The following is a 55719-nucleotide window of genomic DNA, read 5'->3' as shown; positions in this document are numbered from 1 at the left end:
CCTTCACCCAGGCGACGCCGTCACCCGTGAGAACACCGATACGGTTGCCGGACAGGGCCACCTGCTTGACCTCCCGGCTCCCTTGACCCACGTCGCGCCGAGGCTGCCCGCCTTCACGTAGGCATCGCCGTTGTCCTTCAGGACGCCGATGCGGTTGCCACCGTCGCCGGAGACCGTGCCGGGCACCGCGTCGGCCGTGGACGCACCGGTGAGACCGGCCAGCGCCAGAACGGCGGCGACCGCGGGGAGCGTCTTGAGATTCATCCGTGTAACTCCTGTACGCAGAGCAACCCTTGAGCCCGGAGAGCCGTGCCCACGGGGGATTGGTCAATCCGAAGACCACCAACGACTGGCACAGCCCGGGGTGCGTAGGTCATTGGAGTGATGGGGGAGCACTGGACAGGGTCCTTGCCGCGCGTCGCGCGCCGGGCGGGGGCGGGGGCGGGGGTTGGCAAGGACGTAACCACCGGCTCGGATCAGTACGCGAAGCCGGACTTGCCCAGCCCCGTCGTCGCAATGCGCAGGATGGCACTGCCCGCTGGAAGGACGGTCACCAGCTTTCAGGTGGGATTGACGGTGCCGTCGCCGAAGGGCTGTCCCGTAAATGATCTCCGAGTCGATGTGGGGCATGGTTGGTCCCGATCTGGCCTGCTCCGAGCAGGGCGGGGAATCGGTGACTTGGAGCACGCTCGTTGCGTAGGCTCGTTGCGTGCAGTGGCATCAGGTACTTGGCTTCGTGGTCGCAGTCACACCCCTCACATTGATTCCCGGCACGAGCTTCACGCTGGTCACGCAACAGGTGATCGCGGGATCGCGGTTTGACGGTGTGCGTGCCGCGTTTGGCTCAGCGTGCGGGCTCTTGGTGCACGCAACGTTTGCCGCGATTGGCTTGTCGGCCCTCGTCATGTCGTCGGCTCAGGCGTTGGCAGTGGTGAAGCTCGTGGGCGGCATCTATCTCATCTGGTTGGGCGTGACCACGTGGCGGTCGACGCGCCGAGGCGTCGAACCAACGACACGGAGGCGATGGCGCTTGCCATGGGCTCGGCTCGGAGGCTTTGGCCAGGGGCTGTGTTCCAACGTCCTCAACCCGAAGGCCGCGTCGGTCTATCTCACCCTGGTACCGCAGTTCCTCACGTCGAGCCGCCCGATCGCGCCACAGATCGCGACGCTTGCGATTGTCCATGTGGCCATGGTGCTGGTGTGGCTGCTGATCTGGACGTCTGTGGTCGCCGCTGCGCACGCGGCGATCGACACGCCTCGATTCCGACGTGGCACGAGTCGTCTGGCGGGAGCAGTGCTGGTCGCCCTGGGGGTTCGAACGGCAACAGCGAACTGAGCCCGCACCCCTGGCTGCCCCATAGCTACTGGTTACGGTGAAATGATCTCGGCGCGGCTGGTGCACTCACGGCGTCGGAGCCCTCCTGGACAGCCCCGTTCACCGGGCTGAGCCCGCGCAGTTCGGCAAGCTGGTGACCGTGCTGCGGCGTGAGGGCGCGGACGCGGTTCGCAAGGGCCCCCCGTGGAGCCTTCCGCTGGAAGACCGGGCGCTGCTGGTCACGGCCTACTGGCGCACAAACTTGACAATGCGGCAGATCGCACCGCCCTTCGGAGTCTCAAAGTCCGCAGCCGAGCGGATCACCGACCACCTCGGGCCAATGCTCGCGCTCCAGCCCCGTAAACGGTTCGGCAAGGACACCGTGCTCATCGTGGACGGCACCCTGGTGCCCACTCGCGAGCACACCGTCGCCGCGCAGTCGAAGCACTACCGGTACTCCACCAACCACCTGGTCGTCATCGACGCCGACACCCACCTCGTCGTGGCGGTCGGCCGGCCCCTGCCCGGCAACCGCAACGACTGCAAGGCATGGGAGGAGTCCGGCGCGAAGGCCGCCGTCGGCACGACCATGGCCATCGCGGACGGCGGCTATCCGGGCACCGGGCTCGTGATGCCCCACCGGCGCCGCAAGGGCGAGGAGTTGCCCAGCTGGAAGCAGGCCCACAACAAGTCCCACAAGCGGGTTCGCGCCCGCGTCGAGCACGTCTTCGCCCGCATGAAGACCTGGAAGATCCTCCGCGACTGTCGACTCAAGGGCGACGGCGTTCATCACGCCACGCTTGGCGTCGCCCGCCTGCACAACCTCAACCTCGTCGGATAGTCGTCCGGCTGTGGCAGTTCCCGGGAAGTCATTTCGGAGCGACTGGGGGGAGTCGGTCCGCGGCGGGCAGCTTGATCAATACCAGTGACTTGTGGATGCCGCTCACTCGGACACTGTGGGTCGGCAGCGTGGCCGTGGTTCTGGCGAAGGTCTTCAAGCTCGTCGAGTCTGCGCAGGTCCGCTGGGGCGCGATCACGGGAGCCCATCTGGTGCCGCTGATCTGCCTCGACGTCTGATTCGAGAACGGCGTCTTGACCGAACGGGCAGACACGCGAGCTGCGCGATCTTACGGTTCATCTCGCAGGGTGCCACCCGCCGGAGCAAAGGAGAACACGATGGACGCGCACACGGACCCCACCCATTACGTTGTGCAGCGGTACTTCCACATGTGGAACACGGGTGACACCTCGATCGCTCCGGAAGTGCTGAGTCCGGACTGGGCTGATCACGCGCACCCTGAGGTGACCGGGCCCGCCGACGTTCAACGCGCTGTCACACATATCCATGCAGAACGGCCAGGACTCCGCTTCCACATCGAGACGATCCTTGGTACCGACGATTTGCTGTCCGTCATCGGCGGCGTCGGCCACGAAAGTCGCCCCGGTACCATCGACAGCCCTCTCATCTGGCTGATCCGGCTTCTCGACGGTCGGATGGCCGAGATGTGGACCTACCGCCGGAGCACCCCCTGAGATTGCTGATCCACGCGTCTTGACGATTGTTCGCGGGCCCGGAGGCGGACTTGCCATGATGTCGACCATGCCTTCTCTGGTCACTCCTGTCATGTCTCCTGGCAGCCTCAATGCCTCTCCCCAGCCGACGCTGTCGATCGACGACGACTTGCTGCTGCGGCCATGGCTGCCTTCGGACGCAGCCGCCGTCGCGCGAGTGTTCCAGGACCGGGCGATCCAGCTCTGGCACCTGCGCAAGGCGGGCTCCGAAGACGAAGCTCAAGAGTGGATCCAACAGTGGCGACGTGGCTGGGAGAGCGAGTCCGCCTGCCATTGGGCCGTGGCCGATGCCAGCGGCGACAGGGTTCTCGGACGGGTCTCCCTCCAGTCCATCATCCTGGTCGGAGGCCAAGCAGAGATCTCCTACTGGACCGCTCCTGAGTCCCGAGGCAAGGGCATCTGCTCCCGCGCAGTGGCCCGGGTGTCAAGCTGGGCACTGGAAGTGGCCGGCTTCCACCGACTCGAACTCGGCCACTCAACGGCAAACATCGCATCCTGCCGCATCGCCGAAAAGACATGCTTTGCCCTGGAAGGCGTACGGCGTCAAGCACTGCTCCACGCCGACGGCTGGCACGACATGCATCTGCACGCCCGCGTCCACGAAGCCTGACCGGGCGTTCGGCCCCAGCAGCAGACCACGCTCCGGACACGTCGGAGATCATTACGGGACAAGCCTGAGCTGCACGTTGGCGTTGGCGTTGGCACCCCAGGCGATCACCGAGCCGTCGTCGCGGGCTGCGACGGTGTAGTCCACTCCGCTCGCGATGTCCGTGGCGCCCTGGAGGACACCGATCGGGACCGGGGTGGTGCGGTTGATGACGGGGTCGTCGCCGAGTTGGCCGATGTCGTTCCTGCCCCAGGCACTGGTGGCGTGTTGCGGAACCCCGACCGCGCCGGGCGTACGGGCGCTGCGCACCGTCCCGTTGGACTGAGCGCGCCCGCACGCCTCTGTGGCCCGTCCGTCGTTCTGTTCCTGTCAGTCCAGCAGGGTCGTGACCACGAGGAAGTCGTCGTGGGCCTCGCCGTACTGCTTGGCGGCGAGGAGGAACATGGAACGGTCGGTCAGAGCCCTGGCCAGCAGGGCCCGGCCCTCCTGCGCGCCCAGGTCGTCCAGGCGGCGGGCGAGTGCCACACCCTCGTCGAAGACCGGCCGGAGCGGCTTCAGGATGCGATGGGTGCGGTTCTCCCGGTGGAGCGCCGAACGGATGGTCATCCTGCGGTGGGTGGCGATCAGCCCCGGGAGATGGCGGCGGGGGTCGACCGCGGCCGCCTCGGTCAGGCGGGCGGTCTCCTCTTCGAGGGCGGGGAGGCCCTCGAAGTACGCCTGCCTGGTGTCGCTCGACCAGAGGGTGGAACCGAACGGCGGCGCGGGTGTTCGGGCCGACGCCGCCGGCTCCTCCGCCCGGCCCGACAGGCCGAGCAGCATGGTCCACCAGGAGAGGATGTTGCTCCAGCTCTTGCGCTCCCCTGTCTCCCCCAGCTCGGCAAGAAGGCCGAGAGCCTCTTTCCTGGCCGCTCCGGCCCCTGCCCTGCGCCCGGCCGCATCCAGCATCTGGGAATGGCGGACCAGTTCCCACGTCAGGATGGCCGGCGACGTGCTCCCGGCATCGAGTTCTCCGCGGCAGGCGTCCACCATGTCTGCGAAGGCGTCCAGGGCCGCGTCGTGAAGTCCGGCGGCGTCCAGTTCGGCCGCCCACTCGACCGCGGTCCAGAAGGAGACACCGGACGGCTCTTCCGAGCGTGCGGCCCGGACGATCCTCCCGCAGATCTCCGCAGCCTCCCGGTGACGCCCCTCCTCGGCCAGTACGGCGGCCAGCCGCCCGTGCCCGTACACGGGGCTCGGCACCTGCCCCCGCTCGAACCCCTGCCGCCCGGCCTCGGCCATCTCCTCACAGATCGCGAAGCCCTCCGCCCGCCGGCCCGCGGTATAGAGAAAACGCTGGTAGGCGGTCAGGGCGTCGATGAGCAATTCCGTCCTCTTGGGCTCCTCCGCGCCGATCCGCCGGGCGGCAGCCACCGCCTCGGCGTGCAGGGCCAGTTGTATGTCCGGGCAGTCCCGGAACTCCGGCGCGTAACCGAACGAGACCAGTGCCTTGGACAGCTTCGGCATGTAGGTCAGCGGGCTCACCTCGGCCAGCACCCGGTACGCGTCGATCTCTTGCTCGACGCTCAGCCCACCGGATCCGAGCAGCATCGTCCGTGCCCGCAGCACCGCGTCCTGATCGACGTTCTCGGAATGATTCATGACGGTGATTCTGAGAGCCGGAAACAGGGCGGGACAAGGCTCCTGAGCTGTGCGGTCGGTCCTACGAAAAAGGGCCGCTGAGCTGTCATGATGGGTGTGGTTTCACCTCTCGGCGCCCTGGGTGGCCCACAAGGGCCGACTGAACGTCAAAACTCCGACCGCGCCGGGCGTACGGGCCCTGCCTACTGTCCCGTTGGACTGAACGCCCCGGCAGATGCCCGGGCGACCTTCCGGCACGCTGCATGCGGGGGCGGCGCGCCTTGATAGCGTCGCTCCCGCGATTGCGGACCGCTCCCCGCCGGGGTCGTCGCTGCGCCCGGACGGCCTGCCCTCGACGGCCGACGGAGCGGGCGTGCTGACGGTACGGGGACGTTCGCGGCAAGGACGAAGAGGGCCGACGCATGAGCCTCGCGCAGTTGCACTACACCTCTGCCTCTGCGGGGGACGACGGGGGCGGCGCACGGTTCACGGCGGTCAGCGCCGGTATACCCACGCCGATGCTGGCCGAGGCCGAGCAGCTTCTCGGCTACGAGCCGCCGGCCGGGGCCCCGTACCACCCCACGACCGATGAACTCCGGTCGTTCCCCGAGGCGTTCAGCTTCAGTGCGCTGTCCGACGGCAGCCATCTGCTGAGTCGTACGGTGGCGCTGGGCGGCCCCGGCGCCGGCCGTTTCCACGCGCACGCGGTGCATCTGCCGGCCGGCACCGGGCTGCCGGGCGACGTGCCGGCGATCACGGCCTGGCGGTCGCCGAACTGGGCCTCCACCACACCGGACGGCGGCACGCCCGGCCGAATGGCCTCCCTGCCCGCCTCCGCCGTCTTCGGTCCGGAGGCGCTGAACGACTTCGCGGTCTCCCGAAGCCCCTGGCTGGCGGCCGTCTTCGCCGACCTGCGCCGGGTGAACGAGGAACCGTCGTCGGCGCGCGTGGTTCTCGTGGAGCGGCAGAGCGCCGATGTGGCCCGGTGGATCGCCCTGGCCGGGGCCGTGCTCCCGCCGGAGAACGCGCGGCGGCTGACCTTCACGACCTACACGCGCCGTCCGGCGCGGTCTCCGCACCAGGTCGTCGGAGTGCTGCCGCAGGACGCACCGGAACCGAACCGCTCCGACGACGGGCACGAGTTCCGGGTACACAACTGCGCCGGGCCGCGCCCGACGGGGCCGGTGGACGACGCCTGGGCCGAGACCTGCGCCCGGATCTGGCGGAGTCGGTCCCCGGAGCTGTTCCGGGCGGCGGCCGAACTGCCCGGAGAGCCTTTCGCCGCCGGACCGCTCGCCGTCACGGCACTCTGCGCGGGTGTCGCCCTCGGCCCCGTCGAACGCGCCGCGGCCGCCGACTGGGCCGCCGAGCGGCCGTACGCGCTGGACGAGGAGCGGACGCGGCTGCTGACCGACGCGCTGACCGCCCCCGGCGTCGACCGCACGAGCACCGAACTCTCCAGTGTGGCACGGCTGTTGACCGCCCTTGATGGGCGTTCGCCCGCCGCCACGACCGCATCGCTCGCCGCTCTGCTGGTGACGGAGGCGGTGCGCGGAGGCGACGTCACACTCGAACCCCCCGCGCGCTCGGCCTTCGCCGAACCGGCCGGGGAGCGCGCCTCCGCCGCACTCGTCGCGGCCCTGGGCGACGACCTCCGTACCGAACTCGCCACCGGTGCGCCCATCATGCCCACCGCGCCCGGCCGCAGTGTGGCGCGCACCGTACAGCTGCTGCGGATCGCGCGGCTGCTCGACGTGGACTGCGCGGACCTGCTCCCCGGTGTCGTACACCGGATGTCCCGGTCCCTGCTGGGCGAAGGGGCAGCCGGCTGCGGGCCGGTGCTGCTCGACCTGCTGGACGAACAGTTCGATGTCCGTACCGCGCTGCTGGGCGAGCTGGACCGGATCACCCCGCACGATCCGGCGGGAACGGAGCGGCTGCTGACCGGTGTCGCCCTGCCGTTCACCGGGACGCAGGCGCTGCCGCATCTGCGGATGTGCGCGGCGGCACCGGACGCCAGGGCGGGCGGCGGCGACCGGATGAAGGTGCTGCACACGGTGCTCCGCGCCGGTGGAATGTCACCCTTCACCGAACCACTGGTGCTGCGCACGGCGGTGGGGCTGGTCTGGGGCGAGGACACACCCACGGCGGGCGAGGCGCGGCTGCTGCTGGGCGGGACCACCTCCGACGCGCACCGTACGGCCGGTACGTGGTCCGCTCTCGTCGCGGCGGCGCTCGGCGCCCCCGCCGACGACGAGGAGGCCCCCGAACTCGCCCATGACCTCTTGCGCGGCTTCCCGCAGGAGATCGACGCGCGGGTGCGCGGCGCTCTGCTGCTCCTGGAGTTCGCGCGGGACCTGCGGTCGGGGGCGGCGGAGCCCGGCTGGGCGGAACGGGCCCGGAAGCTGTGCGCCGGGGCCGGCCCGGTGGAGCCGGGCGTGCGCGACCAGGCGTTCGGCGCACTGGCCGGCAGGCTGCTCGCTCCGGACCGGCCCGAGGCGGAGCTGTACGCGTTCGTCCACAGCGACGACGCGGACCTCATCGCGGCCTACGGCAGGGCCGCCCGCCATGACACCGTCCTCGCCCGGCTGCGTTCCGAACCTGCTTATGCGGCCGACTGCTTCACCGTCTGGAGCTCACACCCGCATGCGGGCCGCGCCTGGAGCGAGACGCGGGCGGCGCTGCTGGAGGAGGTGCTGCGGCCTGTGGTGCGCGGACTGTCCGCCGTCGAGGTGGCAGCCGTGGAGGAGGCGGCCGAGCGTACGGGCAGCAGCCGCACGGCGGAGGCGTTCCGGGCGTGGAACCGGCCGGGTGGCTTCGGCAGACGGCTCGGCAGCAGGCTGACGGCACGGGTGCGGCGGTCATAGCCGAGCTCAGGACATCAAGAGGTCGCGAGTCCTCGGGCAACCCGCGGGCGTCAGTTGTGCCGGACCGTGCTGCCCGGAGTCCGCGATCAGGCAGAAGTTACCTATAAGTACGTAGTGACTTTGCGCGCAATCGACAGTAGAACCTGTTCCACTCTGTCGAGAGTGAAGGACGCCACATGAGTGACACCACCATGCATGATGCTGGATCCAAGAGTGTCTCGCGTCGAAGGTTCATCGCAGGAACAAGTTCCGTTCTGGGAGCCATGGCTCTCATCGGCCACGCCGCCTCGGCTCAGGCGAAAGCTGTCTCCACTGCCGCTCCGATCGACTCCGGGACCCATGTCCCGGCCCTGGTGATCGGCACCGGATACGGGGGCTCCGTCGCCGCCCTGCGTCTCGCCCAGGCCGGCGTCGACGTACACATGATCGAGATGGGCATGGCCTGGGACACGCCCGGCCCGGACGGCAAGATCTTCGCCAACACGACCCAGCCGGACAACCGGTCCTACTGGCTCCGCACCAAAACCAAACAGCCCCTCAGCAACTTCTTCGGCTTCCCCATCGACAAGGACATCTCCCGCTACACCGGGATCCTGGACGCCGAGGAATTCGGCGGCATCACGGTCTATCAGGGGCGCGGTGTCGGAGGCGGTTCGTTGGTCAATGGCGGCATGGCAGTCACTCCCAAGCGCGAGAACTTCGGCGCCATCCTCCCGTCGGTGAACGCCGACGACATGTACGGCATCTACTACCCGCGTGCCAACGCCGGGCTCGGGGTCAACACCATCGACCCCTCCTGGTTCGAGACCGCCGAGTGCTACCAGTACGCCCGGGTCGGTCGTAAACAAGCCCAGCGTTCCGGCTTCCCGTTCGTCTTCGTTCCCACCGTGTACGACTGGGACTACATGAAGCAGGAGGCAGCCGGTACCGTCCCCAGATCGGCGCTGGACGGCGAGATCCTCTACGGCAACAACTACGGTAAGAAGTCGCTGCCGAAGACCTACATCGCCCAGATCAGGGCCACCGGCAAGGTCACCATCTCTCCACTGCACAAAGTCACCTCGGTCGCCCCGGCGGCCGGTGGCGGCTACACCGTCGTCATCGACCAGATCAACACCAACGGGGACACCACGGCCACCAAGTCCGTGACCGCGGACAAGGTGTTCTTCGCGGCAGGCAGCGTCGGCACCAGCAAGCTGCTGGTCACGCTGAAGGGCACCGGAGCGCTGCCCCGCCTGAACGACGAGATCGGCAAGGGCTGGGGCGACAACGGCAACGTCATGTGCGGCCGCGCCAACCACCTGTGGGACCCGACCGGCAAGGTCCAGGCGTCCATACCCACGGGCGGCATCGACAACTGGGCTACTGGTGGTGCGTTCGCCGAGGTCGCGCCGCTGCCCACCGGGATCGAGACGTACGCCTCGTTCTATCTGACGATCACCAAGAACCCGAACCGAGCCGAGTTCTCCTGGAACGCCGCGACGAGCAAGGTCGATCTGAGCTGGCAGACCTCCTGGAAGCAGCCGTCCATCGACGCGGCCAAGACGATCTTCGACAAGATCAACAAGGCGGAGGGGACGATCTACCGCACCGACCTCTTCGGCACCTACAAGATCTGGGGCGATCACCTCACGTACCACCCGCTCGGAGGCGCGGTGCTGAACAAGGCCACCGACAACTACGGCCGCCTCCACGGCTACTCCGGCCTGTACGTCATCGACGGCTCGCTGATCCCCGGCAACACCAGTGTCAACCCGTTCGTCACCATCACCGCGCTCGCCGAACGGAACATCGAAGAGATCATCGCCGCCGACCTGTGACGGTGAGATCGAAGCCCGGGGCCGGGCGGGCTCACCGAGCGGCCCCGGACCACTTCAGCGCCCGGGCAGCGCGCACACGGTGTCGAGGCCCAGCACATGGTTGAGCCGGCCGAATGCCAGCCACGAGCCGATGCTCATGCTCAGCTCCACGATCTCGGGTTGGCTGTAGTGCGCGGTCATCCGAGTCCAGAACTCGTCATCGAGGCCGTGGTGGTCCAGGGCGTACCGCTCGGCGTACTCGGCGGCCAACCGGGTCCGGTCGTCGAAGGCGTCGGTGGTGCGCCACTGGGCCACCGCGTCGGCGAACTCCTCCTCGACCTTCGCTCCGTCCCGTTCCGTCCGCCAATCAAGGCAGAAGATGCACCCGTTGATCTGTGCGATCCGCAACCGCGCGGCCTCGAACTCGCGTAGCCCGAGCGTCGTGTGGGCATACACCGACATCGAGAAATTCGCGGCGGCGATCCCGATCCCGGGGATCATCTCCCCCCACACGTACTCGATCGCATCCTTGCCTTCGGGGATATCGATGTTCATCGTTGTCTCCTTCCGAGCCTGCCGACCGCGGGGCGCAGTGGGACGTCGAGCGCGTCGTAAAGTCCGGGTTCCGCGCCCACAAGCCAGTCGATGGCGCTCACGAGCCTGCCGACTGCGGTGGCGTTCCCGCCCGCGGACCGGTTCTCGCCCTCGTCGGTGGCCTCGACCGTGACCTCGATCCGCGGGCGACCCTCGATGACCACCCGATGTGCGCCGTCGCCGTCGGGCGGCGTCGGCCAGTCCAGTGCGCAGGACGGATGGATGCGCGTGATGTGCTCGATGATGATTCGGGGTTCGCCCTCGACGATGCCTTGCACCTCGAACCGGACAGCGCCCTGGGTGCCCGCCTCGAACTCGCCCATCGTCCTGGTACTCACCATGGTCTCAAGAGGGCGCCGGTCCAACGTCTCGCGGATGTCATCGAGTTCGACACCAAGGGCCCTGGCCATCAGCCGCACTTGGCCGCCCCAGACCATCGTGGGGACCGTCGGCGCGAGCATCAGCGGCTCATAGTCCATCGGCTGTCCCATGCCGACCAGGTACCGGACCGAATCCTCCTGGTCGTAGGTGGAGTAGTCGAAGATCTCCTGACAGCGGATCACGTCCACGGTGGTGCCGAGTCCGCTGATCAGCAGCGGCAGCACGTCGTTGCCCCAGCCGGGGTCGACACCGGAGACGAACAGCGAGCCGCCGCCCTCAGCGATGGCGGCCAGCACCGGATCCCGCAACTCCGGCGGGGCGCCAAGCTGGTCGTAGAGCGCGTACACCGCAGGGGTGACGACTACGGCTCCGCCCCGGATGGCCCTGATGATGTCGGTGAGGGCCTCGTCGGGGCGGATGTCGCCGGACGCCGCGTACACCACCGCCTGGGGGCCGGAGGCCAGCACACTGTCGATGTCGTCGGTCGCGGCAACCCCCAGACCGCCGTCGAGCCCTCCGAGGTCGCCCGCGTCGCGGCCGACCTTGTCGGGGTTGTGGACGAGCACGGCAGTGAGCGTCAGCGCCGGATGGGCATCGACGGCACGGATCGCCGCGCGGCCGACGTTGCCGGTACCCCAGACAACCGTGGAAATCATGCGCGGAGGGTAGCGAGAGGGCGCATCAGTTCATAGTGGCGTGACCGGAAAGAATTCCAATCGCTCGTGCGTAGCAGGGCGATGAGTGGGCTTTCCCGGACAGCGTGCCGTTCCAGCAATTCCAGCACGAGCTGAGGCACGCCCAGGCGCACTGAAGGGTGGCGGTGAGGTTGCGGCCCGTCCTGAGCTTCCGGACCCGGCCGGACATACGTCACGGCTTCCTCGGAGCGACCGGTACCGTAGAACGTACGATCTCGTGGGCCTCCTGACGGGCTGCGTGAACCGCCAGAGGAACAGATGAGGAAGCCATGACGACGAACCGCGGACGCAAGGACGTCATCCGGGACCGGATGGCCGCGACCGGCGAGTCGTACAACGTCGCCGCCCGCAACCTGAAGGCGATGAAGGACATGGGCGCCACGCGTGAGGCCGTCCTCACCCAGCGCTGGCGTCCCGCCGACTCGTTCGACGTTCCGTGCCCCTGCGGTGGTACGTGCGAGCCGGGCGAGCGGTGCGAGCGCTGCCACGCGCTGCACCGGCATGTGGCGCGATACCCCGGCAGTGTCACGGACGTGGAGACCTGGGCGGACCGTTACGACTGCACGGGCTGCGCCTCCTCGTACATCCTGACGGTCGTGCTGCCCGGCCGGCCGTGGGGCGTCGCCGAGACGGTCGTCCAGGGCGGGTCCGCGGAGCCGGTCGTGCGGGCCAGGGTCTTCCCGGGGGTCGCCCACCCGCTGCTGCGGCCGGAGAACCCCGAGCCCGAGGCCGAGGCCGAGGGCTGACGCCCGGCGTCGGCCCTCGGCTCAGGACGTGACCGTCAGCCCTCGTCGGGCGTCAGGCGCAGTGAGATCGAGTTGATGCAGTACCGCTGGTCCGTCGGGGTCGGGTAGCCCTCGCCCTCGAAGACATGGCCGAGGTGCGATCCGCAGCGGGCGCAGCGGACCTCGGTGCGGACCATGCCGTGGCTGCGGTCCTGGATCAGTTCGACCGCGTCCGTGTCCTTCGGGTCGTAGAAGGACGGCCAGCCGCAGTGCGACTCGAATTTGGTGTCGGAGCGAAACAGCTCCGCGCCGCAGGCGCGGCAGGAGTAGACGCCCGTGGTCTTGGTGTCGGTGTACTCGCCGACGAAGGCGGGTTCGGTGCCGGCCTGGCGCAGGACCGCGTACTCGGCGGGCGTCAGCTCAGCCCGCCACTGCTCGTCCGGCTTCTCGATGTCGTACGACACGTCGCTCCCTCAGCTCGACAGGTGGTCCAGGATCTGCGGGCCGAGGTCCGTGACGTCGCCCGCCCCCATGGTGAGAACGAGGTCGCCGGGCTTCGCCATTCCCGCGATGGCCTCGGGGACCGCCGCCTTGTCGTGGACAGCGGTGACATCGGCGCCCGCGGACCTCGCGGCGTCGATGATCAGGTCGCTGGTGATGCCGGGGATCGGGTCCTCGCGGGCCGGATAGATGTCCAGGACCACGGAGGCGTCGGCCAGCGCGAGGGCCTGGCCCATCTCGGCTCCGAGCTCCTGGGTGCGGGAGAAGAGGTGGGGCTGGAAGACGACCAGGAGGCGGGCGTCGGATGCGGCGCCGCGCATCGCTTCGAGGTCTGCGGTCATCTCGGTGGGGTGGTGTGCGTACGAGTCGATGACCTGCACGCCCGCGGCCTCGCCCTTGAGCTGGAGGCGGCGCTTGACCCCGGTGTACTTGCCGAGGGCCGAGGCCAGGTTGTGGGCCGGGATGCCGAGGGCGACACCGGCGGCGAGGGCCGCGACCGCGTTGTGGGCGTAGTGGCGGCCGGGCACGGAGACCGTGAACGTGAGGTACTTCCCGTTCAGGATGACCGTGACCTCGCTGGTCAGACCGCGCGGGGTGACCTTGTGGACGCGTACGTCGGCGGTCTCGGACTCGCCGTAGGTGACGACCTTCACCGAGGAGAGGGCGCGCACCCGCTTGGTCAGCTCGACGGCGCCGGGCTGGTCGGCGGCGATCACCAGGGTGCCGTCGGGAACGATCTTGCCTGCGAACGTCTCGAAGGATTCGTAGATCTCGTCCATCGAGGCGTAGTTCGCGTGGTGGTCCAGCTCGACGTTGAGGACGATCGCGACCTCGGGGTCGTACTTCTGGAAGCTGCGGTCGCTCTCGTCCGCCTCGGCGACGAAGATCCGGCCCTCGCCGTGCGCGGCGTTGGTGCCGGGGCCCGCGAGGTCGCCGCCGATGGCGTACGAGGGGTCGAGGTTCAGCTCGGACAGGGCGACGGCCAGCATCGATGTGGTGGTCGTCTTGCCGTGCGTACCCGCCACCGCGATCGCGCGCAGGCCCCCCATCAGGGAGGCCAGCGCGTCGGAACGGTGCACGACGGGGATCGACAGTTCGGCGGCGCGCACCAGCTCCGGATTGTCGGCGCGGATGGCGCTGGAGACGACCACGCACGAGGCGTCGTCCGCCAGATGTCCGGCGGCGTGTCCGATGTGCACGGTCGCCCCCAGCGCCCGCAGCGCCTCGGCCGTACCCGACTCCTTGGCGTCACTGCCCGCGACCTTCGCGCCGCGCTGGGTGAGGATCTTCGCAATGCCCGACATTCCGGCGCCGCCGATGCCGATGAAGTGCGGTCGTTCCATGGCGGCAGGAATACCGGGTGCCATGCGTGTGTCTCCCCAGAAGTCGAATCGAGTACCCGCCCAGCCTATTCGCTGTGCGCGAAGAGCTTGAGCACCGGTACGCCGACCTTGTGCCGGGCCCTGGACGCCCAGTCCCTGTGGAAGAACTCTTCCACGTAGTGCGGCGCGGTCAGCACGATGACTTCATCGGCCTCCGCGTCGTCGACCACGGACTTCAGCTTGTCCAGCGGGTGCTCCTCGATCACCTGCCCGACCGCTTCGGAGCCTGCCTGCCGCAGGGCCTCGAGCGACACTTCGAGCGCCAGTTCGGCGGACTGCCTGGCATTCTTGCCCTCCGGCTCCTCACCCTCCCGGGCGGCTTCCTTGAGTTCGCCCATCGCCAGGTCGTCGATGGCCCGCAACAGCACATCGGCCTGGTCACCGCGCGGCTGCATGAGCACGACGAAGGAGGTCTGCTCCTCCCCGTGCAGGGTGGTGACGAACTCGACGTCCTCGGAAGTGAGGGGCTTCTCGATCATCAAAACGCTGGTGAACACCACGGGCGCCCTTCTGCTTCAGTAACCGTCGCGAGTCTCTGCTGAAACCATCCTTCCCCGTGCTCGCACGGGGTCTGCGAGTAATTGTGCCCATCGAGGGCTAACCGGAACGATTAATTCCGCCGATTGTCAGATCCGACGGTATCGGGTGAAGAGGAACCCGGCCTCTTCCAGCATCGATGTCAGGGCGAATCGTTCCGGCACGGCCACCGAGGGGCCACCGGCGATCCGCTGCGCGTCTCCGGCGGTCAGCATCGGCGAGAGGGTCAGACAGAGCTCGTCCAGCGCCCCGGCCGCCACGAACTGGCCCAGCATCCTGGGTCCGCCCTCGGTCAGCAGCCGCTTGAGTCCGCGGTCCGCCAGCTCCCGTACGGCCCTGGCGGGGTCCACCCGGGAGCCCTCCCCAGCGATCACCACCTCGGCGCCCGCCTTCCGCGCCTCCTCGATCCGGTCCGCAGGGGCTCCGTTGCCGGTCAGCACGAGAGTCGGGACGAGCGGCGAGACGAAGAGCGGCAACGAGAAGTCGAGGTCCAGGCTGCCGCTCACCACGGCGATCGCCGGTGCGGGCCCCTGCCCTGCCGCTGCCCGGCGGGCGGCGAATGCCTCGCGGGCCCTGGCGGGCCGGTAGCCCTCCAGCCGTACGGTCTCCGCTCCGGCCACGACCACATCGGCCAGACCGCGCAGGGTGCCGAAGATCCGCATGTCGCTCTCGCAGGAGATCGGCTGCGAGCGCCCGTCGTGCTGAGCGGCGCCGTCGAGCGTCGAAACCATGTTGGCGCGCAGCCAGGGGCCGTCCTGCTCGGGGTAGGAGTAGGCGTCGGCCAGATGGTCCAGACTCCACTCCCCCTCGTCGTCAGCCGGTGTCAGGTCGGTCACAGGGAAGAGGCGTCGCATGTTCTGCAGTCTGGCACGGCGCTTAAGGTTGAGAGTTGTGTCGTCCTCCACCGCCGTGCCGGGGCAGAGCCCCATAGCCGAAACGGCCCCGCTGTCCCTGTGTGCCCGTGAGCCGCACGTCCCCGCCGACCGCCTGGTCGCCGAGATGGTGCCGCCGCCGCGCTTCGACTCCGTACGCTTCGATACGTACGTCCCGGACCCGAACCAGCCGAGCCAGGTCGAGGCGGTCACGGTCCTGAGCGGCTTCGCGGCCGGGCTGGGCGGGGCGCACGCCACCGGCTCCGGCAAGAACAGAAGAGCGCGAAGCGCATCCTCGGAGGGGTGGTGGCGGGCGACGGGTGGGCGGTTCAGCAAGAAGCCGGCGGCGCCCGCGGCACCTCTCGGGGTCTACCTCGACGGCGGCTACGGCGTCGGCAAGACGCACCTGCTGGCCTCCCTCTGGCACGCCACGCCCGCCGCGCCGTCGCTGAAGGCGTTCGGCACCTTCGTCGAGCTGACAAACCTTGTGGGTGCGCTGGGCTTCCAGCAGACCGTGCAGACGCTGAGCGGGCACCGGCTCCTGTGCATCGACGAGTTCGAGCTGGACGACCCGGGTGACACGGTACTGGTGTCCTCGCTGCTCAGCAGGCTGGTCGAGGCAGGGGTCGCGCTCGCCGCCACCTCCAACACGCTGCCCGGCAAGCTCGGTGAGGGCCGGTTCGCCGCCGCCGACTTCCTGCGGGAGATCCAGGGGCTGTCCTCGCACTTCCGACCGCTGCGGATCGACGGCGAGGACTACCGCCACCGTGGACTGCCCGAGGCCCCCGCGCCGTACTCCGACGAGCAGGTCACCCAGGCCGCGTACGCCACCGAGGGCGCCAGTCTGGACGATTTCCCCTCGCTCCTCGACCATCTCGCCCGGGTCCATCCGAGCCGCTACGGCGCGCTGACGGACGGACTGCGGGCGGTCTGCCTCACCGAGGTCCAGCCGGTGCCGGACCAGTCGACCGCGCTGCGGCTCGTCGTCCTCGCCGACCGGCTGTACGACCGGGAGGTTCCGGTGCTCGCCTCCGGGGTCCCGTTCGACAAGCTGTTCAGTGAGGAGATGCTGAACGGCGGGTACCGGAAGAAGTACTTCCGGGCGATCTCCCGGCTGACGGCGCTGGCGCGCGACGCAAAGGGTCTGGTGGCGCAGTAGGTTCGGGGCGTACCACCCTTCGGGGGCGTATCACCGAGGTGCCCCGGCGCACCTCGTATCTCCCGTATCACCGCGCACACCGTTTGAAGGGATCCAGCATGGCTACCACGCGTCAGGCGCACACGGTCTGGGAAGGCAACCTGATCGAGGGCAAGGGTGTCGTCACCCTCGACTCCTCCGGCATCGGCGACTACGAGGTCTCCTGGCCGTCCCGCGCGGAGAAGGCGAACGGAAAGACCAGTCCCGAGGAGCTCATCGCGGCGGCACACTCCAGCTGCTTCTCGATGGCGCTGTCCAACGGCCTGGCCACCGCCGGCACCCCGCCGACCCGGCTGAACACCCGGGCCGAGGTCACCTTCCAGCCCGGTACCGGCATCACCGGTATCCACCTCACCGTCCAGGGCGAGGTGCCGGGTCTCGACGAGGCGGGCTTCGTCAAGGCCGCCGAGGACGCCAAGGCGAACTGCCCGGTCAGCCAGGCGCTCACGGGCACGACGATCACGCTCTCCGCGTCCCTGGCCTGACCCCACGGGCCCCTGCGGTCCCCTGACACGCACGAGGCTCAGTGACCCGCGTGGTTCCCGCGCGGCGATACGCGTGGTACACACATGCGGGTCACTTCTCCTGTCCGCCAGCAGGGAGTTGCCTCATGTCATCAGCAGCAGCACGACACCTCGCAACACGACGACAGGTCCTGGCCGGCAGCGGCGCGGCCGTTGCCTCGATCGCCTTCGCCGGGGCGTTCTCCGAACTCTTCGCGGGTACCGCCGCCGCCCGTGGACACGGTGGTTACGGCCCGCTCGTGCCCGACCCGGACGGCCTGCTCGACCTCCCGAAGGGCTTCCGCTACCGGGTCCTGTCCCGGGAGGGCGACCCGCTCCGCTCCGGCGAGGGCCAGGTCCCCAGCAACCACGACGGCATGGCCGCCTTCACGGGCCGGCACGGACACGTCCGTCTCGTACGCAATCACGAGAACCGCACCACCGGAAGAATCCCGGTCCCGACCGTCGAGGGCCTCACCTACGACCCGATGGGCAAGGGCGGCTGTACCGTCCTGGAGCTGGACGGCCGCAACAACGTCCTCGGCGAACGCGTCGCCATCGCCGGTACGGCGGTGAACTGCGCAGGCGGCCGCACCCCCTGGAACACCTGGCTGACCTGCGAGGAGACCGAGGACAAGGCCGGCACCAACGGCTACACCAAGGACCACGGCTTCATCTTCGAAGTGGACGGCGCCGATCCGCACCGCACCGGGGCCGTCCCGCTCACCGCGATGGGCCGCTTCCAGCACGAGGCGATCGCGATCGACCCGAAGAGCGGGATCGTGTACGAGACGGAGGATGCGTTCGACAAGCCGTTCGGGCTCTTCTACCGCTTCCTGCCGAGGAAACCGCTCGGCGGGACAGGCTCGCTGCGGGCCGGCGGCCATCTGGAGGCCATGCGGGTGCCCGGCGTCCCCGACCTCTCCGTGATCCAGGAGACCGGTGCGAGTTTCGAGGGTATCGAGTGGGTTCCCGTACCGGATGCACAGGCAGCCGGGACCCCGATCCGGTTCCAGGACTTCGGCCCGAAGGGCATCACGCACGCGCAGAAGCTGGAGGGCTGCTACTGGGGCGGGTCCGCGGTCTACTTCGTCTCCAGTTTCGCGCACAGCTCGCAGGGGTCGGCGGCCGACCACTACGGCCAGGTGTGGAAGTACGAGCCGAAGCGGCGCCGTCTCACGCTGGTGATCGTCTTCGGTCCCGGTACGGACGTGCAACTGCCCGGCGAGTCCCCCGACAACATCTGCCTGTCGTCCGACGGCGGACTCATGGTGTGCGAGGACGGCGACGGCGCGCAGCATGTGTTCGGCCTGACGCGGGGCGGCGAGGTGTACGCGATGGCGCGGGGCCGGCAGAACATCGGGACGTCCGAGGAGCCCGCGTGGGGCGAGTTCGCCGGGGTCACGTTCGCTCCGGACGGCGGGACGATGTTCGTCAACTGCTATACGCCGGGGACGACGTTCGCGGTGACGGGGCCGTGGCGCTGATGCGTTGATGTGCAGGGGGCGGGCAGCTGTTGCCCGCCCCCTGCACAATACGGGGACGGGCTCCTGAGAAGTCTTCTACCCATGGGTGAACGCCCCGTCCGCCGTGCGCAGATGAGGTCGTCCGGCGGCAGTGGCCCGGTACTTGCGGGACTCGTCGCGGTCGATGACGACACCGACACCGGGCAGGTCGCTGCGCTCGACCCGTCCGGGGAGGACCGTGGGCCGTTCGATGAAGGGGCCGGCGACGGCCGGTTCGGGGGCGCGATCGCCGCCGCCCGGCCGGGCCGCACCGTCGCGCTGATCAACAACCGGCCCTCACCGCGGAACCGGCTGCCGGTGCCCGGGATCTGTGGACGTGCCTGGAGGTCCGGGACGCCGCACGGGCCGCCCTGCTCGCCCTCGACGTACCCGGGCCGGGTGCGCACGCCGTACATCTGTGCGCGCCCGAGACCCTCGTGCCGGCATGACTGATCAGACACTTCTCGGCGGCGGCTCCACGGCCGGAGTGAATCCGAGAGCGACTTCGATGCGGAGGATCACTACATACAACTATCAGTCAGGTCATCCGATACTTTCCGTGAGTGATGAACTCTGTACGGAATCTGACGGCTCTGACTGTCCTGGGCACGGTGCTCGGCGGCCTTGCCGGGTGCGGGAGCCCGGGAGGTTCCCCGGCTGCGGAGCGTACGCCCGTTGTCGCCGACGCACCGTCGCAGACGGCCTCGGCACCACCGCTCGTGAGCGCACCCCCCGCCGCGACGGAGCAGCCGCCCACCATGACACCGGGCCCGGGCGGGCTGACGCCGGTCTTCACGCGCGGGGCCGAGACGGCCGGGAAGGTTGTGGCGCTGACCTTCGACGCCGATATGACGGCCGACGAGGGGCCGCGTGCGGCTGCGGGCGAGCACTTCGACAACCCCGCACTGATCGCGCTGCTGCGCCGGCTGAAGGTTCCCGCGACGGTGTTCATGACCGGGCGGTGGGCCGATGAGTACCCGACGCAGGCCCGGTCCATCGGCGCCGATCCGCTCTTCGAGATCGCCAACCACTCGTACAGCCACTACGCCTTCAAGTCGCCCTGTTACGGGCTGCCGACCGTGGCGAAGGGCGAGATGCGCGGCGATGTCGAGCGGGCCTTCGCCGCGTTCCGGAAGGCCGGTGTGCGCAATGTGGTGCCGTACTTCCGCTTCCCCGGCGGCTGCTACGACGATGCGGCGCTGCGCGCGCTCGCGCCCGAGAAGGTGACGGCGGTGCAGTGGGACGTCGTCAGCGGCGACGCGTTCGCGACGGATGCGGACGCGGTGGCGCAGCAGGTGTTGAACGGGGTGAAGCCGGGCTCGGTGGTCGTCATGCACTGCACCCGCAGCGCGGCACCGGTCACGGACGAGGCGGTGCGCCAAGTGGTCCCGGAGCTGCGCAGGCGCGGGTACCGCTTCGTGAAGGTATCCGACCTGATGCGAACGCGCCCTGCCTAGCCGGAGCACGCCGTGCGCTGGGCCTCCTGCCATTCGCAGACCGGGCAGAGCGTGACGCCCTTGACCGACTCCGGGTACTCGGTCGGCTTCCGGCACAGCACGCACTCGGCGTACGGAGGTCCCGCGGCGGGTGCGGGGGCCACGGCAGGCGTTTTGCAGTACGACTCGTCCACGCGTACGCCATTGCGCTCATCCATGCGCAGGAGCCTACTCAGCCGCGCAGCGAAGTGAGCCTGCAGGTGAGCGCGGCCACCGCCGCTGCGATCGCGGCGGCTGCGACGAGCGGCAGGAGCGGCACGTGCACCGTGCCGGTCTGCGAGCCGGTGACCAGGCCCGTCACGGCGTGGTTCGCGGGCGAGCCGCTGGTCACCAGGGCCAGCAGTGCGGCGAGCACGGTGGTGGCGACGGACCAGCCGCGCCGGTGCAGCAGCGGCCGGGTGCACAGCGCACCGACGGCCGCCCCCAGCAGCACGCAGCAGACGGCGGCGAGCAGTCCGGCGAGCCCCGCGGGCAGCAGCGGCACCCGGACGGCGTTGTCCGCGCTGACAGGCTTGCTGATCAGCAGCACGATCGAAGTGGCGACCGCGCCCAGCAGCCCGGCGCACCCCAGCGCGGCGAGCAGCGACGCCAGATGGACCCGCGGCGATCCCGCCACCGCGGCGGTGACGGTCCGGGCGGCGGGCGGCTCCTGGTCGACACAGAGCTGTACGAGCCAGGCGGTGACGGGCAGGAGCCCGGCGGCGGCGTATCCGAGCGAGTCGAGGACGGGCTGCCCCGACTGCACGCCGATGCCGAGGAAGGCCGCGTACAGCAGAACGGGGGCGAGCCAGCGCTGGGAGCGGATCAGCAGGGCGGTCTGGTAGCGGAGGAGGGCGGTCATGGTGCCTCGGGGGTCGAGCGGGCACCGGGGGCCGGAGCGGCCTCCGGCCCCGTAGCGGCGCCGGGGGTGGTCGTCAGGTGTCGGATGTGCCAGGGCGGGCGCGCGGCGAGCAGGGCGCGCAGCAGCGCGTCGGAGTGCGTGGCCGCGACGGTGAGCCGTACGGCCCCGTCTGCCGCGGGCGTGCGCTCGGGCGTACCAGGCAGCCCGGCGGGGAGTGCCGCGCCCGGTGGGCCCGCCGCCTCGATGCGTACCTGCGGCCCGGTCCCCTCGGCTCGCGTCATGGGTACGGCGGCGAGCCCGTGCCCCTCGACCCGGAACGCGGCGTCGACCGCCCCGGCGAGCCGGCGTGGGTCGTGGTCGACGAAGACGACGGTGGAGCCCGCCGCGACCCGCTCGGCCACGGCCCGGTCCAGCTCGTCGCGGGCCGCGGCGTCCAGGCCGGTCCATGCCTCGTCCAGGACCAGCAGCTCCGGTTCGGCGAGGAGCGCCTGGGCGACGGCGACCTTCTGGCTGGTCCCTTTGGAGAGTTCCGGAAGAGGTGTACGGGCATGGCCGGCGGCCCCGAAACGGGCGAGCCACGACTGCGCCCGGTCCGCCGCCTCGGAGGTCCGCAGGCCGTGGACCCGGCCGAGGTGGACCAGGTACCCGGCCGCGGTGAACGGCAGCGCGGCCGTGAAGCGCTCGGGCACGTACGCCGTACGGGGCCTGCGGCCGGTGATCCGGCCCTCCGTCGGGGCGTCGATCCCGGCGAGCAGCCTCAGCAGCGTCGACTTGCCGGTGCCGTTGGCACCCTCGATGCGGATCAGGGTGTGCGAGGGCAGGTCGAGGTCGACCCCGCGCAGGACCCATGGTCCGCCGAGGCCGTACCGACGGCCCACCCCGCTCAGGTTCAGTTGGCCGACGCCTTCTCGGGCTTGAGCTCGCTGGGCCGTACGATCACGAATCCCTCCCCGTCCAGACGCAGTTGGACGGCCTCTCCGGACCCGCCGCGCATCATGGAGCCGAAGCTCTGCGAGCGGTGCAGCGATGTGGTCAGGTTGGCGCTCCAGCCGACCACCGCGTCCGTGTCGACGCACACCGGCTGCTGGGGCGTGACGGGTATCACGATGGGGTGGCCCTCACACATCAGGCCGAGCTTGCCGTATCCGGTGAAGACGCTGTTGAAGATGCCGCCGCCGGTCATCCCGGCGCCCTTCACGGTCTTGATCTCGTAGGAGAGCGTGGCGTCGAAACAGAGCACGTTGCGGCCGTTGATGGTGAGGACGTCGCCCTGCTCCATGTCCACGATGAAGCAGTTGGCGGCCTCGTGCGCGAACCAGGCCTCGCCCTGGCCGCGGACCGCCATCAGCGGCAGCCCTTCACCGGTGACGGCGCGCTTGAGCATGCCACCGAGGCCCTGGCCCTTGCGCTCGAACTGCAGATCACCGCGGAAGGCGATCATCGATCCCTGACGGGCGTGCATCTCGCCGTTGACGGCGTACTTGATGGATTTGGCGTTCTGCAGGGTCATGCCGGGGGCGGTTGCCTGCTGCGCCATGTTCTCACTGGAAAAGAGATCGCTCTTCATGCGGGGCATCCTCACCCGGAGCGATTCATTCCGCCAAGAAGCGTTTCTCGGGCGGCTGGCAGACTGGGCCGAGTGAGCGACAACGACACCCCCGTATCCCCGTCCGAATCCCCGGCCACGTCCTACTCCCCCGCGGCGGACAGCCCGTTCAGGTCCGAGCGGACGCGCCGCGACGAGGCCCGGCAGTACGTGCTGCCGCTGGTCGTGCACATCGAGAAGACGGCTCCCCCGGCCCGTACCGACGCGCTGCGGACCGCCGCCCGCGCTGTGCTCGTGATGCTCTCCGACGAGCGGTCGGCCGACGAGGGCGAGTGGGCGCAGGCGATGCGGGACTGGCAGGACGCCCGGATCCGCAAGGTGGTGCGCCGGGCGCGCGGCGCGGAGTGGCGCAAGGCGTCCGCGCTGCCCGGTATCACGGTCACCGGCGAGAACGCCGAGGTACGGGTCTTCCCGCCCGTGCCTCTGGACGGCTGGCCGAAGGAGCTGGCGAAGCTCCAGGTCTCGGGGACGGATCTGGACGACCCCGAGCCGCCGGCCGCGCCCGACACCGCGGGTCCGGTGCTGTGGCTGAACCCGGACCTGGACATGTCGGCGGGCAAGGCGATGGCGCAGGCCGGGCACGGTGCGCAGCTCGCCTGGTGGGAGCTGTCGGAGACGGAGCGCAAGGCGTGGCGCGAGGCGGGCTTCCCGCTGTCGGTCGCCACTCCGGAGGCGGGCCGCTGGCAGGAACTCACGGTGAGCGGGCTTCCGGTGGTGCGTGACGCCGGGTTCACCGAGATCGCACCGGGGTCGTGCACCGTGGTCGCCGACCATCCCGCGCTGCGCGGCTGAGCGGGAGCGGGGCCGCTCCCCCTTGTCCGCGGGGCGCGTTGAACATCCGGTGCGGTGATACGTACCTCCCGGTACTGCCGTACCGGCAGTATTCGTCGCCGTCATGCCCCGGCCCGGGAGAGACCTTGTTGCGACACATCAACGGAACGGCTCTCGTCATCGCGGCGCTCGTCGCCACGCTCGGCGCGCTCGGTCGGCCCGACAGGCCGCCCGCTCCGGCCGGCACAGCCGTACCGCCGGTGCCGGTGCCGGCGGAGCCGACCGGGACATGTCGTTCACCTCGCGGCCCTCCACGATGCCGATGCCCTGACCACCCCGGACCGGGAACCTCAAATCAACCTCTGAACGTCACCCTCTTCGGATTCACCGCCGCCCGCCGGGGCCATTAGCCCTGCACGGGGTGGAGGAGGGGGACGACATGAAGCTGGGAATCGGCATCGGCTGGAGGCCGGAGATCGCGGACTCCGTCGAGGCACTGGCGGGGATCGACTGGGTGGAGGCGGTCGCGGAGAACATCTGCACCGACCATCTGCCCGATTCGCTGGTGCGGCTCAGGGCACGCGGTGTCACCGTCGTACCGCACGGCGTCTCGCTCGGCCTCGGCGGAGCCGAGCGCCCCGACGCGGGTCGGCTCGCGGATCTCGCGGCCCGGGCCGAGCTGCTCTCCACGCCGCTGGTCACCGAGCACATCGCGTTCGTACGGGCCGGGGGGCCGCGTACCGCTTCGCCGGGGCTGGAAGCGGGGCATCTGCTGCCCGTGCCGCGGACCTGGGACGCGCTGGACGTGCTGTGCGAGAACGTACGGATCGCGCAGGACTCGCTGCCGGTGCCACTGGCACTGGAGAACATCGCGGCGTTGATCTCCTGGCCCGACGAGGAGCTGACCGAAGGGCAGTTCCTCGCGGAGCTGGTCGAGCGAACCGGCGTCCGGCTGCTGATCGATGTCGCCAATCTGCACACCAACCACGTCAACCGCGGCGAGGACCCGGCGACCGCACTCGACGAGCTGCCGGTGGAGGCCATCGCGTACGTACATGTGGCGGGCGGTGTCCAGAAGGACGGTGTCTGGCACGACACCCACGCCCACCCGGTCACCGAGCCCGTGCTCGATGTCCTCGCCGAACTGCGCTCCCGGGTCGACCCGCCCGGCGTACTTCTGGAACGGGACGACGACTTCCCGCCGGCCGAGGAGCTGGCGGGCGAACTGATCACGATCCGCGCCACACTGGACCGGGCGGCTGCCCTCGGTGCCGGTGCGTCGGCGCACGCCGGGACATCCGTATCGCGATCGGCCCGGACCGCCGGTCCGTCCCCGGAATCCGTGCGCGACCGGGTCGCGGTCGCGCAGACCGCGTTGCTCTCCGCCCTCGTCGCGGGCACCCCGCCCCGCAGGGCTTCGACCACCGGCGTCTCGGGATCCAGAGCCGTGCCCTGGCCGCCAAACGGGCCGGGGTCGTCGCCAAGGTGGCACCCGAGCTGCCGGAGATTCTGGGCGCCGGCTACCGGGACGCCTTCCTCGCCTACGCCCGGACCCGCCCCATGTCCGCCGGCTACCGGCGCGACGCGCTGGACTTCGCCGAGCAGCTGCTGATCGCCGGCCGGCCCACCGACGACGCGGCCCGGCGCCGGCTGACCCACTGGTGGCAGGACCGGGCCGCGGCGCGACCGCCGCGCCGCTCCACCCGGCTGGTACGAGCGGCCCGCGCGGCCCTGGTCGGAAGGTGATCGGCATGAACACCCTCGCAGTGCTGGTGGATCTCGGCATCGTGGTCTCGTCGGTCCTCCTGATCGTGGGGCTCGCCCGTGCCCGTGGCGGGTCCGACGGCCCCGCCCACGACCTCTTCGAAGTCGCTTTCCTGAACGGTGGTCCGGGCAGGGTGGTGGACACCGCGCTCACCGCTATGCAGACGGACGGGCGGATCGCCATCGGCGGTCCCGGCATCGTCGCCGTCCAGCAGATGGAGGCCGGTGACCCGGTGGAGCGTGCGGTGCTACAGGAACACGCCGTGGCACCCAGCGGCGCGCTGCACACCCTGCGCGACGCGGTGATGCGACACCCCGCGGTGCAGGAGATCGGCGACGGGCTCGCGGCCCGCGGTCTGCTGGCCTCGCCCACGACGAGCCGTACATGGCGCCGCTGGGGGATCGCGCAAGGGCTGGTCTGTGTACTGGCCATCCCGCTCACGGTCGTGATGACGGCTGTGCAGTCCACGGACGAATACGCGGCCGACGTGGACTTCTCCGTACCGTTCGTCTTCAAAGTCCTCCCCTTCCTGCTGGTCGGCTTCCCGATCGGCTTCGTCTGCACCGCCATCGCCCGGGGGCGGGTGACCAAGGCGGGGCGCCGGGCCGCCGAGGCGTACCGCACCGCCCATGCGTACAACCCGCACCCGGCGCATCTGGTGGCCACGCACGGACTGCGGGCCCTCCCCGATCCCGTACTGCAGACGCAGCTGATCGCGGCGGCCCGGATGCGCCCGGCGGGACGGCACCTGCACCCGGGCTCGCGCTCGTCCTCGGACTCCTCCGGCATGTTCGTCGCACCGGCGGTGTGGTGCGCCGGTACGGGCCCCGGCAACGGCAGCTGCGGAAGCGCCAATGACGGCGGCAGCAGCGGAGGCGGCGGCGGGTGCAGTTCGGGGTCGAGCTGTGGTTCCGGGTCCAGTTGCAGCTCAGGGTCCGGCTACGGCGGGTCGAGCGGCTCCAGTTGCTCCAGCAGCAGCGGTTCCAGCTGCGGAGGCGGGTCCAGTTGTGGCAGCAGCTCATGAGCGACGGCGGCGTCCCGCTCCTCGGCCCACGCCGCCGAACCGTCCATATGATGAACAGGCCCTGGCGTCCCACGCCCGTCCCGCATAGAAATCCGCCATGCTCTGGTTACTGTTTCTGCTGGTCGCATGGGGTGCGGCAGCCATCTCGTGCATCGGGCTCTGTATCGTCGCCGCCCGCACGGGGCTGCTGCACGACGCATCCGCGGATTCCGCACGGAAGGGGCCGGACGGTCCTGAACTGACCCTGTACGAGACCGCGTTCCTGGCCGGCGGCCCGCACCGGGTGGTCGATCTGGCACTGGTCACCATGCATCTGCGGCGGCGGCTGCTGCTCGCCCACACCGGGTGGGCGACGGTCGTCGACCCGGAGGGCCGGGACGAGATGGAACGCGCGGTGATCCGTGCCATCGGTCCGCGGGGCCGGTCCCCCATACCGCCGGTCCGGAGGGCCGCGGCGGCTGCCGAAACCGTGCGCGCCCTGGCCGACCGGCTCGTCACCGCGGGCCTGGCCGTCCCCGGTGGCGCCGGAACCGATATCGCCGCCGCGGTCCGGGCGGTGCGCGGCGCGGCTCTGCTGGTGGTCGCGATGGGCGCTGCCGCACTGCTGACGCCCGGTCATGAGCGCGGCACCGACGGTCCGGTGGTCCCGCTGCTCGTCTGGTTCGGGCTGCCGCTCGCGCTGACGCTGGGCTGCCTGATCATCGCCCGGATGGAGATCCACCCGTACAGCTGCTGGGCCTCGCCAGCCGGGCAGCGACTGCTTGCCGCGAACGAGATCCCGGCGGCGGCAAAGAACCATGGCCTCCTGGCGGCGATTGCGGTACGGGGTGTGCGCGCCGTTGACGATCCGGCCCTGCGGTCCGCGCTCGGAGTCCGCCGTCCGTCCAGCTGATCGCTGCCGGAGAGTCAATTTCTCTCACGGAACCCACCGTTGAAAAGCAGGGACAGCAGCGGCACGGCGGGCCGACACCAGGACGGGCCGATGTCCCCGCATCGCAGCCGGTGCAGTCGGTTGTCACCTTCTCCCGGAGGTAACTCATGCCCTCCCCCGTCGCAGGCTCGGCGTCAGAGGAGCAAAGGAGTAATGATGAAAATTGACCAGCCGACGTCACATATTTCACATTTCATAACGAAAATGACCAGCGCCCTGACCGGACTGATGCGAGAACGGTGGCGAGAGTCCAGCGGACTTCCTGTTGCGACCGCGTCCCGGCAACGTCACGGTCTTCCGTCCACAGCATGCCCTTGCAAACGCCATAGTGGCTGAACAACCCGCCCTGCCGTTTCCCTGGTGGTCGGTCGGCACCGCCCCGGGACCTCGGAGCAGAAGAGAGCCCCCGGTGAAGAACATGGTTGAGCGGCTACGCGCCTCACCGGAGCCTGCGGCCGACGCCTCGGCCCGGCCGGCAGTGTCCGCCGGCGACTGCGGGCTGCTTCTCATCAGGATCACGTTCGGCCTGCTGATGGCCGGACACGGCAGTCAGAAACTCTTCGGAATATTCGGTGGTGACGGCCTCACCGCCACGGGCAAGGGGTTCGCCGCACTGGGCTACCACCCCGGGACTGTCTACGCCGCCATCTGCGGTGGCTCCGAGCTCCTGGGAGGCATCGGTCTGGCTCTGGGACTGTTCACGCCACTGGCGGCGGCTGCCCTGATCGGCGTGATGATCAACGCCATGGTGACCGTCACCGCGGCACACGGTCTATGGGAAACACAGGGTGGCATGGAGTACAACCTGTGCATCGCGGTCGTCGCACTTGCCATCGCCGCCATCGGCCCCGGACGGCTCGCTCTCGACCGGCCCTTCCGCTGGGGAAAGGGTGGTTGGCGTGAAGCCGCCTTCGCGCTGTGCCTCGGCGGCATCGCCACCGTCATCGCGCTGAGCCTCTAGCCTCGTCGCCTCGGTTGAGGCGGGGCCTGCCGACGCTCGGCGGTGGGAAGTGCGAGTCCCCGCACGTCGCCGTATGCGCGATGCCCGCATGAAGATGTCGCGCGGAGCACTCCGGGATGCGCCTCCCGGCAACTCGAAGAGACCGCTGCCCCGTTCGAGCTCGGCACCTTCCACAGCACCGCGGAGAAGAACCGTGCTCCGCGTGCTTCTCTGTGGGTTCCGGGGTCGCCGCAGGTCGAAGCCTGCGGCGAACCCGGAGCCGAACCCGGTGTCGCTGGAACGACGGGCAGCGCGGAACGCGCCGGTGCCCGTCGTCTGATCTTCCGGGTTGGGGTGGTCGGAGCCCGCTCGCTACGCGAGTCCGGCCACCAGGTCTGCAACCGACTTCCTGCGCCCCGTGTAGAACGGAACCTCCTCGCGGACGTGCATCCGCGCCTCGGAGGCCCGCAGGTGGCGCATGAGGTCGACGATGCGGTGCAGCTCGTCGGCCTCGAAGGCGAGGATCCACTCGTAGTCGCCGAGCGAGAAGGAGGCGACGGTGTTGGCCCGGACGTCGGGGTAGCCACGGGCCATCTTGCCGTGGTCCGCGAGCATCCGGCGACGGTCCTCGTCCGGCAGCAGGTACCAGTCGTAGGAGCGGACGAAGGGGTAGACGCTGATGTAGTTGCGCGGCGTCTCGTCGGCCAGGAACGCCGGGATGTGCGACTTGTTGAACTCGGCGGGGCGGTGCAACGCCATGTTCGACCAGACCGGCTCCAGCGCCAGGCCCAGCTTGGTGCGCCGGAAGAGGTTGAACGCCTCCTGCAGTTCGTCCGCGGTCTCGGCGTGCCACCAGATCATGACGTCGGCGTCGGCACGCAGACCGGAGAGGTCGTAGGTGCCGCGGACGGTGATGTCCTTCGCCGCGAGCTGGTCGAACAGCTCCTGGACCTCGTCGGCGTAACCGGCACGGTCCGCGGGCAGGACATCGCGCAGCTTGAAGACGGACCACAGCGTGTAGCGGATGACCTCGTTGAGGTCCTTGGCCTTCTTACCGGCGTTGGGGATCTTCTCAGGCGCACTCATACGGCTATTGTCCCGCCTCGCTCCGTGTGCCCTGAACCAGGGTCGACGTGGCGATGATCTCTTCCCCGGACCCGCCGGCGAGGTCGCGGGCGATCTCGTCGGCGGCACGGTGGGCGCTCGCGATGCACGCCGGGATGCCGACCCCGTCGTAGACCGCTCCGCAGACCCGCAGGCCGGGCAGCTTGGCGACCTCGTCACGGATCCGGGCGACCCGGGAGAGGTGGCCCACGGGGTACTGGGGCAGTCCACCGATCCACCGGGTGACCTCGGTGTCCACGGGCTTCGCGGCCAGTCCGGTCGCCTCGGCGAGGTCATGCAGCGATACGTCGACCAGCTCGCTGTCCTCGCGATGCAGGTGGTCCTCCTCGCCGTACCGGCCGACGGAGGTGCGCAGGACGAAGAGGTCGGGGGCGGAGTCGGCGACCCAGTTCCACTTGTGGGTGGAGAAGGTGGATGCCTTGATGGTGCGGCCGTCGACCGGCGGCACGAGGAAGCCGGAGCGTCCGTCGAGTGCGCCGGTGCCGGCCACGTCGGAGCGGCGGAACGCCATGGTGACGAGCGCCATCGACGCGTACTCGACACCGGCGAGCTCGGCGGAGGCGGCCGGGGACTCGGCGGCGAGCAGCGTGGAGGCGGACCAGGCCGGGGCGGCGAGCACGATGCCGTCGGCGGTGATCACCCGGGTGTCCGTGCGGACGTCCCAGCCGTCGGTGGCGCGGGTCAGACCGAGGACGGGGATGGCGGTCAGGATCTCCCCGCCCGCCGCGCGTACGGCGTCGGCGACCGCGTTCGGCAGGGTGCCGATGCCGCCGTCGATGCCCTGGAAGACCGGTCCGGTCTGCTGCCGGGCCGCGGCCCGCTCCTGGATGCGCCGGACACCGTCGAGCAGCGAGCCGCCCTCCCTCACCACCTCGAAGAGCTGCGGTACGGCCGCGCGCATCGAGATCCGGTAGGCATCGCCCGCGTACACGCCGCCGAGCAGCGGTTCCACGAGCCGGTCGACGACCTCGCGGCCCAGCCGGTCGGCGACGTACGCGCCGACCGCGACATCGTCGCCGACAGGGGTCGGGGTGAGGTCGCGTTCCTGCGCGATGCGCGCGAGGCCCTCCGGGGAGAGCACCCCGCTGAGCGCCGCCGGGTCGCCGGGTACACCCATCACATGCCCCTTGGGCATGGGCCGCAGGGCGTCGCGCGTCCAGACCGATGCGGCGGCGGTGGCGGGTGGCTGGAGGCGGTCACCGAGCCCGACGGCGCGCGCCAGGGCGACCGCTTCGGGGCGCCGGGCGAGCATCGACTCGGCGCCCAGGTCGACCCGGGTACCCGCGATGTCACCGGTCATGAGTTTGCCACCGAGCCGTTCGGTGGCCTCCAGGAGGGTGACCCGCAGCCCCGCCCCGAGGAGCCGGTGGGCGGCGGCGAGACCGGCGATGCCACCGCCGATGACGACGACATGACCCGTATCTGTGTCCGCGCGGTTTATTGAACGCTGCATGCCTCCACTCTCTCAAACCTCTTCCGAGTCCTGAACGTGACCGCTTCGAAACCGGTATCGGGCAACCCGCACCACCGCTCGGCACGTCGAACCGGCATCATCAACCACCCACCTCGGGGGAGCAGTTATGCAGACAGACCGGCATCCCGGCCGTTCAGCCGTCCGTCGTTCGCGCACGATCCTGGCCGCCGGACTGCTGGCCGGCCTCCTCGCACTGAGCGGCTGCGGCGCCGGCGACACTGCGAGCGACGCGAGTTCCGGGGACAGCAAGAAGGCGATCTCCGCGGACGAGCGGGGCGCTGCGGACGCCGCGGCCGGAAAGACGGCACAGGATCCGCAGGAGACCGGCGGTTCGTCGGCGGAGAAGAAGCCCGACGCCCTGCCCGCCGGCACCCATGTCATCCGCACCGCCACGCTCTCGGTGGAGGTGAAGAGCGTGCCGAAGGCCGCCGCGGCCGCCCGCTCGGTCGCGGAGGGTTCGGGAGGTCTGGTGGCCCGCGAGGAGACGGAACGGGTCGACGACACGCATGAAATGTCACATATCGTGCTGCGTGTTCCACAGAGCGAGTACGACGCGGTGCTGCGGGATCTCGCGGGCGCCGGGAAGCTGTTGTCGCGCACGTCGTCCGCAAAGGACGTCACCGACCAGGTGGTCGACGTGGCGAGCCGGATCGCCACCCAGCGGGCGAGTGTGGCGCGGGTGCGCAAGCTGATGGACCGGGCCGAGAAGCTCACCGATGTGGTCGCACTGGAAGGTGAACTGAGCAGTCGTCAGGCCTCCTTGGAGTCGCTGCTCGCCCAGCAGGAGTCGCTGAAGGACCGCACCACGCTCGCCACGATCACGCTCGACCTCTCCGAGCCGGAGACGATGGCGAAGGACGGCGATGACGACCCCGGTTTCCTGGACGCGCTCGGCGGCGGCTGGCACGCGTTCGTCACGATGCTGCGGTGGCTCGCGATGGCGGTGGGGGCCGCGGCCCCGTTCCTGGCCACGGCCGCCGTACTCCTGCTGCTGTGGCGGCTGCTCCAGGGCCGCCTGCCCGGACGCCGCGCGCCGCGGGCGCCCGAGCGGTCCGAGTCCTCGTCCACGCCCCCGGCGTCGTAGCGTGGTCCCTTCGGACTCGGTGTCGAAGGGACCAGGCATGACGGCGGAGCGACTGGTGGTCATCGGCGGTGACGCGGCGGGCATGTCCGCCGCGTCACAGGCCCGCAGGCTCAAGGGCCCCGACGAGCTGAGCATCATCGCCTTCGAGCGGGGCCATTTCAGCTCGTACTCCGCCTGCGGCATCCCGTACTGGGTCGGTGGCGACGTCGCGGAGCGGGACGACCTCATCGCCCGTACGCCGCAGGAACACCGGGCCCGCGACATCGACCTGCGGATGCGCACAGAGATCACGGAGATCGATGTGTCCGGGCAGCGGGTGCGGGCCCTGGACCGGGAGGCCGGTGAGACGTACTGGACGGGCTTCGACAAGCTGGTGATCGCGACGGGGGCCCGGCCGGTGCGTCCGGCGCTGCCCGGCATGGACGCGCCCGGGGTGCACGGGGTGCAGACGCTGGACGACGGGCAGGCGCTGCTGGAGTCGCTGGACCGGGTGGCGCCGGGGCGCAGGCGGGCGGTCGTCGTCGGGGCGGGCTACATCGGCGTCGAGATGGCGGAGGCGATGCTGAAGCACGGCTTCGAGGTGACCGTGCTCAACCGCGGCGAGCAGCCGATGGCGACGCTCGACCCCGACATGGGGCGGCTGGTCCATGACGCGATGGACGGCCTGGGCATCACCACGGTCAACCGGGCCGAGGTCACCGCGATCCACACCGGCCCGGACGGCCGGGTCCGCGCCGTCGCCGCGGGCGACACCTCCTACCCGGCGGACGTGGTGGTGCTCGGCATCGGCGTGGAGCCGGAGACGACGCTGGCGCGGGCCGCCGGCCTCCCGCTGGGCCCGCACGGCGGCCTGCTCACCGATCTGTCGATGCGGGTCGTCGGGCATGACAGCATCTACGCGGGCGGCGACTGCGTCGAGGTCCTCGACCTGGTGGCGGGCCGTACCCGGCATATCGCGCTGGGCACTCATGCCAACAAGCACGGCCAGATCATCGGGGCCAATGCGGGCGGTGGCTACGGGACGTTCCCGGGGGTGGTGGGCACCGCGGTGAGCAAGGTGTGCAATCTGGAGATCGCCCGCACCGGGCTGCGGGAGAAGGACGCCCGCGCGGTGGGCCTGCGGTTCGTCACGGCGACGATCGAGTCGACGGGCCGGGCGGGCTACTACCCGGGGGCGCAGCCCATGACGGTGAAGATGCTCGCGGAGTACCGCACAGGGCGGCTCCTCGGTGTGCAGATCGTGGGCCGGGAGGGGGCGGCCAAGCGCGTGGACATCGCGGCCGTGGCACTCACGGCCGGGATGACGGTGGACCAGATGACCGCCCTGGACCTGGGCTACGCCCCGCCGTTCTCACCGGTCTGGGACCCCGTCCTGGTGGCGGCCCGCAAGGCGGTGACGGCACTGCGGAGGGCGGGCACCGCCTGAGCGCGCGGTGCCCGGTGTCCTCTCCCGCTCAGCGCGCGGTCCGTTCGTGCACGTACTCCACGAGCCGCGTGAGCGCGTCCGGGTCCATCGACGGCATGACACCGTGGCCCAGGTTGAAGACATGGCCCTCGAGACCTGCGGCCGCGTCCAGCACCTCCTGGGTCTTCTCCTCCACCGTCGCCGTCGGCGCGAACAGCACCGCGGGGTCCAGGTTGCCCTGGAGCGCCTTGCCGGGGCCGACGCGGCGCGCGGCCTCGTCCAGGGGAACCCGCCAGTCGACGCCGACGACATCCGCGCCCGCCTCGCCCATCAGGCCGAGGAGTTCGCCGGTGCCGACACCGAAGTGGATACGTGGGACCCCGTACGGGGCGACGGCCTCGAAGACCTTCGCCGAGGCGGGGAGCACCGAACGCCGGTAGTCGGCGGGGGCCAGCGCGCCCACCCAGGAGTCGAAGAGCTGGACGGCCGAGGCGCCGGCCTCGATCTGGACCTTGAGGAAGGCGCCAGTGATCTCGGCGAGCCGGTCGAGCAGATCCGCCCAGAGCTGCGGGTCGCCGTACATCAGGGCCTTGGTGTGCTCGTGGTTGCGGGACGGGCCGCCCTCCACGAGGTAGCTCGCGAGCGTGAAGGGCGCGCCCGCGAAGCCGATGAGCGGGGTGGAGCCCAGTTCGGCGGTGAGCAGGCCGATGGCCTCGGTGACGTAGCTGACGTCCTCGGGCGTGAGGTCGCGAAGCCGGGCCAGATCGGCGCGGGTGCGGATCGGATCGGCGATGACCGGGCCGACGCCGGGCTTGATGTCGAGATCGATCCCGATGGCCTTGAGCGGTACGACGATGTCGCTGTAGTAGATCGCGGCGTCGACCTTGTGGCGGCGGACGGGCTGCATCGTGATCTCCGCGACCAGCTCCGGCATCGTGCAGGAGTCGAGCATCGGGATGCCCTCGCGCACCTTCAGGTACTCCGGCAGCGAGCGCCCTGCCTGACGCATGAACCAGACCGGCGTGTGCGGCACGGGTTCGCGGCGGCACGCCTTCAGGAACGCCGACCCATGGGTGGCGGATGTCTTCGTCTGCTGGCCCGTGGGGCGGTCGTTGGCACTCACACACAGAATCTTCGCACGAAGCCGCAAGCAGCCGTGCCCGCCCGGGTGTCCCTCCCTGCGCGAGGCTCCGGTTCCGCCTACTCTTCCCCGCATGGCTCCGGCTCAGGGACAGTTCTCCGATCAAACCGATGGCGCTGACAGCAAGGACAGCGCGGAGGGTGGTTCCGTCCCGCCCGCGTTCCGTTCGGCAGTGGACGCGCTGCGCTCGGCGCGGCTGCGTCCCGAGCTGGAAGTGGAGCCGACGCGGCCGCCCAAGCGGCTCGCTCCGTACGCGTACGCCCTGGAGGCCGCGGTCGTGGAGGGCGAGGACGATCTCGCCGACGGCCGCCTCGTACTGCTCCACGATCCGGCCGGGCACGACGCCTGGCACGGAACATTCCGCCTGGTGACGCTGGTACGGGCCGAACTCGAGCCGGAGATGGCCTCCGATCCGCTGTTGCCGGAGGTGTGCTGGTCATGGCTGACCGGTGCGCTGGAGGCGCGCGGTCTGTCGTACGGGGAGGCGGGCGGCACGGTGACCCGGGCGGGGTCGCACTACTTCGGTGCGCTGGCCACACGACGCCCGGCGACGCAGATCGAGATCCGAGCCTCGTGGACACCGCGCGAGGGCCGAGGCGGGGTGCCGGACACGGCGGCGCATCTGATGGCGTGGGGCGATCTGCTGTGCCAGATCGCGGGCCTGCCACCATCCGGCCCCGCCGATGCCGCGGTGGTGACGCTCCCCCAGCGGCGCGGCCCGCAGGTTCCCTGAACCTGTCCTGAATCCGCCCCGAACGCTTCCCCCTTGCCGGTAACACTGCGTCACAACCATCGCAATGTCACCGGCATTCTTTTCGTACAATCGATCGCATGTCCGATTTGCCCGAATTGTTACTCACCAAATAGTGATCTTCCTCTAAAGGAGGACGGGTCTGCTGCCGAAGAGGTCAATGACCCTTCAAGCACGGTTCGCCCCGGCTTCATCCCCGAGCCGGCCCGTCCCGCCACTCCCCAGGAGGCCTGGTGTCCGTTCTCCTAGAGCAGCCCGCAAGCCTGGTCGCCTACCGCCCGAACAAGCCGACGGCCATGGTCGTCGTGGCCGACCCGCGCGTCCGTTCCACCGTCACCCGCCATCTGTGGGCACTCGGAGTACGTGACGTCATCGAGGCGTCGTCCATCGCGGAGGCCCGTCCCCGCGTCGGCAATCCACGCGACATCTGCGTAGCCGACGTCCATCTGCCCGACGGTTCCGGGCTGACCCTGTTGTCCGAGACCCGAGCCGCCGGCTGGCCGAACGGCCTCGCCCTTTCCGCCGCCGATGACATCGGCGCCGTACGCAACGCCCTCGCGGGCGGCGTGAAGGGCTACGTCGTCACCGGCACACGAACCAATATCGGCCACCCCACCCGTCCCGGCGTCGCTCCCATCGGCGCCACTGCCGCCCGTATGCACCGCCGGCCCCCCGGCACCCCGAGCCACCCGGGCGGCTACCGCGAACTGTCCGGCCGCGAGGTCGAGGTCCTCCGGCTGGTCGCCGAAGGCCAGTCCAACAAGGCCATCGGCGTCTCCATGGGCCTGTCCGCCCTGACCGTCAAGAGCCACCTCGCCCGAATCGCCCGCAAGCTCGGCACCGGAGACCGCGCAGGAATGGTCGCCGTCGCCCTGCGAACGGGCATCATCCACTGACCCCGCACCCCGGCACGTACACACCGGCCGCACCGGCTGGATTGCATTCATCGGCGCCCGTCGACGGAACGTTCCGTCGACGGGCGCCGTACATACACAGATACCCTTGACACGTGACCGACGCCCAAGAGACCGCAGAAGACAGTTCACTGCGAACCACCGGGGGCGCCCCCCGGACGACGTCGCCCCGGCGCCGATCCCCTTGCTCGAACCTCGAGAGGGCATTCCCCCGGTGGTGGCATCCGACGACGCCCTCGCCCGGGTGATCGCCGCCTTCGCCGCGGGCAGCGGTCCGGTGGCCGTCGATGCCGAGCGCGCCTCCGGCTACCGCTACGGCCAGCGCGCCTACCTCGTGCAGCTCCGTCGCGACGGCGCGGGCAGCGCACTGATCGACCCTGTCGGCTGCCCCGATCTGTCGGGGCTCGGCAACGCCCTGAGCGGCAGCGAGTGGATCCTGCACGCCGCCACCCAGGATCTGCCCTGTCTGCGCGAAATAGGGATGACTCCCACCGGGCTCTTCGACACCGAGCTGGCCGGACGGCTGGCCGGCTTCCCGCGGGTCGGCCTCGGCGCCATGGTCGAGAGCGTGCTCGGGTACTCACTGGAGAAGGGCCACTCCGCCGTCGACTGGTCAACCCGTCCGCTGCCCGACCCCTGGCTGCGCTATGCGGCGCTCGATGTCGAGCTGCTGATCGATCTGCGCAACGCCCTGGAGGACGAGCTCGACCGGCAGGGCAAGCTGGAGTGGGCGCAGGAGGAGTTCGACGCGATCGCCTCGGCGCCGCCCGCTCCCCCGCGCAAGGACCCGTGGCGCCGGACCTCCGGCATGCACAAGGTCCGCCGCCGCCGTCAGATGGCGGTGGTCCGGGAGCTGTGGACCGTCCGTGACCAGGTCGCCCGGCGCCGGGACATCTCCCCCGGCAAGGTGCTGGGTGACGCCGCGATCGTCGAGGCGGCGCTCGCGCTCCCGCCGAACACGCATGCGCTGACCGCGCTGCCCGGGTTCGGCCACCGCATGGGGCGGCGTCAGCTCGAGCAGTGGCAGGCGGCCATCGACCGCGCCAAGGCGCTGCCGGACGCCGAGCTCCCCCAGCCCGGCCAGACCCTTGCCGGCCCGCCGCCGCCCCGCGCCTGGGCGGACAAGGACCCGGCGGCAGCGGCCCGGCTCTCGGCCGCCCGCGCCGCGGTGGCGGAGCTCGCCGAGCGGCTCCACATGCCGCAGGAAAACCTGATCACCCCGGACACGGTGCGCCGGGTGTGCTGGGAGCCGCCGAAGAATCCGACCGCGGACACGATCGAGTCCGCGCTCACCGGATACGGCGCACGGCGCTGGCAGATCGAACAGGTGGCCCCGCTTCTGGTCCGAGCGCTGATGTCGGCGGCCTGAGGGCTCCCCCCTGAGGGTCGTAATCACGCCAGGTTGCGCGGCCTCCGGCCGCACGCTGTCCTCAATCGCCGGACGGGCTGCTCTCACTGCCCCGTCCGGCGATTGCCGTTTCCGGCGCAGCCTCGACACGCCCGGCAGTCCACTGCCGGCCCGTCCGGCGCCCGAGGCCGAAACGGCCCTCGCAACCGCGCACCCGCATGTGACCTTCGCCGCTCCCGTCACAGGGGCTGGGCAGTCTGGTTACCCACAAGTAGCATGAGGGGAGCGGCGCGCCTGCGGGCGTGCCCCGCAGCAGTGCCATCCCGCACCCTGGAGGAGAGCCACCGTGCCTCGTACCATCCGGGACGTCGTCTTCGTCGACGGCGTCCGCACCCCGTTCGGCAAAGCGGGCCCGAAGGGCATCTACCACGAGACCCGCGCCGACGATCTCGTCGTGAAGGCCATCCGGGAGCTGCTGCGCCGCAACCCGGACCTGGACCCCGCGAAGATCGACGAGGTCGCCATCGCCGCGACCACCCAGATCGGCGACCAGGGTCTGACGCTGGGCCGCACCGCCGGAATCCTGGCCGGTCTGCCGCAGTCCGTCCCCGGTTACTCCATCGACCGCATGTGTGCGGGCGCCCTGACCGCCGTCACCTCGACGGCCGGCTCCATCGCCTTCGGCGCGTACGACGTCGTCGTCGCCGGTGGTGTCGAGCACATGGGCCGCCACCCGATGGGCGAGGGCGTGGACCCGAACCCGCGCTTCGTGTCGGAGAAGCTGGTCGACGAGTCCGCCCTGTTCATGGGCATGACTGCGGAGAACCTGCACGACAGGTATCCGCAGATCACCAAGGACCGCGCCGACAAGTACGCGGTCCGTTCGCAGGAGAAGGCCGCCAAGGCGTACGCCAACGGCAAGATCCAGCAGGACCTGGTGCCGATCTCCGTGCGCCGCACCAACGCGGAGGCCGGCGAGACGGGCTGGGGCCTGGTCACCGCCGATGAGCCGATGCGTCCGGGCACCACGCTGGAGTCCCTCGCCGGCCTGAAGACCCCGTTCCGCGCCCACGGCCGGGTCACCGCCGGAAACGCCGCGGGCCTCAACGACGGCGCCACCGCCTCGCTGCTCGCGGCCGAGGACGTCGCGCGCGAGCTCGGCCTCCCGGTCAAGATGCGCCTCGTCAGCTACGCCTTCGCGGGTGTCGAGCCGGAGGTCATGGGCTACGGTCCGATCCCGTCGACCGAGAAGGCCCTCGCCAAGGCCGGTCTGTCGATCGGCGACATCGGTCTGTTCGAGATCAACGAGGCGTTCGCCGTCCAGGTGCTCGCTTTCCTCGACCACTACGGCATCGCCGACGACGACGCGCGCGTCAACCAGTACGGCGGCGCCATCGCCTACGGTCACCCGCTGGCCTCGTCCGGTGTGCGTCTGATGACGCAGCTGGCCCGCCAGTTCGAGGAGCAGCCGCATGTCCGCTACGGCCTGACCACCATGTGCGTCGGCTTCGGCATGGGCGCGACGGTCATCTGGGAGAACCCGCACTTCGACAAGGCAGACGGAGGCAACGCGTGAGCGAGCGCAGCGAGCGAACAGACAAGAGGTGCAGCCTGAGCGAATGCTGGGCCGAGCGAAGCGAGGGTCAGGCATGAGCTCCACCACTGAGCTTCTGAAGGGCGCGGCCGAGCTGTTCCCCGGCGAGGTCGTCACCCAGGCGCACGTACGCCACCTCGACCTCCCGGCGGATGCGGGCAGGTTCGCCCTCATCACGCTGGACAACGGCCTGGACCACACCAAGCCGACCACCTTCGGACCGCAGTCGCTGGCGAACCTGAACGCCGCCATCGACCAGGTCGAGAAGGAGGCTGCCGAGGGTGCGATCGCCGGTATCGGCATCACCGGCAAGCCGTTCATCTTCGCGGTCGGCGCCGACCTCAAGGGCGTCGAGCTGCTGAAGAACCACGACGACGCGCTCGCCATCGGCAAGGGCGGCCACGACGTCTTCCGCCGCCTCTCCGGCCTCGCGGTCCCGACGTTCGCGTACTACAACGGCGCGGCGATGGGTGGCGGTGTCGAGGTCGGTCTGCACTGCTCGTACCGCACCGTCTCCAAGGCGCTGCCCGCGTTCTCGCTGCCCGAGGTCTTCCTCGGTCTGGTCCCCGGCTGGGGCGGCTGCGCGCTGCTGCCGAACCTGATCGGTGCCGACCGCGCGGTCTCGGTGATCATCGAGAACTCGCTGAACCAGAACCGTCAGCTGAAGGGCAAGCAGGTCTTCGAGCTCGGGATCGCCGACGCGATCTTCGAGGGCGCGGACTTCCTGGAGCAGTCGCTGATCTGGACCGCGAACGTGCTGAACGGCACGGTCACGGTGGAGCGCCCCGAGGTCGACCGCGGTGACGCCTGGGACCAGGCCGTCGCCCGTGGCAAGGCCATCGCCGACTCCAAGGTGCACGGCGCCGCCCCGGCCGCGTACCGCGCGCTGGAGATCATCGCCGCGGCGAAGGACGGCGACCTGAGCGCCGGCTTCGACGCCGAGGACCAGGCCCTCGCGGACCTGATCATGGGCGGCGAGCTGCGCTCCGGGATCTACGCCTTCAACCTGGTCCAGAAGCGCGCCAAGCGCCCGGCCGGTGCTCCGGACAAGGCCCTGGCCCGCCCGGTCACCAAGGTCGGCGTCGTCGGTGCCGGTCTGATGGCCTCGCAGCTGGCGCTGCTGTTCCTGCGCCGTCTGGAGGTGCCGGTCGTGCTGACCGACATCGACCAGGAGCGCGTCGACAAGGGTGTGGGCTATGTCCACGCCGAGATCGAGAAGCTGCTGGGCAAGGGCCGGATCAACCAGGACAAGGCCAACCGCCTCAAGGCCCTGGTCACCGGTGTGCTGGACAAGGCCGAGGGCTTCTCCGACGCCGACTTCATCATCGAGGCCGTCTTCGAGGAGATCGGCGTCAAGCAGCAGGTGTTCGCGGAGGTCGAGGCGGTCGCCCCGGCGCACGCGATCCTCGCCACCAACACCTCGTCCCTCTCGGTCACCGAGATGGCATCGAAACTGCAGCATCCCGAGCGGGTCGTCGGCTTCCACTTCTTCAACCCGGTCGCGATCCTCCCGCTGCTGGAGATCGTGCGCGGCGAGAAGACCGACGACGCCTCGCTGGCCACGGCGTTCGGTGTGGCGCGGAAGCTGAAGAAGACCGCGGTGCTGGTGAAGGACGCCCCGGCGTTCGTCGTCAACCGCATCCTCACCCGCTTCATGGGCGAGATCCAGAACGTCATCGACGAGGGAACCCCGGTCGAGGCGGCGGAGAAGGCCATCGAGCCTCTCGGTCTGCCGATGTCCCCGCTGGTCCTGCTGGAGCTGGTCGGCCCGGCCATCGGCCTGCATGTCTCCGAGACCCTGAACCGCGCCTTCCCGGAGCGTTTCACCGTCTCCGAGAACCTCGCGGCCGTCGTCAAGGCCGGCAAGCGCGGCTTCTACGTGTATGACTCCGGGAAGCCGGAGCTGGACCCGGAGGTCGCCGCTCTCCTCAAGCAGGGCGATGTCGTCCTGTCCGAGGAGCAGGTCCGCGACCGTGTCCTGGACGCGGTGGCGCAGGAGATCGGTCTGATGCTGGACGAGGGCGTCGTCGCCGAGGCCCAGGACATCGACCTCTGCCTGATCACCGGCGCGGGCTGGCCCTTCCACCTGGGCGGCATCACGCCGTACCTGGACCGTGAGGGCGTCTCGGAGCGGGTGAACGGCAAGAAGTTCCTGGCGCAGGGTGTGGCGAGCGTTCCTGCGTAACACCACTGCCTGACCGGCGGAGGGTGCGGCTCGGTGGACGGGCCGTACCCTCCGTACGCGTTGCCCGGGTCGTCCGGACTCGACGGGGTGATGACAGGATGTCTGTTCCAACCCCAGAGGGGGACGGCGTCCCGTCCCTGAGCAGAGACGGCGGTCACGGGCAGGCATGGTGGGCACCGGAAGCCACATCACTCGCAGATCACTGCTCTTCGCGAGCTGTGGGGGCGCGGTCGCGGTGGCCGGAAGCGTCCTGCTGCGCGGAACCCCGGGTGTCGGTGCGGGCGACGGCAAGCCGCCCGCCGGACAGGCCGGACTCTTCGACATCGACACGGCGTCGAAGCTGCTGCCGCTCAGCCCGCTGCACCATGTCTCGGGCCCTCAGTCGATCTCGTACGGCAGTGACCCCGGCGAGGTGTACGCGCTCCAGGTCGTGCCGGCCTCCGTCCGGCTGCCCGACGAGGAGAGGCCACTCGGTGGCCGGACCCGGCGGCTGGCCGGCGACATGTGCGTGACGGTCCTCTCCCCCTCGGGTGCCGAAACCGGGCACATGTACCTCAGGGGCTTCGGGCACGGGATCTCGCACGGGGTGGAGCCCTCGGGCGGGGACGTGCTGCTGTGGGTGGAGTCCGACGTGGACGTCCGGACCGGGTACGGACGCGCCGTCGCCAGGATTCCTTTCCGTAACGGCGCGGTGATCGACAGTTCGTCACCTCGGGTACGGCATCATCGCCCGCTGCCCGGCAGCCACAGGATCCATCCGTCCCTGGACCTCCCGGGCCGCCGTGTTCTGGTGAGCCACTGGGTCGGCCGGACGCACCATTACACGGTCTACCGCATGGACGAATTCCTCACCGGGCGGTACGAGCCGCTGCACCACGTCGAGGACCGTGCCCTCCAGGAGGGCGAGACGCTCCAGGGCTGCGCCCTGCACGGAGACCACATCTATCAGCTGACCGGAAAGCCCTACACGGACGCGACGGGCGGCAATCCGCCGTCCGGCGGGGGCAACACCTATGTGGCGGCGATCGACATACGGAGCGGGCGGGCCGCCGGGCGCCAGAAGGTGACAGTGGCACCGGGGCTGGACTTCCGCGAGCCGGAAGGGATCGCCGTGCGCCCGGGCCGGGAGCCGCAGCTGTGTGTGGCCTTCTCGGTCAAGACGCCGGGCCGGCGGGAGCTGACTGTTTACTCGTGTCATTCCTGACTGGGAGTAAGACACATGGGTCTTGATCACCAAGCGTGAGATCCGGCGTTACGGAGATCACACAGAGCTCCTAGATTCATAACTGTTCGGTATCCAGACGTCGAATGTTCGACTTTTGACCCTGTGAAAGTTCACCAAAAGCATCACGCGTGTCTAAAGTTCGGTCGGATGCTTCACAAGTTCCTTACGCACCGTCCGCACTCCGTCAGACCGCGGCTCGGCCCCCACTGTGACGTGCGGCAGTCCCTGTCCGCGCTGGCAACGCAGCCACGCGCCGCACCCAGACACTGAAGGAGGAGCCGGCCGCCCATGGGCAAAGCACAACGTCAGGCAGCCTTGGGATTCTTGATCACCGCGGCCCTGGTGCTCAGCTTCGTCGCCATGCTGGCGGCGGTGGTGATGGCGTCCCTGCCCGTTTTCGCGTACGCCGCTGCGGTCAGCTACGCGGCCGACCTGCTCCTGCACACCTCCGAGTCCTCGACCCTGGACCGGCTGCGGGACTCGCGATTCGGGCTCACCATCCGGTTCCTGATCCGGCAGTTCCTGCTGCTGGCCCTCTGCGGCTCCATCAATGACCTCGACTCGTTCGTCGTCCGGATGACCTCAGTGGGGCTGCTGCTGCTCTTCGTCCTGCAGCTCGCCTACGGTGCTCTGCTCAAGCGGGTCAAAACGGAGCGTGCCGCGCTGCCCTTCACCACGCGCGGACTCGACCTGGACGCACTGGGGATCCGGCGGCTGCCGCACCCGTTCCTGATGAACAAGCACGTCCGCAAGACGCTGCATCTGGACGTCCCGCTGGTGGGCGGCGCGATAGGCACGATCGCCACCGACCGGTGGGAGTACGTGACGTTCGGCGGGATCGCCTCGGTCTGGTTCGCCTTCGTGGCCTTCCTCGTCCTGCTGCCCGGGGCGCGGAACGCGCTCATCCTGCCCACCGCCGATGACGCCATCGACGAGCTGAACTGGCAGCTGCGGCAGTACCGGCCGCAGGTCGCGCTCTACTTCACCTTCGCCGCCGTCTCCCGGGACTTCATGTACCAGGTGAACATGTGGCTGGAGTCGCTCGAGTCGCTGGATCTGCGGCCCATCATCGTGCTGCGCGAGCGGGCCACCCTGCGGTTCCTCGACGCCACCTCCGTACCGGTCATCTGCGTCCCGAAGGCCGAGTACCTGGCCCGTGTCGAGATGCCCGAACTGCGGGTGACGCTCTACCCCGGCAACGCCGGCAAGAACGTGCACATGCTCCAGCGGCACGAGGTCAAGCACGTCTTCATCGGTCACGGCGACAGCGACAAGCTCGCCAGCAGTAACCGCGTCAGCAAGGTCTTCGACGAAATCTGGGTGGCCGGACGGGCCGGACGCGACCGCTACGAGCGCATCAAGCACGCGGTGACCGCCCAGCAGATCGTGGAGGTCGGCCGACCTCAGTTGATGCCGTTGCGCCGCTGGACGGGTTCGGTCAGCCAGGAGATCCCGACCGTCATCTACGCCCCCACCTGGGAGGGCTGGACCGACGATGCCTGCTACACCTCGGTCATCCCGGCGGGCGAGCACCTCATACGGACCCTGCTCGCGCACGAGCGGCAGCTGCGGATCATCTACAAGCCGCACCCGCTGACCGGCACCCGCTCCCCCGCCGCTGCCGCCGCGCACCGGCGCATCATCGCGCTGCTCCAGGACGACAACGCCCGCCGGTTCGGCCGGAAGATCCTCGATTCGAAGGCCGCGGCCCGCCGGCTGGCCCGTATCGACAAGCGGCTCGCCGCACTCCAGGAGCGCGGGGTCCGCTCGAAGTATCCGGACCTCACCGAGGAGGAACGGACAACCCGGATCCGCAAGTTCCGTGACCAGGCGGGCACGCTCTACTGGGACTCACTGCCCGCCGACGCGCACCACGTCGTGACCGACAGGGTGCCCACGCTCTACGACTGCTTCAACCACTCGGACCTGCTGATCGGCGACATGTCGAGCGTGGTCTCGGACTTCGTGGCCACCCGGAAGCCGTACGCCATCTTCAACCTGGAGGGCCTGCCGGACGCGGAGTTCCGTAACGAGCAGCGCACCGCGTACGCCTCGTACCTGCTCGACGCCGAGTGCAATGGCCTGGAGACGGCGCTCTCCGCCATGTTCTCCCGGGACCAGGACGTCATGGCCCCGTACCGGGAGCAGCTGAAGGACTATCTGCTCGGCCCGGACAGTCCGCCGTCGACCGTGCGCTTCGCCAATGCGGCGAACGATCTCTATCTGCGCGGACTGCGGGACTTCCCCATCGAGTCCCCGGAACAGCCCGGCAACCCCGAGCACCAGCCGCACCAGCCGGCCTGACGGTCTGCCGCCGCATGCTCGTCACCTCACCGCCTACAGGAAGCAAGAGACCTTGACCATCCGCGCCTCCCGTCGCCGTACTGTCGCCGTTGTCCTCGCCGGTGGCACCGGGCAGCGCATCGGGCTCGCTGTCCCGAAGCAGCTCCTGAAGATCGCCGGTAAGTCGATTCTCGAGCACACTCTGCACATCTTCGAGAACGCCCCGGACATCGACGACGTCGTGGTCCTGATGGCACCGGACCATGTCGCCGACGCCGAGAAGATCGTCGCGAAGGCCGGTCCGGGCAAGGTGTCGCAGGTACTCCCGGGCGGCAGCACCCGGAGCGAGACCACGAACATCGCGATCGCGGCGGTGGCCGACCGGCTCGACGGCGATGAGGACTGCAACCTGCTGTTCCACGACGCGGTGCGTCCGCTGCTGTCGCAGCGCGTGGTCAAGGAGTGCGTGCAGGCGCTGGAGCGCTACCGCGCCGTCGACGTGGCCATCCCTTCGTCCGACACCGTGATCGTGACCCGGACGCACGGCGATGACGGCGAGTTCATCACCGAGGTGCCCGACCGCGACCGGCTCCGGCGCGGGCAGACGCCCCAGGGGTTCCGCCTTTCCACGATTCGCCGGGCGTACGAGCTCGCGGCGGCCGACCCGCTGTTCCGGGCCACGGACGACTGCTCGGTCGTCGTCAAGTACCTGCCCGACGTGCCCGTTCACGTGGTCATGGGCGACGAGTACAACATGAAGGTCACCCAGCCCGTCGATGTCTTCATCGCCGACAAGCTGTTCCAGCTGGCCTCGACGACCGCTCCGGCACACAGCTCCGACGCGTTCTACCGGGAGCGGCTGGCCGGCCGGACCCTTATGGTGTTCGGCGGCTCGTACGGGATCGGCGCCGGCATAGCCCGTATGGCCGAGGAGTACGGGGCCCGCGTGTACGCCCTCAGCCGCTCCGCCACCGGCACCCATGTGGAGAACCCGGACGAGGTGGAAGCGGCCTTCGCCAGGGCGTACGCGGAGACGGGGCGGATCGACTACGTCGTCAACACCGCGGGTGTGCTCCGGATCGGCCGGCTCGACGAAACCGACACCGCCGCGATCCACGAGGCGCTCCGGATCAACTACCTCGCCCCCGTGAACATCGCCCGCAACGCGTACAAGTTCCTGGCGGAGACCGAGGGACAGTTGCTGCTCTTCACCTCCGGCAGCTACACCCGCGGGCGTGCCGAGTACAGCCTGTACTCCTCGACCAAGGCGGCCGTGGTGAACCTCACCCAGGCGCTGTCGGAGGAGTGGACCGAGGACAACATCCGGGTCAATTGCATGAACCCGGAGCGGACCGCGACCCCGATGCGGACCAAGGCGTTCGGGCAGGAGCCCGGCGATTCGCTGCTCTCCTCGGACGAGGTCGCGCGCAGCTCGCTCGATGTCCTGCTCTCCGGCGTGAGCGGTCAGGTGATCGACGTACGCAGGCAGGGCGCTGCCTCGGCACCCGACTCGGCGTTCGAAACCGCCCTCTCGCAGGTGCTCGACGACTCCGGGAACCAGCCCGTCTGAGCCCCGCCCCGGGACCGGAGCCCACGGAATCCGGAACTGAAGCCGCTACGGCCACGGATCGAGGAGGACCACGTGAAGATCGCATTTCTGATGTACAGCGCCTACGGACAGGCCGGTACGTCCGTAGCCACCCAGACGCTCGCCAATTCGCTCGCCGCCCGGCAGCACGAGGTCGAGCTGGTGAGCGTGTTCCAGTACCACGACGTACCGCCGCTCCGCTTCGCGCCCGGCATCAGGCTGCGCACGCTCGTGGACACCCGCGGCGGCTCGCCGGACCTGACGAATCCACTGCACTCGACGGCTTCCCAGCACTGCACGGGCTTCAAGGCCGACGACAAGAACCGCTACAGCCGGCTGATGGACGAGCGGGCGGCCGCGTACCTGGAGAGCTCCGACGCCGACGTCATCATCGCCACCGCCCCCAACACGGTGTCGCTGCTGACGGCACTGGGGACCGGGCAGTACATCACGCTGGGCCAGGCGCATACGCACTACCACCACCAGACGGCGGCCTCACGGAAGATGCTGGACGCCGCGATTCCGCAGCTGGACGGTTTCGTCACCGTGACCGCGAAGGACGCCCAGACGCACCGGGACGCGTACGGCGCCGTCGGGACGGCCTTCCATGCCATTCCCAACGCCGTCCCCGGGACCTTCCTCCGGGCCGATGTGCACGGCTCGCGCATCGTCACGGCTTCGGGGCGGCTCGTCGACTGGAAGCGGTTCGACCTGCTCGTGAACGCCTTCGCGCAGCTCGGCAGGGAGCACCCGGACTGGACCCTGCGCATCTACGGAAGCGGCGACGAGAAGCCGAAGCTGCGCAAGCTCATCGACGACCTGGGGGCGAACGAGCGCATCCTCCTCATGGGGCACACGAGGCATCTGCGCGAGGAGCTGGCCAAGGCGGCGCTGCACACCTCGACATCGACGGACGAGACGTTCGGCCTGACCATCGTGGAGGCCATGACCTGTGGCGTCCCGGTGCTCAGCACGGCGGGCCCGCACGGTCCGTCCGAGATCATCTCCGACGGAGTGGACGGCGCGCTGTCGCCCGTCGGAGATGTGGACGCGTTCGCGAAGAACCTGGACTGGCTGCTGAGCGACGCCGATCTGCGCGTACAGCTCGGATCGAATGCGGTGGAGAAGTCCCGGCACTACAGCAACGAGTCGCAGGCGCAGGCGTACGAGACGTACCTCTCCCGTCTGCTCACGGCGCGCGCCTACCGGCCCGAGGCGCTGTGCCGGGCCACCCCCGCGGGGGACCTGGAGTTCGCGGTCGATCCGGCCCGGGCACCGGGCAGTCGGTTCACCGTGTTGTGCGTCAACGCGGCGGACGGGCGGCAGGCGTTGTTGGCGGTGCAGGCCGAGCAGGCGGCCGACGGGCATCTGTACGCCTCCGTCCCGGCGCAGCTCCGGCTGGCTCCCGGGACATGGAACGTACTGCTGCGCCGCGAGGACGACGGCGTCATGCGCCGGGTGAAGGTCAACGAACTCCAGCAGTCGGCGAATTCGCTGATCTCGTCCCCGGCCCACGCCAGCCCGGTGCAGTTCCGCACGTTCACGCGTTCCGAGGACGGCGGCTATCTCCAGATAGTCTCGCGCGAGTTCCGTGCCCACGCGGAAGTGCTGTCCGTGGAGGCGAACGGCTCCCACCTCACCATCCAGTCGTACGTTCTGGGGGTCGCCTCAGCGGCCGGCGGACCGCAGGTCGACCTCGCCGGTCAGGGCGCGCACGTGATCGCCCAGAGCCGGAAGAACGCGGACTCCTTCGTCACCATCCCGTGCGCGTTTTCGAACGGCGGGGCCAGTTTCACCATCGATCTCCAGCAGTACGCGGACCGGATGGTCGACGTCGACACGATCTGGGACCTGTCCCTGAGCATTCCGGGGAACCTGACGGTGTCGGGCGAGGCGCATCGTCTGCGGCTGGGGCGGTTCGGCGACGAAATCATGCAGCGCAAGCACATCCACGTCTATCCGAAGCGGACCATCACCACCGTCGGGGGACGCTCGGTGACCTTCAACCCCTACTACACGGACAGCAATTACCTGTCGATCGGGCTGAAGCCGGCCTCCTGATCATGCCCGACGACGCGAACGGGGCACTCATCGCGGTGAGTGCCCCGTGTCCCGGTGGTCCGGACAGTCCGGACGGCTCAGATCCGGACCGAGTGCTCCAGGGCCAGGCCCGGCTCACGACTCTGCCGGGCAACGCGCAGGGCACCGTCCTCGCCGATCAGCGCGAGCACCACCCGGCCGAACGCGTCGTAAGCGAGCGCCGGTCCGCCCACACAGCGCTCACCCGTCGGCGACCACCACACGCCCGCCCCTTCGTTCTCCGTGCCGCAGGCTGTGAGCATCACCTGGCCCTCGGAGTCGCGGTGGGCCAGTACGGTGCAGTCGTAGCCGTCCAGCATGGCGCGCAGAGCCGCCACCGCACCGTTCGCAGGAGAGCTGTTGAGCGGGATCGCCCAGGTGCCGGGGCGATGCGCGACGACGCCCCCGGTCGCCTCGTCGGCCCAGTAGTACGTCACCCTGTCCTGCCCGGTCTCCAGGGCTACGGCGCTGCCCGGGGCATGGGCGAACGGGATGTCCTGGTCCTGGGTGAAGGCGCCGTCGGGCTCGTTCTGGCTCCAGCGCATCGCCTGCCCCTGTCCCGGGACGAGCACCTCGATGCGTCCGGAGGCGGTGGCGGCCACAGCCGCCCCGTCCTGGAGCCGGCCGCCCTTGAGGTCCTGCCAGCCCTCCCACTTTCCGCCCGTCTTCTCGCGCCGCAGTGCGAGCCTGCCGTCGGCGTTGCGGACGAAGACGTGCAGCAGCCCCTGGGCGTTGACCGCGGCCGTCGGCGCCCCGAGCCGGGCCGCCTTCTCACGGTCCTTGTGCGGATTGCCGAGGGGGTGCCACGCGGTGACGGGGCGGCCGGACTGGAACTGGGTGGCATGCACGAGGTCGACGACCGGTCCGTCGTCCTTGCGCACCGTGCGCCGACCGATGAAGTGGACAAAGCAGTCGGATCCCTGAGTCACCGACAGATGGGTCAGGTTCGCCACCGGGAAGAGGTCCGGGCCCGTCCAGTCGGGCCCGCCGGGACGAGCCTCCGTCCAACGGAGCAGCCCCTCGTCGCACAGTGCGTAAGCAGTGAGCCTGCCGTCCTTGCCGAGTACGAGCCAACGCCCGTCGGCGGTCGCCCGCGCCACCCGATTCCCGCCTCCGTCGTGGACGTCGGCACCCGTGATCGGGGCCCTCCCCTGGGCAGCGCGCCTGGATCTGACCGGCATGACGTGAAGTCGTCCTTCCCATGGTTCCTCGGCCCCGGCTCCGGGAGCCGCTTCGGCTCTCCGGCACACGACGGGCCGAACCAACCCATCATAGATTCCCTGTTCGCCCCACGGATCAGCGCTCCCCAGGTATCACAGGCGTCCACGGAGACAACTGGCGTACCACGGAACGAATAACAATTCGGTGCCGGAGTTGAAGATCGCGCGAAGGATTACACAAAATTCGAAAATCTGTCTATAGTGCACGCTCTGCCCCCCACATGCGTGGACCGGCCCCACCCGAGTCCCCGGCCCTACCCCGGCCCTTCCGCGGCCACGAGATCAAGGGACTCGAGCAGGATGAGCCACGACAGCGTTCCCCCTGGCCCGCGCGCCTCACGGCGGGCGGAGTCCCGCAGGAAGGGCCGTAAGAGGGGCGAGGAGGGCGGGCGCCCACGGCGTCGCACCGGCCGCATTGTGCTGATCAGCCTGCTTGTTGTACTCCTCGCCGCAGGCGGCACCGTCTACTGGCTCTACAGCAGCCTCGACGGGAACATCAAGGGCGTCGACATCGACAAGGCGCTCGGTGACGACCGCCCCGAGAAGCTGCCGACCAGCGGTCAGAACCTGCTGGTTCTCGGCTCCGACTCGCGTGCCGGTGCCGAGAACAAGGAGTTGGGCGGCGGCGGCGACGTCAGCGGCGCCCGGTCCGACACCGCGATGGTGGTGCACATTCCCGAGGGCCGCACCAAGGCCGTCGCCGTGTCCATACCCCGTGACACCCTGGTGACCCGGCCCGAGTGCACGAAGGCCGACGGCTCGACCGTTCCGTCGGCGAACCGCGTGATGTTCAACTCCGTCTATTCGCAGGTCGGTCCGGCCTGTGTGGTCAAGACCGTCGAGAAGATGTCCAAGGTCCGGATCGACCACTACCTGGAGATCAACTTCGCCGGGTTCAAGGATCTGGTCGACGCGATAGGCGGCGTCACCGTCGACGTACCGCAGGACATCGACGACAAGTCCTCCGGTCTCCACCTCACCAAGGGGACGCACAAGCTCGACGGCACCCAGTCGCTGGCGTACGTCCGGACCCGGCACGGCATCGGGGACGGCAGCGACCTCGGCCGGATCGGGCTGCAGCAGCAGTTCCTGCTGGCACTGCTGAGCGAGGTCAAGTCGCAGGACATGCTGGGCAGTCCGACCAAGTCGTACAAGATCGCCAACTCCGCCACCAAGTCGCTCACCACCGACTCCGGGCTCGCCTCGTTGACGTCCCTCGCGGATTTCGGCCGGTCGATGAACGGCGTGAACCCGGACACCATGGAAACGATCATGCTTCCGGTGGCGTACGACAAGCAGGACCGGAACCGGGTGGTGGCGGCCCAGCCGCAGGCCGGTGAGTTGTGGAAGGCCATCCGCCACGACGGCACGATCCCGGAGTCGGCGAAGAAGTCCCCCGCCACCGGCGGCTGACGGAACGGTGGCGGCCGGTGCGTGGCACGCTTCCGGCATGCTGACCGAACGGACCCTGGTGATCGTGGACGCGGCCAATGTGGTCGGGTCCGTGCCCGACGGCTGGTGGCGGGACCGGCGTGGGGCGGCCGAACGGCTGCGGGACTCACTGGTCCCGTTCGCCGCGGCCGGTCTGCCGGGGCACCCCGGCCCCGTCGAGCTGGTGCTGGTCGTCGAGGGCGCGGCTCGCGGCATCGGATCGGTGCCCGAGGTGCGGGTGGAATCGGCGTCCGGGAGCGGCGACGACCTGATCGTGGAGCTGACCGGGGCTCAGAGGGAACGCGCCTGTGTCGTCGTCACCGCCGACCGCGAACTGCGGCGGCGGGTGGAGGCGTATGGAGCGCAGTGCGTGGGCCCCCGTGCGGTTCGGCCACTGCCTCCGTCGCGCAGCGACTGATCTACGGCCGGCCGAGGGGCTGGTTGATCCGGCTGTGCCTGCGCCCGTACACGAAGTAGATGACCACGCCGAGGGCCATCCAGATGGCGAACCGCAGCCAGGTCTCGGCCGGCAGATTGAGCATCAGCCAGACCGAGGCGGCCACCGAGAGGATCGGGATCAGCGGCACCCACGGGGTGCGGAACGCGCGGTGCAGATCGGGGCGGGTGCGGCGCAGCACCATGACACCCAGGGCCACGACGACGAACGCGAAGAGCGTGCCGATGTTCACCAGCGTCGCCAGTTCGTTGATGCTCGTGAAGCCCGCGACGATCGCGATGATCACGCCGAGCAGGATGGTCGGGCGGTACGGGGTGCGGAAGCGGGGGTGCGTCACGGAGAAGAACCTCGGGAGCAGACCGTCGCGGCTCATCGCGAAGAACACCCGGGTCTGCCCGAGCAGCAGGATCAGGCAGACCGTGGTGAGGCCGATCGCTGCGCCGAAGCTGATGAATCCCGCGTAGACGGGATGGCCGACGGCCTTGAAGGCATCGGCCAGCGGGGCCTCGACCGACAGCTCGCTGTAGTGCTGCATGCCCGTGACCACAAGGGACACGGCGACATAGAGCACGGTGCAGATGAAGAGCGAGGCGAGGATGCCACGTGGCATGTCACGTTGCGGAATCTTCGTCTCCTCGGCAGCGGTGGCCACCACGTCGAAGCCGATGAAGGCGAAGAAGACGACGGAGGCGGCGGTGAAGATGCCCAGGACGCCGAAGTTCGTGGGCGCATAGCCGAAGATCAGCTGGATCAGCGGTGCGGTCAGTCCGGATCCGGAGGGCTGTGGCTGTGCCGGGGGGATGAAGGGCGAGTAGTTGGCGGCGTTGACGAAGAACAGCCCCGCGATGATCACGATCAGGACCACGGCGATCTTGATGGCGACCACAATGGTGGTGACCCGGGCGGAGAGCTTCATGCCGAGCACCAGCACGACGGTCAGGACGAGTACCAGGACGAAGGCCAGGATGTCGAAGCCGAATCCTTTCGCCACATCGGGTCCGGAGAGCACTGCGGGCATGTTCCAGCCGAAGTTGTCCATCAGTGAGCGGACGTAACCGGACCAGCCGACCGCCACCACCGCCGTGCCGAGTGCGAACTCCAGCACCAGGTCCCAGCCGATGATCCAGGCGACCAGTTCGCCGAGCGAGGCGTACGCGAAGGTGTAGGCGGAGCCGGCGACCGGGACGGTGGAGGCGAACTCGGCGTAGCAGAGCGCGGCCAGGGCGCAGACGATGCCCGCGACCACGAAGGCGAGTGCGGTGGCGGGGCCCGCGGTCTCCTTGGCCACCTTGCCGGTGAGCACGAAGATGCCGGTGCCGATGATGACGCCCACTCCGAACACTGTGAGGTCCAGCGCGGAGAGGGACTTCTTGAGCGCGTGCTCCGGCTCCTCGGTGTCGCGGATGGACTGTTCGACCGTCTTGGTCCGGAACAGTCCGCCACTGCTGGGTGGTGTGTCCTGCTGGGCAGTCACCGGCGTACCTCCACGCACTCGTCGTGTACGCCATGATTGGGACCGTATGTGCGGCGCAGAGCTCCGCACCGGGCGATTTCACGCGAATGGGCCGGTCGGACCACTCGTACAGGGTGGTCCGACCGGCCCCTTGGCCGTATCGCGTACCGGCCGCGAGGACCGGGGTCGAACGGGTCAGTCGCGGACGGGCTCGATCACGGAGCTGCTGTCCGTGTCGTAACGGCCGCCCAGCTTGGCGACGAGGCCGGTGACCTGACGGGCGATGTCCGGCGCGGTCAGTCCGATCTCGGCCATGACCTCCGCGCGGGAGGCGTGGTCGAGGAAGCGCGGCGGGATGCCGAAGTCGCGCAGCGGTACATCCACCCCGGCGTCGCGCAGCGCCTGGGCGACGGCGGAGCCGACGCCGCCGGCCCGGCTGTTGTCCTCGACGGTGACGACGACGCGGTGCTGCTCGGCGAGCGGGGCCATGGCCTCGTCGACGGGCTTGACCCAGCGCGGGTCGACGACCGTCGTCGTGATGCCCTGGGCGTCCAGCAGGTCCGCGATCTCCAGGCACATCGGGGCGAGCGCACCGACGGAGACCAGGAGGACGTCCGGGCGGGGCGCGTCGGACGTGCGCAGCACATCCATGCCGCCGACCCGGCCGACGGCCTTGACCGCCGGGCCGACCGCGCCCTTGGAGAAGCGGACCACGGTCGGGGCGTCGTCGACCTCGACGGCCTCGCGCAGCTGTGCACGGACCTGGTCGGCGTCGCGCGGGGCGGCGATGCGCAGGGTCGGCACGCACTGCAGGATCGACATGTCCCACATGCCGTTGTGCGAGGCCCCGTCGGTGCCGGTGACACCGGCACGGTCCAGGACGAACGTCACACCGCACTTGTGCAGGGCGACATCCATGAGGACCTGGTCGAAGGCACGGTTGAGGAAGGTGGCGTACACCGCGAAGACGGGGTGCAGTCCACCGGTGGCGAGGCCGGCCGCGGAGACCGCGCCGTGCTGCTCGGCGATGCCGACGTCGTAGATCCGGTCCGGGAACGCCTCCTCGAACTTGCTGAGGCCGACCGGCTGGAGCATGGCCGCGGTGATCGCGACGATGTCCTTGCGCTCCCTGCCGAGCTTGACCATCTCCTCGCCGAAGACGGAGGTCCAGTCGAGGCCGGAGGTGGAGACGGGCAGGCCGGTGTCGGGGTGGATCTTGCCGACGGCGTGGAAGCGGTCGGCCTCGTCGAGCAGGGCGGGGGTGTAGCCGCGGCCCTTCTCGGTGAGGCAGTGCACGATGACGGGCCCGCCGAAGCGCTTGGCGCGCTGGAGCGCGGACTCCAGGGCCTCGATGTCGTGGCCATCGATCGGGCCGACGTACTTCAGGCCGAGGTCCTCGAACATGCCCTGCGGGGCGATGAAGTCCTTCAGCCCCTTCTTGGCGCCGTGCAGCGTCTCGTACAGCGGCTTCCCGACGACGGGGGTGCGCTCCAGGATGTCCTTGCCGCGGGCCAGGAAGCGCTCGTAACCGTCGGTCGTGCGCAGGGTGGCCAGATGGTTGGCGAGGCCGCCGATGGTCGGGGCGTAGGAGCGCTCGTTGTCGTTGACGACGATGACGAGGGGGCGGTCCTTGGCGGCGGCGATGTTGTTCAGCGCCTCCCAGGCCATACCGCCGGTGAGTGCGCCGTCACCGATGACCGCGACGACATGGTCGTCCTTGCCCAGCACCTCGTTGGCCTTGGCGAGGCCGTCGGCCCAGCCGAGCACGGTGGAGGCGTGCGAGTTCTCGATGACGTCGTGCTCGGACTCGGCTCGCGAGGGGTAGCCGGAGAGGCCGCCCTTGCTCTTGAGCTTCGAGAAGTCCTGCCGACCAGTGAGGAGCTTGTGCACGTACGACTGGTGGCCCGTATCGAAGAGGACCCGGTCCTTCGGGGATTCGAAGACGCGGTGCAGCGCAATGGTGAGTTCGACGACACCGAGGTTCGGTCCCAGGTGGCCGCCTGTCTTGGACACGGCGTCGACGAGGAAGGTCCTGATCTCGTCCGCCAGCTGGCCGAGCTGCTCCGGGCCGAGCCGGTCCAGGTCGCGCGGTCCCCTGATGTGGGTCAGCAACGGCACCCGTGCCTCCTTGCGTATGAGCCGGTCGAACTTCTTGCCGATCCGCAGAGTCTAATGTTCCGCACAGGGCGGCGTTCGTCAGGGGGACGTTCGGGTGTCACACCTTCGGCGGGAAACGTCCCTTATCTCTTGATCTCTCTTGCGTTTCGTGTGTTCCGGTGAACACCTGCGAGGTCACGTGGCGTCAAGGAGTCGCGTCGCCGCTCGCGACCAGGCGTCTGAGGCCGTCGGGAGTGGAGCGGGTGTGTCCGAGCCGGTCGAGAAGCTCGAACAGGGGCACGGCAACCCGGCGGGAGGTGCCCAGCGTCCGGCGGCCGGCGCTGAGGGTGAACGGCTGGGGCAGCACCGCGAGCCGGGCCAGTGCGAGGCGCACCGCGTCGGGGTGCACATACACGCCCTGCTCGACGCGGAACAGCAGGCCTCGGTCGACGGCCGCGCGCAGGTGCGGGGTGGTGAGGCCGAGCTCTGCCAGCTCCGGCTGCCCGGGTGCGCCGAACGGATCGCCGTGCAGCCGCGCGCAGAGGGTGTCGAGCGCGCCCTGCGCCCGGTCGGACAGGAGGGGACGCACGTTCGCCTCCCGGAACCCGGATCCGTCCCTCACCATGCCGAGCCCGTCCGCCGCCGCGTCCAGCAGTGCGGTGTCGGGCAGGCCCGTCAGGCGCAGCGCGGTCTCCCGCGGCAGGGCGGGGGTGAGCGGATGGCCGGCAGCCCACTCCCGCACGGCCGCCGCCAGCAGTTCCCGGCGCTGTCGCCACCACGGCACGTCGACGAGCCAGCCGGCGACCTCGTCGGTGCCCGGC

51 protein-coding genes and 1 pseudogene are annotated in these 55719 nt (G+C 69.8%); 32 read left to right on the top strand and 20 right to left on the bottom strand.

What is annotated here, in order from left to right; genetic code table 11:
- Positions 1-3 precede the first annotated feature (3 nt).
- Entirely contained in the window at positions 4-264 is a 261-nt protein-coding gene (locus GA0115254_RS35160) for a hypothetical protein (protein ID WP_093899308.1), read from the bottom strand.
- 445 nt (positions 265-709) lie between these two features.
- Here GA0115254_RS35160 and GA0115254_RS35155 point away from each other — a divergent pair, with 445 nt between their 5' ends.
- The 5 genes and pseudogenes from GA0115254_RS35155 (at position 710) to GA0115254_RS35140 (ending at position 3497) form a co-directional block, all read left to right on the top strand.
- On the top strand, positions 710-1336 hold the full coding sequence (locus GA0115254_RS35155; RefSeq protein WP_093899307.1) for a LysE family translocator: 627 nt from the start codon (positions 710-712) through the stop codon (positions 1334-1336).
- 107 nt (positions 1337-1443) lie between these two features.
- Positions 1444-2156: pseudogene (locus tag GA0115254_RS35150) on the top strand (transposase).
- A 95-nt stretch (positions 2157-2251) separates the two neighbouring features.
- Complete coding sequence (locus GA0115254_RS44925) at positions 2252-2392, top strand: hypothetical protein (RefSeq protein ID WP_176740414.1); 141 nt, start codon at positions 2252-2254, stop codon at positions 2390-2392.
- 99 nt (positions 2393-2491) lie between these two features.
- The gene (locus GA0115254_RS35145; RefSeq protein ID WP_093899306.1) at positions 2492-2848 is read left to right on the top strand and encodes a nuclear transport factor 2 family protein; all 357 of its coding nucleotides are present in this window, start codon (positions 2492-2494) and stop codon (positions 2846-2848) included.
- 67 nt (positions 2849-2915) lie between these two features.
- Entirely contained in the window at positions 2916-3497 is a 582-nt protein-coding gene (locus tag GA0115254_RS35140; RefSeq protein WP_093899315.1) for a GNAT family N-acetyltransferase, read from the top strand.
- Between the two features lie 51 nt (positions 3498-3548).
- On the opposite strand, the gene GA0115254_RS35135 is transcribed toward GA0115254_RS35140, so the two are convergent.
- Complete coding sequence (locus tag GA0115254_RS35135; protein ID WP_093899305.1) at positions 3549-3803, bottom strand: hypothetical protein; 255 nt, start codon at positions 3801-3803, stop codon at positions 3549-3551.
- Positions 3804-3863: 60 nt separating this feature from the next.
- Entirely contained in the window at positions 3864-5132 is a 1269-nt protein-coding gene (locus GA0115254_RS35130) for a hypothetical protein (protein WP_093899304.1), read from the bottom strand.
- Between the two features lie 401 nt (positions 5133-5533).
- Here GA0115254_RS35130 and GA0115254_RS35125 point away from each other — a divergent pair, with 401 nt between their 5' ends.
- Together GA0115254_RS35125 and GA0115254_RS35120 are read left to right on the top strand one after the other, a co-directional pair.
- Positions 5534-7978, top strand: coding sequence for a GTPase-associated protein 1-related protein (locus GA0115254_RS35125; protein WP_093899303.1), 2445 nt, complete (start codon positions 5534-5536; stop codon positions 7976-7978).
- Between the two features lie 176 nt (positions 7979-8154).
- Positions 8155-9798, top strand: a complete 1644-nt coding sequence (locus tag GA0115254_RS35120) for a GMC oxidoreductase (protein ID WP_093899302.1) — start codon at positions 8155-8157, stop codon at positions 9796-9798.
- Between the two features lie 54 nt (positions 9799-9852).
- Here GA0115254_RS35120 and GA0115254_RS35115 read toward each other — a convergent pair whose 3' ends face one another.
- Complete coding sequence (locus tag GA0115254_RS35115; RefSeq protein WP_093899301.1) at positions 9853-10332, bottom strand: carboxymuconolactone decarboxylase family protein; 480 nt, start codon at positions 10330-10332, stop codon at positions 9853-9855.
- Positions 10329-11408: an NAD(P)H-dependent amine dehydrogenase family protein gene (locus tag GA0115254_RS35110; RefSeq protein ID WP_093899300.1), complete on the bottom strand. Its 1080-nt coding sequence runs from the start codon at positions 11406-11408 to the stop codon at positions 10329-10331. Before GA0115254_RS35110 ends, GA0115254_RS35115 begins: the two co-directional genes overlap by 4 nt.
- 308 nt (positions 11409-11716) lie before the next feature.
- On the opposite strand from GA0115254_RS35110, the gene GA0115254_RS35105 reads away from it, so the two are divergent.
- Positions 11717-12193, top strand: a complete 477-nt coding sequence (locus GA0115254_RS35105; protein WP_093899299.1) for a hypothetical protein — start codon at positions 11717-11719, stop codon at positions 12191-12193.
- A gap of 35 nt (positions 12194-12228) precedes the next feature.
- Here GA0115254_RS35105 and msrB read toward each other — a convergent pair whose 3' ends face one another.
- From msrB to GA0115254_RS35085, 4 genes are all read right to left on the bottom strand, one after another.
- Positions 12229-12636: a peptide-methionine (R)-S-oxide reductase MsrB gene (gene msrB, locus GA0115254_RS35100; RefSeq protein ID WP_093899298.1), complete on the bottom strand. Its 408-nt coding sequence runs from the start codon at positions 12634-12636 to the stop codon at positions 12229-12231.
- Positions 12637-12645: 9 nt separating this feature from the next.
- A complete protein-coding gene (gene murC, locus GA0115254_RS35095) occupies positions 12646-14040 on the bottom strand; it encodes a UDP-N-acetylmuramate--L-alanine ligase (RefSeq protein ID WP_093899297.1) in 1395 nt (464 codons plus the stop codon).
- A gap of 41 nt (positions 14041-14081) precedes the next feature.
- Positions 14082-14534 carry an indole-3-glycerol phosphate synthase gene (locus GA0115254_RS35090; protein WP_093899314.1) on the bottom strand — a complete coding sequence of 151 codons (453 nt, stop codon included), beginning with the start codon at positions 14532-14534 and terminating at the stop codon, positions 14082-14084.
- 147 nt (positions 14535-14681) lie between these two features.
- Positions 14682-15446: a pyrimidine reductase family protein gene (locus GA0115254_RS35085; RefSeq protein WP_256102940.1), complete on the bottom strand. Its 765-nt coding sequence runs from the start codon at positions 15444-15446 to the stop codon at positions 14682-14684.
- A gap of 37 nt (positions 15447-15483) precedes the next feature.
- On the opposite strand from GA0115254_RS35085, the gene zapE reads away from it, so the two are divergent.
- From zapE to GA0115254_RS35060, 5 genes are all read left to right on the top strand, one after another.
- Positions 15484-16623 (top strand): cell division protein ZapE, encoded by a 1140-nt coding sequence (zapE, locus tag GA0115254_RS35080; RefSeq protein WP_093899296.1) that lies wholly within the window; start codon positions 15484-15486, stop codon positions 16621-16623.
- Between the two features lie 98 nt (positions 16624-16721).
- A complete protein-coding gene (locus tag GA0115254_RS35075; protein WP_093899295.1) occupies positions 16722-17147 on the top strand; it encodes an OsmC family protein in 426 nt (141 codons plus the stop codon).
- A 125-nt stretch (positions 17148-17272) separates the two neighbouring features.
- Positions 17273-18652, top strand: coding sequence for an alkaline phosphatase PhoX (locus GA0115254_RS35070; RefSeq protein ID WP_093899294.1), 1380 nt, complete (start codon positions 17273-17275; stop codon positions 18650-18652).
- A gap of 81 nt (positions 18653-18733) precedes the next feature.
- Positions 18734-19123, top strand: a complete 390-nt coding sequence (locus GA0115254_RS44920) for a hypothetical protein (protein ID WP_093899293.1) — start codon at positions 18734-18736, stop codon at positions 19121-19123.
- A gap of 113 nt (positions 19124-19236) precedes the next feature.
- Complete coding sequence (locus GA0115254_RS35060; RefSeq protein ID WP_093899292.1) at positions 19237-20127, top strand: polysaccharide deacetylase family protein; 891 nt, start codon at positions 19237-19239, stop codon at positions 20125-20127.
- Here the strand turns inward: GA0115254_RS35060 and GA0115254_RS35055 are convergent.
- Genes GA0115254_RS35055 through GA0115254_RS35040 form a run of 4 tightly spaced genes read right to left on the bottom strand, consistent with a single transcriptional unit; the run spans position 20124 to position 22574 of the window.
- Complete coding sequence (locus GA0115254_RS35055; RefSeq protein ID WP_093899291.1) at positions 20124-20324, bottom strand: hypothetical protein; 201 nt, start codon at positions 20322-20324, stop codon at positions 20124-20126. The genes GA0115254_RS35060 and GA0115254_RS35055 overlap by 4 nt on opposite strands.
- 14 nt (positions 20325-20338) lie before the next feature.
- Positions 20339-21007 (bottom strand): ABC transporter, encoded by a 669-nt coding sequence (locus GA0115254_RS35050; RefSeq protein WP_093899290.1) that lies wholly within the window; start codon positions 21005-21007, stop codon positions 20339-20341.
- Entirely contained in the window at positions 21004-21900 is an 897-nt protein-coding gene (locus GA0115254_RS35045) for an ATP-binding cassette domain-containing protein (protein WP_093899312.1), read from the bottom strand. Before GA0115254_RS35045 ends, GA0115254_RS35050 begins: the two co-directional genes overlap by 4 nt.
- The gene (locus GA0115254_RS35040; RefSeq protein WP_093899289.1) at positions 21897-22574 is read right to left on the bottom strand and encodes an AIM24 family protein; all 678 of its coding nucleotides are present in this window, start codon (positions 22572-22574) and stop codon (positions 21897-21899) included. The genes GA0115254_RS35045 and GA0115254_RS35040 overlap by 4 nt, the downstream gene beginning before the upstream one ends.
- Before the next feature lie 72 nt (positions 22575-22646).
- Between GA0115254_RS35040 and GA0115254_RS35035 the strand changes: the two genes are divergently transcribed.
- The 6 genes from GA0115254_RS35035 to GA0115254_RS35015 all read left to right on the top strand — a co-directional run bounded on the left by GA0115254_RS35035 (position 22647) and on the right by GA0115254_RS35015 (position 28065).
- Positions 22647-23405, top strand: a complete 759-nt coding sequence (locus tag GA0115254_RS35035) for a peptidyl-tRNA hydrolase (protein ID WP_093899288.1) — start codon at positions 22647-22649, stop codon at positions 23403-23405.
- 418 nt (positions 23406-23823) lie between these two features.
- Complete coding sequence (locus GA0115254_RS35030; protein ID WP_370740998.1) at positions 23824-24996, top strand: MbnB/TglH/ChrH family RiPP precursor modification enzyme; 1173 nt, start codon at positions 23824-23826, stop codon at positions 24994-24996.
- Positions 24945-25130, top strand: a complete 186-nt coding sequence (locus tag GA0115254_RS47990) for a hypothetical protein (protein ID WP_370740997.1) — start codon at positions 24945-24947, stop codon at positions 25128-25130. Before GA0115254_RS35030 ends, GA0115254_RS47990 begins: the two co-directional genes overlap by 52 nt.
- A gap of 5 nt (positions 25131-25135) precedes the next feature.
- Positions 25136-26173, top strand: coding sequence for a TIGR04222 domain-containing membrane protein (locus GA0115254_RS35025; RefSeq protein WP_093899311.1), 1038 nt, complete (start codon positions 25136-25138; stop codon positions 26171-26173).
- Positions 26174-26270: 97 nt separating this feature from the next.
- Positions 26271-27065: a TIGR04222 domain-containing membrane protein gene (locus GA0115254_RS35020; protein ID WP_093899287.1), complete on the top strand. Its 795-nt coding sequence runs from the start codon at positions 26271-26273 to the stop codon at positions 27063-27065.
- Between the two features lie 457 nt (positions 27066-27522).
- Positions 27523-28065, top strand: coding sequence for a DoxX family protein (locus tag GA0115254_RS35015; protein WP_093899310.1), 543 nt, complete (start codon positions 27523-27525; stop codon positions 28063-28065).
- Positions 28066-28416: 351 nt separating this feature from the next.
- Here the strand turns inward: GA0115254_RS35015 and hemQ are convergent, their stop codons facing one another.
- Positions 28417-29130 carry a hydrogen peroxide-dependent heme synthase gene (hemQ, locus tag GA0115254_RS35010; protein WP_093899286.1) on the bottom strand — a complete coding sequence of 238 codons (714 nt, stop codon included), beginning with the start codon at positions 29128-29130 and terminating at the stop codon, positions 28417-28419.
- A 4-nt stretch (positions 29131-29134) separates the two neighbouring features.
- Positions 29135-30622, bottom strand: coding sequence for a protoporphyrinogen oxidase (gene hemG / locus GA0115254_RS35005; RefSeq protein ID WP_093899285.1), 1488 nt, complete (start codon positions 30620-30622; stop codon positions 29135-29137).
- Positions 30623-30749: 127 nt separating this feature from the next.
- On the opposite strand from hemG, the gene GA0115254_RS35000 reads away from it, so the two are divergent.
- Together GA0115254_RS35000 and GA0115254_RS34995 are read left to right on the top strand one after the other, a co-directional pair.
- Positions 30750-31727, top strand: a complete 978-nt coding sequence (locus tag GA0115254_RS35000) for a DUF4349 domain-containing protein (protein ID WP_093899284.1) — start codon at positions 30750-30752, stop codon at positions 31725-31727.
- A 37-nt stretch (positions 31728-31764) separates the two neighbouring features.
- Positions 31765-33153: an FAD-dependent oxidoreductase gene (locus GA0115254_RS34995; protein WP_093899283.1), complete on the top strand. Its 1389-nt coding sequence runs from the start codon at positions 31765-31767 to the stop codon at positions 33151-33153.
- 28 nt (positions 33154-33181) lie between these two features.
- On the opposite strand, the gene hemE is transcribed toward GA0115254_RS34995, so the two are convergent.
- Complete coding sequence (gene hemE / locus GA0115254_RS34990) at positions 33182-34255, bottom strand: uroporphyrinogen decarboxylase (RefSeq protein ID WP_093899282.1); 1074 nt, start codon at positions 34253-34255, stop codon at positions 33182-33184.
- Between the two features lie 91 nt (positions 34256-34346).
- Here hemE and GA0115254_RS34985 point away from each other — a divergent pair, with 91 nt between their 5' ends.
- The 9 genes from GA0115254_RS34985 to GA0115254_RS34945 all read left to right on the top strand — a co-directional run bounded on the left by GA0115254_RS34985 (position 34347) and on the right by GA0115254_RS34945 (position 48222).
- A complete protein-coding gene (locus tag GA0115254_RS34985; protein WP_093899281.1) occupies positions 34347-35006 on the top strand; it encodes a DUF3000 domain-containing protein in 660 nt (219 codons plus the stop codon).
- A gap of 251 nt (positions 35007-35257) precedes the next feature.
- Positions 35258-35920 (top strand): helix-turn-helix transcriptional regulator, encoded by a 663-nt coding sequence (locus GA0115254_RS34980; protein WP_093899280.1) that lies wholly within the window; start codon positions 35258-35260, stop codon positions 35918-35920.
- A 202-nt stretch (positions 35921-36122) separates the two neighbouring features.
- Positions 36123-37307 (top strand): HRDC domain-containing protein, encoded by a 1185-nt coding sequence (locus GA0115254_RS34975; RefSeq protein WP_093899279.1) that lies wholly within the window; start codon positions 36123-36125, stop codon positions 37305-37307.
- Positions 37308-37632: 325 nt separating this feature from the next.
- Positions 37633-38862 (top strand): thiolase family protein, encoded by a 1230-nt coding sequence (locus GA0115254_RS34970; protein WP_093899278.1) that lies wholly within the window; start codon positions 37633-37635, stop codon positions 38860-38862.
- A 73-nt stretch (positions 38863-38935) separates the two neighbouring features.
- Entirely contained in the window at positions 38936-41065 is a 2130-nt protein-coding gene (locus GA0115254_RS34965; protein ID WP_093899277.1) for a 3-hydroxyacyl-CoA dehydrogenase NAD-binding domain-containing protein, read from the top strand.
- Positions 41066-41231: 166 nt separating this feature from the next.
- Positions 41232-42269, top strand: coding sequence for a phage baseplate protein (locus GA0115254_RS34960; protein ID WP_093899276.1), 1038 nt, complete (start codon positions 41232-41234; stop codon positions 42267-42269).
- A gap of 309 nt (positions 42270-42578) precedes the next feature.
- A complete protein-coding gene (locus tag GA0115254_RS34955; protein ID WP_093899275.1) occupies positions 42579-44594 on the top strand; it encodes a hypothetical protein in 2016 nt (671 codons plus the stop codon).
- A gap of 52 nt (positions 44595-44646) precedes the next feature.
- Positions 44647-46143, top strand: coding sequence for a bifunctional cytidylyltransferase/SDR family oxidoreductase (locus tag GA0115254_RS34950; RefSeq protein ID WP_093899274.1), 1497 nt, complete (start codon positions 44647-44649; stop codon positions 46141-46143).
- A 72-nt stretch (positions 46144-46215) separates the two neighbouring features.
- Positions 46216-48222, top strand: coding sequence for a glycosyltransferase (locus tag GA0115254_RS34945; protein WP_093899273.1), 2007 nt, complete (start codon positions 46216-46218; stop codon positions 48220-48222).
- A gap of 77 nt (positions 48223-48299) precedes the next feature.
- Here the strand turns inward: GA0115254_RS34945 and GA0115254_RS34940 are convergent, their stop codons facing one another.
- On the bottom strand, positions 48300-49421 hold the full coding sequence (locus GA0115254_RS34940) for a DUF8189 domain-containing protein (protein ID WP_176740413.1): 1122 nt from the start codon (positions 49419-49421) through the stop codon (positions 48300-48302).
- A gap of 339 nt (positions 49422-49760) precedes the next feature.
- On the opposite strand from GA0115254_RS34940, the gene GA0115254_RS34935 reads away from it, so the two are divergent.
- Positions 49761-50873, top strand: a complete 1113-nt coding sequence (locus tag GA0115254_RS34935; RefSeq protein ID WP_093899271.1) for an LCP family protein — start codon at positions 49761-49763, stop codon at positions 50871-50873.
- 37 nt (positions 50874-50910) lie between these two features.
- Positions 50911-51309 carry an NTP pyrophosphohydrolase gene (locus GA0115254_RS34930; protein WP_093899309.1) on the top strand — a complete coding sequence of 133 codons (399 nt, stop codon included), beginning with the start codon at positions 50911-50913 and terminating at the stop codon, positions 51307-51309.
- Position 51310: 1 nt separating this feature from the next.
- On the opposite strand, the gene GA0115254_RS34925 is transcribed toward GA0115254_RS34930, so the two are convergent.
- From GA0115254_RS34925 to GA0115254_RS34915, 3 genes are all read right to left on the bottom strand, one after another.
- A complete protein-coding gene (locus GA0115254_RS34925; protein WP_093899270.1) occupies positions 51311-52822 on the bottom strand; it encodes an amino acid permease in 1512 nt (503 codons plus the stop codon).
- Positions 52823-52996: 174 nt separating this feature from the next.
- Positions 52997-54919 carry a 1-deoxy-D-xylulose-5-phosphate synthase gene (gene dxs / locus GA0115254_RS34920; RefSeq protein WP_093899269.1) on the bottom strand — a complete coding sequence of 641 codons (1923 nt, stop codon included), beginning with the start codon at positions 54917-54919 and terminating at the stop codon, positions 52997-52999.
- A gap of 184 nt (positions 54920-55103) precedes the next feature.
- The coding region (locus GA0115254_RS34915; protein WP_176740412.1) for a SelB domain-containing protein at positions 55104-55719 on the bottom strand (616 nt) is incomplete at its 5' end.

Source organism: Streptomyces sp. Ncost-T10-10d (assembly GCF_900091955.1).
GTDB lineage: Bacteria > Actinomycetota > Actinomycetes > Streptomycetales > Streptomycetaceae > Streptomyces.
The sequence above is the reverse complement of the archived record's forward strand: the minus strand, read 5'-3'. Positions and strand labels throughout refer to the sequence as shown.

Coding starts and splice junctions, on each gene's coding strand:
- GA0115254_RS35075 (WP_093899295.1), top strand. CDS start 16,722: ATGGCTACCACGCGTCAGGCGCACACGGTCTGGGAAGGCAACCTGATC.
- GA0115254_RS35050 (WP_093899290.1), bottom strand. CDS start 21,007: ATGACCGCCCTCCTCCGCTACCAGACCGCCCTGCTGATCCGCTCCCAG.
- hemG (WP_093899285.1), bottom strand. CDS start 30,622: ATGCAGCGTTCAATAAACCGCGCGGACACAGATACGGGTCATGTCGTC.
- GA0115254_RS35025 (WP_093899311.1), top strand. CDS start 25,136: ATGAACACCCTCGCAGTGCTGGTGGATCTCGGCATCGTGGTCTCGTCG.
- GA0115254_RS35060 (WP_093899292.1), top strand. CDS start 19,237: ATGAACTCTGTACGGAATCTGACGGCTCTGACTGTCCTGGGCACGGTG.
- GA0115254_RS44920 (WP_093899293.1), top strand. CDS start 18,734: ATGGGTGAACGCCCCGTCCGCCGTGCGCAGATGAGGTCGTCCGGCGGC.
- GA0115254_RS34955 (WP_093899275.1), top strand. CDS start 42,579: ATGGGCAAAGCACAACGTCAGGCAGCCTTGGGATTCTTGATCACCGCG.
- GA0115254_RS35125 (WP_093899303.1), top strand. CDS start 5,534: ATGAGCCTCGCGCAGTTGCACTACACCTCTGCCTCTGCGGGGGACGAC.
- GA0115254_RS34995 (WP_093899283.1), top strand. CDS start 31,765: ATGACGGCGGAGCGACTGGTGGTCATCGGCGGTGACGCGGCGGGCATG.
- GA0115254_RS35110 (WP_093899300.1), bottom strand. CDS start 11,408: ATGATTTCCACGGTTGTCTGGGGTACCGGCAACGTCGGCCGCGCGGCG.
- GA0115254_RS35070 (WP_093899294.1), top strand. CDS start 17,273: ATGTCATCAGCAGCAGCACGACACCTCGCAACACGACGACAGGTCCTG.
- GA0115254_RS35105 (WP_093899299.1), top strand. CDS start 11,717: ATGACGACGAACCGCGGACGCAAGGACGTCATCCGGGACCGGATGGCC.
- GA0115254_RS34965 (WP_093899277.1), top strand. CDS start 38,936: ATGAGCTCCACCACTGAGCTTCTGAAGGGCGCGGCCGAGCTGTTCCCC.
- GA0115254_RS34940 (WP_176740413.1), bottom strand. CDS start 49,421: ATGCCGGTCAGATCCAGGCGCGCTGCCCAGGGGAGGGCCCCGATCACG.
- GA0115254_RS34985 (WP_093899281.1), top strand. CDS start 34,347: ATGGCTCCGGCTCAGGGACAGTTCTCCGATCAAACCGATGGCGCTGAC.
- GA0115254_RS44925 (WP_176740414.1), top strand. CDS start 2,252: ATGCCGCTCACTCGGACACTGTGGGTCGGCAGCGTGGCCGTGGTTCTG.
- GA0115254_RS47990 (WP_370740997.1), top strand. CDS start 24,945: ATGTCCGCCGGCTACCGGCGCGACGCGCTGGACTTCGCCGAGCAGCTG.
- murC (WP_093899297.1), bottom strand. CDS start 14,040: ATGGCACCCGGTATTCCTGCCGCCATGGAACGACCGCACTTCATCGGC.
- GA0115254_RS35140 (WP_093899315.1), top strand. CDS start 2,916: ATGCCTTCTCTGGTCACTCCTGTCATGTCTCCTGGCAGCCTCAATGCC.
- GA0115254_RS35055 (WP_093899291.1), bottom strand. CDS start 20,324: ATGGATGAGCGCAATGGCGTACGCGTGGACGAGTCGTACTGCAAAACG.
- GA0115254_RS35085 (WP_256102940.1), bottom strand. CDS start 15,446: ATGCGACGCCTCTTCCCTGTGACCGACCTGACACCGGCTGACGACGAG.
- GA0115254_RS35020 (WP_093899287.1), top strand. CDS start 26,271: ATGCTCTGGTTACTGTTTCTGCTGGTCGCATGGGGTGCGGCAGCCATC.
- GA0115254_RS35000 (WP_093899284.1), top strand. CDS start 30,750: ATGCAGACAGACCGGCATCCCGGCCGTTCAGCCGTCCGTCGTTCGCGC.
- GA0115254_RS35015 (WP_093899310.1), top strand. CDS start 27,523: ATGGTTGAGCGGCTACGCGCCTCACCGGAGCCTGCGGCCGACGCCTCG.
- hemQ (WP_093899286.1), bottom strand. CDS start 29,130: ATGAGTGCGCCTGAGAAGATCCCCAACGCCGGTAAGAAGGCCAAGGAC.
- GA0115254_RS34935 (WP_093899271.1), top strand. CDS start 49,761: ATGAGCCACGACAGCGTTCCCCCTGGCCCGCGCGCCTCACGGCGGGCG.
- GA0115254_RS34960 (WP_093899276.1), top strand. CDS start 41,232: ATGGTGGGCACCGGAAGCCACATCACTCGCAGATCACTGCTCTTCGCG.
- GA0115254_RS35120 (WP_093899302.1), top strand. CDS start 8,155: ATGAGTGACACCACCATGCATGATGCTGGATCCAAGAGTGTCTCGCGT.
- GA0115254_RS35030 (WP_370740998.1), top strand. CDS start 23,824: ATGAAGCTGGGAATCGGCATCGGCTGGAGGCCGGAGATCGCGGACTCC.
- GA0115254_RS35160 (WP_093899308.1), bottom strand. CDS start 264: ATGAATCTCAAGACGCTCCCCGCGGTCGCCGCCGTTCTGGCGCTGGCC.
- GA0115254_RS34930 (WP_093899309.1), top strand. CDS start 50,911: ATGCTGACCGAACGGACCCTGGTGATCGTGGACGCGGCCAATGTGGTC.
- GA0115254_RS35115 (WP_093899301.1), bottom strand. CDS start 10,332: ATGAACATCGATATCCCCGAAGGCAAGGATGCGATCGAGTACGTGTGG.
- GA0115254_RS35090 (WP_093899314.1), bottom strand. CDS start 14,534: ATGATCGAGAAGCCCCTCACTTCCGAGGACGTCGAGTTCGTCACCACC.
- GA0115254_RS35130 (WP_093899304.1), bottom strand. CDS start 5,132: ATGAATCATTCCGAGAACGTCGATCAGGACGCGGTGCTGCGGGCACGG.
- GA0115254_RS35145 (WP_093899306.1), top strand. CDS start 2,492: ATGGACGCGCACACGGACCCCACCCATTACGTTGTGCAGCGGTACTTC.
- GA0115254_RS35040 (WP_093899289.1), bottom strand. CDS start 22,574: ATGAAGAGCGATCTCTTTTCCAGTGAGAACATGGCGCAGCAGGCAACC.